The following is a 57671-nucleotide window of genomic DNA, read 5'->3' on the forward strand; positions in this document are numbered from 1 at the left end:
TACATTCCGAACCCGGAAGCTAAGCCTTACAGCGCCGATGGTACTGCAGGGGGGACCCTGTGGGAGAGTAGGACGCCGCCGAACAAAATTTGAAGGAAACCCCGCACCTTATGGTGCGGGGTTTTCTGTGTTCCAGGGGTATTCACCCCCTTTCGAACTCAGAGACGGCCCGCGGTCTTGAGTGCCAGGTACGCGTCCGCCAGTGCCGGCGCCAGATCCTCCGGTGTTGCGTCCACGACAGTGACGCCCCGGCGGCGCAACTGCTCTGCCGTACGGTCGCGTTCCATCTGAGCCTGGGCCGCGGCCGCTGCCTCGTACACCGCAGTCGTGCTGCCCCGGGCCACTGCCATGCGGGCGATACGCGGATCCGCCACTGATGCCAGCAGCACCGTATGACGCCGAGTGAGGCGGGACAGCACCGGAAGGAGCCCCTCTTCGACAGGGGCCGAGTCAAGGGTGCTGAGCAAGACGATCAGAGAGTGGCGTGGGGCCATACGGAGAGTGGTGGCAGTGAGGCCTCGTGCGTCCGACTCGATGAGTTCCGGTTCCATGGTCGCCATCGCGTCGACCAGTGACGGGAGGACCTCGTGGGCGGCACGGCCCTGAACCAGGGCACGGACCCGGCGATCGTAGGCGAGCAGGTCCACTCGGTCGCCGGCCCTGGAGGCCAGGGCGGCCAGCAAAAGCGCCGCGTCCATGGACGCATCCAGGCGTGGCGCGTCACCGACCCGTCCTGCGGAGGTTCGGCCCGTGTCCAGGACCAGCAGGATGTGGCGATCGCGTTCGGGCCGCCAGGTTCGTACCGCGACCGAGGTCTGGCGTGCCGTCGCCCTCCAGTCGATGGAACGGGTGTCGTCCCCCGGAACGTACTCGCGCAGGCTGTCGAACTCCGTGCCCTCACCGCGTGTCAGCACACTGGTGCGGCCGTCCAGTTCACGGAGACGAGCCAGCTTGGACGGGAGGTGCTTGCGGCTGGTGAAAGGAGGCAGGACTCGCAACGTCCACGGCACCTTGTGGGTCCCCTGGCGGGAGAAGAGGCCGAGCGGTCCGTACGAGCGGATCGTGACACGGTCCGCGTGGCGGTCACCTCGACGGGTGGGGCGCAGTCGTGTCGTGACGCGGCGACGCTCACCCGGAGGGACCGTCAAGCGGTGGCGGGACGCGGCCACTTCGGTGCCTGGCAGCCAGCTGCTGGGCGGCCAGGCGTCCCGGAGACGGGCGCGCAGGGGACGGCCGGAGGGATTGGTGACGGTGAGCGTGACGTCGACTGATTCGCCCAGGCGCACCGACGTGTCGCCGGAACGGTTCAGGCCCAGGCGGCGTACGGGTGCGGCCAGTGCGAAGTCACAGGCGCAGGCCAGGGCGAGCGGTCCATTGACGGCGAGGATGCCCGTCCAACTGGGTTCCCAAATGCCGACCGGGAGGGTTCCGAGTGCCGCCAGCAGGGCGGCGCGTCCGGTGAGTGCCATCAGCGGGGTACGGGGACGTGGGCGAGGATCGCGTTGATGACCGAGTCGGCGGTCACACCCTCCATCTCAGCCTCCGGCCGGAGCTGCACCCGGTGACGGAGTGTCGGGAGCGCCAGCGCCTTCACATCGTCGGGGATGACGTAGTCGCGGCCCGTCAACCAGGCCCAGGCACGGGATGCGGCAAGGAGAGCCGTCGCGCCGCGGGGCGAGACGCCAAGGGAGAGGGACGGAGATTCGCGGGTAGCCCGGCAGATGTCCACGACATAGGCGGTGATGTCGGGGGAGACCTTGGTCTTGGTGACGGCAGCGCGGGCGTTCTCCAGGTCGGCCGCGGTCGCCACAGGGCGTACGCCGGCGGCGCGCAAGTCGCGCGGATTGAAGCCTTCGGCATGACGGGTGAGGACGTCGATCTCGTCCTGACGGGACGGGAAAGGCACTGTCAGTTTGAGTAGGAAACGATCCAGTTGGGCTTCAGGAAGGGGATAGGTGCCCTCGTACTCGACCGGGTTCTGTGTCGCAGCCACCAGGAACGGCTCGGGAAGGGGACGCGGGGTGCCGTCGACCGTGACCTGGCGTTCCTCCATGGCCTCCAGGAGGGACGACTGGGTCTTGGGCGGGGTGCGGTTGATCTCGTCCGCGAGGAGGAGGTTGGTGAAGACCGGTCCGGGCTGGAAGGAGAACTCGGCGGTCCGGGCGTCGTAGACGAGGGAGCCCGTGACATCGCTGGGCATCAGGTCGGGCGTGAACTGGACGCGTTTGGTGTCGAGTTCGAGCGTCGACGCCAGCGCGCGGACAAGCAACGTTTTGGCGACCCCGGGGACTCCTTCAAGGAGAACGTGTCCGCGACAGAGGAGAGCGACGACGAGCCCGGTCACGGCAGGATCCTGGCCGACCACGGCTTTGGCGATCTCGGCGCGCAGTGCCTCCAAGGAGGCGCGGGCGGCGCCCGGGTCCTCGGCGTTGTCAGTGGTCGGGTCCATCATGGACGGCGTACCTCTCTTTCGAGGGTGTCGAGTTGGTCGGCGAGGGCGATCAGGGCCGCGTCGTCGGCGGGCGGCGGGCCGAAAAGGAGGGAGTGCAGGGACTGGCCGTCACTGTGAAGGTGGGCGGACAGCGCGGGGAGCAGTGCCTCGGGGGCGTGTGCCTGGGCGACCGGGACGCCGGTGAGGGGTGCGAGACGAGTGCGGGTGGTGGAGCGCAAGGCGGCGGCCGCGCGGTCGCGGGCTCCGGCCTTGCGGTAGAGGCGGGCGCGGCCTTCGACGGTTTCGGAGGCGCGGATCGTGACGGGGAGTCTTTCGGGTACGAGGGGGCCGAGTCGGCGTCCTCGCCACAGGGCGGCCAGGGCCGCCGCGATGAAGAGCTGCAGCGTGCCCCAGAGCCAGCCTGAGGGGAGCAGGTCGAAGAAGCTCTGGTTGCCCGACTCGGTGGCCGGGACGTCGGAGAGCGAGGGGAGGTACCAGACCAGGTGGGAGTGGGAACCGAGCAGTTGGAGGGCGAGCGAGGCATTGCCCTGCTGGTCGAGACGGTCGTTGTACAGAATGTCGGGAGCGCCGAGCACGACTGTGTCGCCACCCCCGGAGGCGGCCGGGAGCCGTACCAGGGTGGCCCGGCCGTCGCTGAGGTAGCACGTGTCGGCGTGGGCCCGTTTGGTGAGGTACCGGACGCCGCCCGTGTCGGCGGCGCCCGCTCGCCGGGCGGCGGGCAGGTCGCAGCCGGGGTCCAGCAGCGAATCGAAACTGACTGCGGGGTCCGCCGAGACTCCGGGGGCCAGGGTGCCGACGGAGGTCTTTGGGGCGATCAGGATCGTCCGGCCGCCGGAATTCCGTGTCGCTTCGTGCATCAAGGCCTGCTGGTGGGACGTCAGCAGGTCGGGTGCGGCGATCAGGAGCGTGGTGTCGGGCCCGACGGCGGTGCGCGCATGGTCGAGGGTGGTGACCACGCGCGTGGACACGCCCCGGTCGGCGAGAAGTGTGGCGACGGCGCGGCTGCCGTAGGTGTCGGCGGAGCGGGGGTCGAGCCGGCCGTGCTGGGTGCCGGAGCGGAGCACGGCGATCGCGACGGCGCCGATCACGAGGAACGCGACCGCGATCAGCACACCGCGTTCCCGGGTCCACACCTGGCGTGCGGTGGGCGAGGTCGAGGTGGACGTGAGCGTGGCCCCGGCGGTCATCCGGCGGCTCCCTGGCGGGCGTTGTGGGCGGTGCTCTGGGCGCTGACGGCGAGCTGGGGTCTGGTGCGTTCCAAATCGTCGTCGAGGGCGGTGAGCCGGCGGTACGTACCTTCGTCGGCGGCCCGGCCGCCGTACGCGACGTCGTCGAAGTCCCGGGCGGCGGCGCGCAGCCGGTCCGCGTGGTCCGGGAGCGTGCGGCCCGCCTCGGAGGCCGCCTCGTCGGCGGTGCGGCCGGGGCGTACGTCGAGGAGGGCGCGTTCCTCCAGGGAGCGGACCACGGCACGCATGCGCTCCTGGACGGCCTGGTTCCAGTGGCCCTGGGCGGCGTACGCCTCGGCGGCAGCCCGGTGTTCGGCCGCGCTGTGGGGGCGGTCGTCGAAGAGCGAGACGGACGATGCGGGTGTGCGGCGCGGGGTACCCAGCCGCCACCACAGGGCCCCCGCGATCGCCAGTACCGCGAGCACGATGACGAGGAGGCCGAGCCAGCCGCCGGGCGTCGCCGTCGACGCCGCGTCCATGAGCCGGGCGACCCAGTCCCAGAAGGCGTTCAGGGCGCGCTCCAGCAAGCTGGGGTCGTGCTCGTGGTACATGCCCTTGGACAGCTCACGCCGGGCCGCCTCCCTCGCGGGGTCGCGCGGGATTGTCACCGGTGGCGCGTCGCCCGAGTGCCACAGCACCGGTACCACGTGCGGTACTCCCCCCGTCCGGTTCACCGCATCAGCTCCCCGGAGTGGGGGTGTGAGGGCCCTGGCCCTGGATGCCGGCGGCACGGGCCAGGTCGAGGTCGAGGGCCTCGCGGCGGATGCGCAGGTCGATGTAGAGCAGCACGGTCACTCCCGCGGTGATCGGGAAGGTGAGCATGCGGCCGATCACCGAGCCGACCCCGCTGATGATGAGGAACGTCCAGCCGAGGCTGCCGACGCCACCGTTGACGAGGCCGCTGATGCCGTCGTCGCTGAGCGCACCGGCGAGGAAGGTGAAGGGGATCACGATGATGGACGCCACGATGAACGCGATGAACTGAGCGAGCAACTGGATGCCGAAGACCCGCCACCACGAGCCGCGCACCAGCTTCACAGAGCGGCTCAGCGACTTGCGGATGCTCTGCTTCTCCAGCATCAGCGCGGGCGAGGCGAGCGAGAAGCGGATCATGATCCACAGGGCGACGACACTGGCCCCGAGGCCGCCGAGGACGATCAACGAATCACCCGCCGCGGTCGAGCCCGCCACGGCGACCAATATGCCCGGCAGCGTTCCCACGGCGACGATCGCCAGGGCCATGAGCGGCAGCAGAAGCGTCAGACCGAACAGCTTGGCGAGTTGTGGGCGGGCGTCGCGCCAGGCCTCCGCGGTGGCCACCGGCCTGCCGAGTACCGCCCGGCTGGTGACGGTCGTGAGCAGGGCCGTCGCGACGATGGTGCCGAGCAGGGCGACCAGGAAGACAGCACCGGAACTCAGCATGCTGCTGCCCAGGGCGTGGCTCAGCTCGGACACGGAGGCGTTGGGGTCGTTGAGGGTGTCCGTGGTGGCGTTGTTGTCCAGGACGAAACCCTGGAGCAGGATGACGACGATCTCCGTGACGACCGCGACGGTCAGGGAGATGCCGAGGACCGTGCGCCAGTACGTACGCATGGTGGAGACAGCGCCGTCGAGAATCTCGCCGACGCCGAGCGGGCGCAGCGGGATCACACCGGGCTTGGCAGCCGGTGGTGGACCCCAGTTACCGCCCCAGCCTCCGTAGCCGCCTCCCGGACCGCCGTAGCCGCCGGGACCGGGGGGAGGAGGGCCGCCCCAGCCAGGGCCGGGCGGTGGCGGGGCCTGGCCGGGGCCCTGAGGGTGAGGAGCGCTCCACTGCCCCGGCGGGGGCTGCTCCTGGGACCACTGCGTAGGCGGCTGCGGCTGATCGGTACCGCTCTGGTCCGAGGGCTGCTCCGGGGGCTGCGTTCCGGAGGCATCCGGCTGCCGGCCGTCGGAGGGGGCAGATCCGGGCGAGGCCCAGCCCGGAGTGTCTTTCATTGTCGCTCCTTCACGGTGCCCGTCCGCGGTTGCGGCGGCGAGTTGGCAGCCATCGTGCCACGCGGTGCCGGTGAGGGGACCCGGGGTGGTGCAGGGAGTACGCCTGCAATGGACTGCCGGGTTCGGGGGCAGACTGCCCGCATGGCTGATCAGTACGCGCAATCCGGCGAGGACGACCGGTCGCCGGGGATATCCGCGATCCGCTGGGACGAACTGTCCGAAGGCCCCGTGCTGGTACTCCTCGACCAGAGGAAGCTGCCGGCCGAGGAGGTCGAGTACGTGTGCCGGGACGCGCCCGCGCTGGTGGACGCGATCCGCACCCTCGCCGTGCGCGGGGCGCCGTTGCTCGGGATCGCGGGGGCGTACGGTGTCGCGCTCGCCGCCACACGCGGCTTCGACGTGGACGCGGCAGCCGCCGCGCTGGAGGGTGCTCGACCCACCGCGGTGAACCTCGGCGTCGGCGTGCGCAGGGCCCTGGTCGCCTACCGGGCCGTGATCGCCGACGGCGGCGATCAGCGGCAGGCCGCCGAGGCGGCGCTCGCCGCTGCGCGGGCGCTGCACCGGGAGGACGCCGAGGCCAGCGCGCGGATGGCGCGGCACGGCCTCGCGCTGCTGGACGAACTGATGCCGGGTGGCTCTCACCGGGTGCTCACGCACTGCAACACCGGGGCGCTGGTGTCGGGCGGGGAGGGCACGGCGTTCGCGGTGGCGCTGGAGGCTCACCGGGCGGGGCGGTTGCGCAGGCTGTGGGTGGACGAGACGCGTCCGCTGCTGCAGGGTGCTCGCTTGACGGCGTACGAGGCGGCCCGCAACGGGATGGCGTACACCTTGCTCACGGACAACGCCGCGGGTTCGCTTTTCGCGGCCGGGGAGGTGGACGCGGTGCTGATCGGGGCGGACCGGATCGCGGCCGATGGTTCGGTGGCGAACAAGGTGGGGAGCTATCCCCTCGCTGTGCTGGCCAGGTACCACCGTGTGCCGTTCATCGTTGTGGCACCGGTGACGACGGTGGATGCGACCACGCCGGACGGAGCGTCGATCGAGGTCGAGCAGCGGGCCGGACGCGAGGTGACCGAGGTCGCCGCGCCTCGGGGGCCGGCGACGGGAGCAGGAGCGGGAGGCGGGATACCGGTGGCACCCCTGGGGACCCAGGCGTACAACCCGGCGTTCGACGTGACGCCGCCCGAGCTGGTGACGGCGATCGTCACCGAAGAAGGAGTCGTGTCGCCCGTGACCGCCGGGGCCCTCGCTGCGCTGTGTGACAGGTCACGCCAGGTAACGATTTAGTTAATGGGATGATGTCGTTTATGAAGGGACGAGTCCTTGTCGTCGACGACGACACCGCACTGGCCGAGATGCTCGGCATTGTGCTGCGTGGTGAAGGTTTTGAGCCGTCTTTCGTAGCCGACGGCGACAAGGCGCTGGCCGCCTTTCGCGAGACCAAGCCTGACCTGGTGCTGCTCGACCTGATGCTGCCCGGGCGGGACGGCATCGAGGTGTGCCGCCTGATCAGGGCGGAGTCGGGCGTGCCCATCGTGATGCTGACGGCCAAGAGCGACACCGTGGACGTGGTGGTCGGTCTGGAGTCGGGTGCGGACGACTACATCGTGAAGCCGTTCAAGCCGAAGGAACTGGTCGCCCGTATCAGGGCGCGGCTGCGGAGGTCGGAGGAGCCGGCGCCTGAGCAACTCGCCATCGGCGACCTCCTCATCGACGTGGCCGGTCACTCGGTGAAGCGGGACGGGCAGTCGATCGCGCTGACGCCGCTGGAGTTCGACCTGCTGGTGGCGCTGGCACGCAAGCCGTGGCAGGTGTTCACCCGCGAGGTACTGCTCGAGCAGGTCTGGGGCTATCGCCACGCGGCGGACACCCGCCTCGTCAACGTGCACGTCCAGCGGCTGCGCTCCAAGGTCGAGAAGGACCCGGAGCGGCCGGAGATCGTGGTGACTGTCCGCGGCGTCGGTTACAAGGCTGGACCGAGCTGACATGACCCGGGACAGTGCCGCTCCGGAGTCCGGTCGGCCGGGGGCCCGTCCGGGGCGGCCTGTCGGACGGTGCGGACGGTTCGTCGAGGGCGGGCTGCTCCAGGGCGGAGTCCAGGGCAGCCCGGTCCTTCGGCTCGTCATGCGCTGGGTGCGCCGTCCGCTGCTGCCCGTGATGCGGCTGTGGCGGCGCAACATCCAGCTGAAGATCGTCGTCACGACCTTGCTGATGTCGCTCGGTGTTGTGTTGCTGCTCGGCTTCGTCGTCATCGGACAGGTGCGCAACGGTTTGCTGGACGCCAAGGTGAGGGCGTCGCAGAGCCAGGCCGTCGGAGGCTTCGCGGTCGCCGGGCAGAGGGCCGACAGCGCGGCGAGCTCCAGCGGAGGGGACGACAGCTCGGGCACGGGCAACAACCCCGTGCAGAACGTCAGCGGATGGATGAGCGACCTCGTCGAGGCGCTCTCCAGTGGTGGCCAGGGCGCCTTCGACGTGGTCACGCTCAGTACCACCGCCGTCGACAACGACAACCGCGGTCTCGGGCCGCGCGCATCGGGCGGTGTGGACCCGAGCCAGAGCGTGCCGCTGGCGCTGCGTAAGCGCGTCGAATCGGGCATGGGCGTGGCCCAGAGCTACACCCGTATCGTCTACACCAACGGCAGCCGTGGGCCGCAGTCGGCGCTCATCATCGGCAAGCAGGTCAACGACCCGAACGGGGACCCCTACCAGCTGTACTACCTCTTCCCGCTGGCCCAGGAGGAGAAGTCGCTCAGCCTGGTCAAGGGGACGTTGGCGACCGCCGGGCTCTTCGTGGTCGTGCTCCTCGGGGCCATCGCCTGGCTCGTGGTGCGCCAGGTCGTCACGCCCGTACGGATGGCCGCGGGCATCGCCGAACGGCTGTCAGCCGGGCGGCTGCAGGAGCGTATGAAGGTAACCGGCGAGGACGACATCGCGCGCCTGGGCGAGGCCTTCAACAAGATGGCGCAGAACCTGCAGCTGAAGATCCAGCAGCTGGAAGACCTGTCGCGGATGCAGCGGCGCTTCGTGTCGGACGTGTCGCACGAACTGCGCACACCGCTGACGACGGTGCGGATGGCGGCCGACGTCATCCATGAGGCGCGTGTGGACTTCGATCCGGTGACCGCGCGGTCCGCCGAGTTGCTTGCCGACCAGCTTGACCGGTTCGAGTCGCTGCTCGCGGATCTCCTGGAGATCAGCCGCTTCGACGCGGGCGCGGCGGCGCTGGAGGCCGAGCCGATCGATCTGCGCGAGGTCGTGCGGCGGGTCGTCAGCGGGGCCGAGCCGCTCGCCGAGCGCAAGGGCACGCAGATACGGGTCGTCGGTGACCTGCAGCCGGTCGTGGCCGAGGCCGACGCCCGGCGTCTCGAGCGGGTACTGCGCAACCTCGTCGTCAACGCGGTCGAGCACGGTGAGGGCAAGGACGTCATCGTCAAGCTCGCCGCGGCGGGCGGCGCGGTCGCGGTGGCGGTGCGCGACTACGGTGTGGGGCTCAAGCCCGGCGAGGCGACCCGGGTGTTCAGCCGCTTCTGGCGGGCGGACCCGGCTCGTGCGCGGACCACCGGCGGTACGGGGCTCGGGCTGTCCATCGCCCTGGAGGACGCACGGTTGCACGGGGGCTGGCTGCAGGCGTGGGGCGAGCCGGGCGGCGGGTCGCAGTTCCGGCTGACGCTGCCACGGACCGCTGACGAGCCGCTGCGGGGCTCGCCCATACCCCTGGAGCCCGCGGACTCGCGGCGCAACCGCGGACACAGCGACACCGGTCTACCACAGGGGGGCGCCGAAAAGGCCGCCATGGTGCCCGCGCAGCTTGCGCATGACAACGTGCCGTCGCCGCGTGGCCCGATCGCGCCGCGGATGGCCGCGGTGACGCCCACGGCCGACCCGACAGCGCTGCCCGGCAACGGCGCGCGCGTGGTGCCGCGGCCCAGCGGAGGCGAACGGCGTCGTAACGACAACACACAGGAGCCGTCGCTGGGAGGCGAGGGGTCCGGCGAGCGTGACCAAGGGGAGGCATTTCGTGGGCGCTGAGGGGGGCGGCCGACGGCGTGTGCTGCGCGTGGCGGCGTACACCGGCTGCGGTGCCGTACTGCTGGCCGGGTGTGCCTCGATGCCGGACAGCGGCGACGTGCGCGGCGTCGAGTCCACGCCGCGGCAGAACGCGCAGGTCCGTGTCTTCGCGATGCCGCCACACGACAACGCCCAGCCACGGGAGATCGTGCAGGGCTTCCTGGAAGCGCTGACCAGCGACGACCCCCAGTACGAGACGGCGCGCAAGTATCTGACCGACCGTGCCTCGCGCCGCTGGGACCCGGATAGGTCCACCACCGTGCTCACCGACGGGCCGAACCCCGTCTCCGAGCAGCACTCCGGCAATCGGGAGGCGGGCGGCGACTACGCGTTCACGTTGACCGGTAGCAGGCTCGCCGTCGTGGACGCGCAGCACGCGTATGCGCCGGCCGCGGGGACGTACAGCGAGACGGTGCACCTCACTCTCGTGAAGAAGACCGGCCAGTGGCGGATCGACTCGCCGCCGAAGGGCGTGGTCATGGGCAAGTCCGACTTCCAGCGCAACTATGTGTCGGTCAATAAGTACTACTACGCCTCGAACGCGCCCGCCGCGACGGGTGGGCGGCTGAGCACTGTCGCCGACCCGGTGTACGTGCGCAGCAAGGTGGATCCCGTGACGTCGATGGTCCGCGTGCTGCTGAAGGGACCCACGCGCTGGCTGCGCCCCGTGGCGACGTCCGACTTCCCGTCGGGCACCGCCCTGCGGAAGGACGTCACCACGCTGTCGCCCGACGACCAGAACAAGCTGACGGTGCCGCTCGACGTAAGTGCCGACCGGGTTGGGCGGGCGCAGTGCACCAGGATGGCGACGCAACTGCTGTTCACGCTCCAGGACCTGACGCCCACCGGCGTGAACCGGGTCGAGCTGCAGGGGGCCGGCGGCAGCAAGCTGTGCGAGCTGAACGAGGAGCGGGCCGAGATCATCGCCGCGCACGGCACGGACAAGCACTCCGAGTACGAGTACTTCATCGATGGCAAGTCCCGGCTCGTGCGTCTTCCCGGCACCGGCTCGAAGGAGCCTGAGCCGGTGCCGGGCGCACTGGGCGAGGGGGTCAAGCGCCTACGTGCGGCGGCTGTCGCGCGTGACGAGGAAACGGCGGCCGGGGTCTCGTTCGACGGGCGGCACTTGTACGTGGGGTCGCTGGCGTCGGGTGCCTCGCTCGGGAACGCGGTGACCAGCGACGGCTCGTCGCCGGGCGACAGGCTGACGACGCCGAGCTGGGACGGCGGGGGCGATCTGTGGGTCGCCGACCGTGATGTGAAGCAGCCCAAGCTGCTGATGTTGCAGAACGGTGCCGGTAAGCCGATCGAGGTGCGTACGCCGAGCCTCGACGGGCGCATCGACGCGGTGCGGGTGGCCGCCGACGGCGTGCGAATAGCGCTGATCGTGAAGAAGAACGGCAAGACGTCTCTTCAGATCGGGCGCGTGGAGCGGGAAAGCGATATCGGCGGGCGGCCCGTCGTGTCGATCCTCGAACTGCACTCCGTGACTCCGCGGTGGGAGAAGGTCACGGCCATGTCGTGGGCCGGGGCCAGCCGACTCGTCGTGGTCGGGCAGGAGTCCGGCGGAGTGCTGCAGATCCGCTACGTACAGGTCGACGGCTCCACGCCCCCGGGCAACCCGCCGGCCTCGCTCACAGGCATGAAGCAGATCGCGGCGTCCGAGGACGAGCGGCTGCCGCTGGTGGCGTACTCGGAGGACGGGATCGTGCGGCTTTCGGCTGGGTCACAGTGGCAGAAGGTGACCAAGAAGGGAACGGCTCCGGTTTATCCGGGGTGAGTCCCGCAGATGTGCGGCCGGGAGACCTGCTGCCCGGGCCGACGCCCGCGACCTGTGTCGTGAGCCCGCGGCTGGACGGTCGGTGGGCGCCCTTCGGTTGTCCACAGGCTGTTTTCCACAGGGCTGGCAGGCCGCGGCGGACGTTGGCACAGTGGTGGGCATGCGGGGGTGGTGGCAGGACCTTACCGACCTGGTGCTGCCGGCCGAGTGCGGAGGCTGCGGGAGGCCGCGCACGGTGCTATGCGCGGAGTGCCGCGCAGCCCTTCACGGCAGGGTGCCGCGACGGGTGCGGCCGACGCCGGAGCCGGCGGGGCTGCCGGTGGTGCACGCGGCGGCGCCGTACGAGGGTGCCGTGCGCGCTCTGATCCTGGCGCACAAGGAACGAGGCGCCCTCCCCTTGGCCGGGCCGCTGGGGACGGCACTGGCCGGGGCGGTGCGGGCGGGGCTGGAGGTGGCAGTGACCCGGTGGTCGACGGAAGGTAGCGGTGCCGAGCCGTTCGATGGGCGCGCCGCAGCCCGGCGGGCGGGCAGCTGTTCGGCGGTGACCTGGCCCCACGGCGACCGGGCGCCCGTGCTGCTCGTCCCCGTGCCCTCCGCGCGCCGGTCCGTGCGGGCGCGGGGGCATGATCCCGCGCGGCGGATCGCGCTCGCGGCCGCCGGCGAGCTGCGCCGGACCGGTACGACGGCGAGGGTGGTGGCCGTGCTGAGGCAACGGCGGACCGTGGCCGACCAGTCGGAGCTCAGCTCCCGGCAGCGGCTGGCCAATCTCGCGGGTGCCCTGGAAGTGGCCGGAGGGGCTGCCGGGCTGCTGACTGGCGGGCGGATCGTCCTCGTCGACGACCTGATGACGACGGGAGCCTCACTCACGGAGGCGGCACGTGCGGTGCGGGAGGCACTCGACCTCATTGATACGGAAGAAGCGGAGGTGTATCCGAGCGCGGCAGGGGAAGCAAGGGGGAAATGGAACGCGATGGGAACGACGGCCCCGGCGCGCAGGCACCGGACGCCGTACGGAATGGCCATTGGCGACGGCGTCGGAGACGGGATCCATGCGGCGGTGATCGCTACCTCGCAGGATTCTTTCGAAAACAACCGGAACTGACTACGAACTCAGATCGTTGCAGGTAGTGAGCAGGTCGTTTCACCTGAACGGAGGTATGCGGCAGTAGAGGGTGACGACATCCGGCCGGGCGAGATATGTTCGGTTGTGAGGGAAAGCCGCAGGCCATCCCCCGCACATACGAATGCCTGCTGCGGTTTTCTTCAATTACCCGCAGCAATGAGGTCGAGAGATCTCGCCTATGGGGAGGGAGGTGGAAGTCACCGAGAGTCCGAGGTTCCGGAGTTCACCGGAGCCTGGTGCACAAGGGAGATGCTCCGCCAGGGATGCGGAGCGATCCGGGAACGGAGTTCTGCGTGGACATCGTCGTCAAGGGCCGCAAGACCGAGGTGCCCGAGCGGTTCCGGAAGCACGTGGCCGAGAAGCTGAAGCTGGACAAGATCCAGAAGCTCGATGGCAAGGTGATCAGCCTCGACGTCGAGGTGTCCAAGGAGCCCAACCCCCGACAGGCCGACCGTTCCGACCGTGTGGAGATCACCCTCCGCACCCGTGGGCCGGTGATCCGGGCGGAGGCGGCTGCCAGCGATCCGTATGTGGCACTCGACCTGGCGGCGGAGAAGCTAGAGGCCCGGCTGCGCAAGCAGCACGACAAGCGCCACACCCGCCGGGGGGTCCGCAGGCTCACGGCAGCGGAGGTGCCCGACCACGTCCCGGGCGCCGCGACGCTCGACGTCAACGGCAGCGTCGTCTCCGAGGAGGAGGCGGAAGGCGTGCCGACCAGGAAGATCGGATCGCTCGAGGTGCAGGGCGAAGGCCCCCTCGTCGTCCGGGAGAAGACCCACGTCGCTTCGCCGATGTCGCTCGACCAGGCGCTCTACGAAATGGAGCTGGTCGGGCACGATTTCTATCTGTTCGTCGACTCCGAGACCAAGCAACCCAGCGTCGTCTACCGACGGCGCGCGTACGACTACGGCGTCATCCACCTCAGCACCGACCAGATGGTGACTCAGGCGCAGTCGGCTGACGTAGGCGGAACGCTCGGCGGCTGACCCCGCCGGGCGATGGCTGAACCGGTGCCCCTGGTGCGCCCGTGCGCCCCCAGGGGCACCGGTGCGACCACTTCGCGCCGTGCGCTGTCACCTGGCTGTCGCCCAGGCATGGAATCATGGCCGCAATGGCCCAACCGGTGGCCCGTTGCCGTGGGTTGGCGATGGCACAGGACCACAGGCCACAGCCTTCAGGGGGAGTAACGATGGCGGACAGCTTCGGACCGATGCATGACAGGGATGCCCACAGCGGCGTCGGCAGCATGGGCCCGGACGCAGGCACTCCGGGCAAGGAACCCATCCGGGTCCTCGTCGTGGACGACCACGCCCTCTTCCGCCGCGGCCTTGAGATCGTGCTCGCGGCCGAGGAGGACATCCAGGTCGTCGGCGAGGCCGGGGACGGCGCGGAGGCGGTCGACAAAGCGGCCGACCTGCTGCCCGACATCGTGCTGATGGATGTGAGGATGCCCAGGCGGGGCGGGATCGAGGCGTGCACCTCCATCAAGGAGGTGGCGCCCAGCGCGAAGATCATCATGTTGACGATCAGTGATGAAGAGGCCGATCTCTACGACGCGATCAAGGCGGGCGCGACGGGTTACCTCCTCAAGGAGATCTCCACCGACGAGGTGGCCACGGCCATTCGCGCGGTCGCCGACGGGCAGTCACAGATCAGCCCGTCCATGGCGTCGAAACTTCTCACCGAGTTCAAGTCGATGATCCAGCGGACCGACGAGCGCCGGCTGGTCCCGGCGCCGCGGCTCACCGACCGGGAGCTGGAGGTCCTCAAACTCGTTGCCACCGGAATGAACAACCGGGACATCGCCAAGGAGTTGTTCATCTCCGAGAACACCGTGAAGAACCATGTGCGCAACATCCTGGAGAAGCTCCAGCTGCACTCCAGGATGGAGGCCGTGGTCTACGCGATGCGGGAGAAGATCCTCGAAATCCGTTAGCGGCGCAGGTCCCCGGCGCTGCGACACAAGTCGCCGACCCCAGGGGCTGAGACCGGCGACGCGGAAGTGACCGGGGTCAGTCCAGGGCGCGGGCCAGCTCCCGCACGAGGGGCTCGTGCAGGGCCGGGGCGTCCACCCGTTCGACGCGTACGTTCGTGCAGTCGACCCAGGTCGCCGCCTCCAGCAGGGCTTGGGCCACCGCCGGGATCGCCTTGGGATCGTCCAGCGTGACCTGCTTGGCGACCAGCGTGCGGCCTTCGCGCGCGGGGTCCACACGGCCGACCAGCCGACCTCCGGCGAGGACCGGCATCGCGAAGTAGCCGTACACCCGCTTCGGCTTGGGGACGTATGCCTCCAGGCGGTGGGTGAATCCGAAGAGCCGCTCCGTGCGCGCCCGCTCCCAGATCAGGGAGTCGAAAGGGGACAGGAGCGTCGTCCGGTGGCGGCCGCGCGGCGGGGTCTGAAGGGCCGCCGGGTCCGCCCAGGCAGGCTTGCCCCAGCCCTCGACCGTCACCGGGACCAGGCCAGAGTCCGCGATCACCGCGTCGACCTGTTCGCCCTTGAGACGGTGGTAGTCCGCGATGTCCGCGCGCGTGCCGACCCCGAGCGACTGACCGGCGAGCCCCACGAGACGGCGCAGGCACTCGGCGTCGTCCAGCTGGTCGTGGAGGAGTGCCTCGGGAACGGCGCGCTCGGCGAGGTCGTACACGCGCTTCCAGCCACGGCGCTCCACGCAGACCACTTCGCCGTACATCAGCGCACGCTCCACCGCGACCTTGGTGCCGGACCAGTCCCACCACTCGCTGGTCTTCTTCGCACCCCCCAGGTCTGTGGCCGTGAGGGGGCCTTCTGCGCGCAACTGCTTGATGACCTGGTCGTAGACCCCGTCCGGGAGCGTGTGGTTCCAGTGCGGCCGGGCGCGGTAGGCCCGGCGACGGAAGGCGAAGTGGGGCCACTCCTCGATGGGGAGGATGCATGCGGCGTGCGACCAGTACTCGAACGCGTGGGGCCGGGCCGCGGTCATGCCGTCCGACGGCGAAGTCCAGTACGCCGTGTCGACCGTCCTACGGCCTATGGCGCCGAGGCGGGCGTACGGGATGAGTTCGTGGGAGCGGGCAAGGACCGAGATGGTGTCGAGCTGGACCGCTCCGAGGTGGCGGAGCACTCCGCGGACACCGGACTTGCGGTCGGGTGCGCCGAGGAAACCCTGCGCGCGCAGGGCGATGCGGCGAGCTTCGTCGGCGGTCAGTTCGGTGGTGGGACGCGGGAGACTCGGCATGGGCACACCGTAGAGGGCGGCACTGACAACGGGCCGGGCGCGGGCGCCGACCGGTCCCGCGCTAAGCGCGCGCCGGCAGATACGGTGCCGACGACGGCAGGCCCAGGTCCGACGGTAGGAGCGAGCCCACCCAGCAGTCCCGCAGCACACCCTTGTTGTTGACGGCGGAGCGCAGGGTGCCCTCGACGGTGAAGCCCGCGCGCTCGGCGACCGCCCGGGACCCCGCGTTGCCGACCTCCGCACGCCATTCCACACGGTCGATCGACATCTGGGTGAAGGCCCAGCGCGACGCGGCGAGTGTCGCCTCCGTGATGTAGCCGTTGCCCCGGTGTTCCTTCGCCGTCCAAAAGCCCACCTCCGCGACGCCGGGTGAGCGCATCGTCAGACCGAGCATGCCCACCAGCTCCCCGGAGGGGAGGAAGGCACCGAAGGTGAACATCGAGGCGTCCGCCCAACCGTCGGGCACCATCTGACCGGTGAACCCCTCCGCGTGCTCACGCAAGTACGGTGACGGGATGGTGGTCCAGCGCTGGATGTCGGGGTCCTGTACGGCCGCGTACACCGCGTCGGTGTCCTGCGGGCCAACGGGCCGCAGGAGAAGGCGTGCGGTGGTCAGGGTGACGGGGTCCATCGCCCGATTCTGCTCGGTCGGCCGTCGCATCGCCATGGCTTTTCGCGACGTGCCGCCAATATCCCTCACGCGCCCCGCCACGCCGACGGCGACATCGCTCACCTCTGGGTGAGAGCCCCGTTACTTTTCGTGGCAAGGGCGCGGCACCTTCGGCGACGCCCGTCCGTTGTCCTAGTGGCTGTCACCGGCAGACCTCCCGGCGTGGTGGGGTCCTCGCTTACGATGGCCGTTGCTCGATCCCTCATATGCAACCGACCGTCCCAGGCCCGACCGGCAAGGAGACAAACCCCCGTGTCCGTCCTCTCGAAGATCATGCGTGCAGGCGAAGGCAAGATCCTGCGCAAGCTGCACCGCATCGCGGACCAGGTCAACTCCATCGAAGAGGACTTCATCAGCCTCTCCGACGCCGAGCTGCGGGCCCTCACCGACGAGTACAAGCAGCGGTACGCCGACGGCGAGAGCCTCGACGACCTGCTGCCCGAGGCCTTCGCCACCGTGCGCGAGGCCGCAAAGCGTGTCCTCGGCCAGCGGCACTACGACGTGCAGCTGATGGGCGGGGCCGCGCTTCATCTCGGTTATGTCGCCGAGATGAAGACCGGTGAGGGCAAGACGCTCGTCGGCACCCTGCCCGCGTATCTGAACGCCTTGTCCGGTGACGGCGTCCACATCGTCACGGTCAACGACTACCTGGCCGAGCGCGACTCCGAGATGATGGGCCGCGTCCACAAGTTCCTGGGCCTGTCCGTCGGCTGCATCCTCGCCAACATGACCCCGGCTCAGCGCCGTGAGCAGTACGCCTGCGACATCACCTACGGCACGAACAACGAGTTCGGCTTCGACTACCTGCGCGACAACATGGCGTGGTCGCAGGACGAACTGGTCCAGCGTGGCCACAACTTCGCCGTCGTCGACGAGGTCGACTCCATCCTCGTCGACGAGGCCCGTACGCCGCTGATCATCTCCGGCCCGGCCGACCAGGCCACCAAGTGGTACGGCGACTTCTCCAAGCTGGTCACGCGGCTGAAGAAGGGCGAGGCGGGCAACACCCTCAAGGGCATCGAGGAGACCGGCGACTACGAGGTCGACGAGAAGAAGCGCACGGTCGCCATCCACGAGTCCGGGGTCGCCAAGGTCGAGGACTGGCTGGGCATCGACAACCTGTACGAGTCGGTGAACACCCCGCTGGTGGGTTACCTGAACAACGCCATCAAGGCCAAGGAACTCTTCAAGAAGGACAAGGACTACGTCGTCATCGACGGCGAGGTCATGATCGTTGACGAGCACACCGGCCGTATCCTCGCCGGCCGCCGCTACAACGAGGGCATGCACCAGGCGATCGAGGCGAAGGAAGGGGTGGACATCAAGGACGAGAACCAGACGCTCGCGACGATCACCCTGCAGAACTTCTTCCGCCTCTACAACAAACTTTCCGGCATGACCGGTACGGCGATGACCGAGGCCGCCGAGTTCCACCAGATCTACAAGCTCGGTGTGGTCCCGATCCCGACCAACAAGCCGATGGTCCGCAAGGACCAGTCGGACCTGATCTACCGCACCGAGGTCGCGAAGTTCGAGGCGGTCGTCGACGACATCGCCGAGAAGCACGAGAAGGGCCAGCCGATCCTCGTCGGCACCACGTCGGTCGAGAAGTCCGAGTACCTGTCCCAGCAGCTGAGCAAGCGCGGCATCCAGCACGAGGTGCTGAACGCCAAGCAGCACGACCGCGAGGCCGTGATCGTCGCCCAGGCCGGCCGCAAGGGCGCCGTCACGGTGGCCACGAACATGGCCGGCCGTGGTACGGACATCAAGCTCGGCGGCAACCCCGAGGACCTCGCCGAGGCCGAGCTGCGACAGCGTGGACTCGACCCCGAGGAGCACATCGAGGAGTGGGCCGCGGCGCTGCCCGCCGCTCTGACGAAGGCGGAGCAGGCGGTCAAGGCCGAGAAGGAGGAGGTCGAGGAGCTGGGCGGCCTCTACGTCCTGGGCACCGAGCGGCACGAGTCGCGCCGTATCGACAACCAGCTGCGCGGTCGCTCCGGCCGTCAGGGCGACCCCGGCGAGTCCCGCTTCTACCTGTCGCTGGGCGACGACCTGATGCGCCTGTTCAAGGCTCAGATGGTCGAGCGCGTGATGTCGATGGCGAACGTCCCGGACGACGTGCCGATCGAGAACAAGATGGTCACGCGCGCGATCGCGTCCGCCCAGTCGCAGGTCGAGACGCAGAACTTCGAGACCCGGAAGAACGTCCTCAAGTACGACGAGGTCCTCAACCGGCAGCGCGAGGTCATCTACGGTGAGCGGCGCCGTGTCCTGGAGGGCGAGGATCTGCAGGAGCAGATCGAGCACTTCATGAACGACACGATCGACGCGTACGTGGCCGCCGAGAGCGCCGAGGGCTTCGCCGAAGAGTGGGACCTGGACCGGCTGTGGGGTGCCTTCAAGCAGCTCTACCCGGTGAAGGTCACCATCGAGGAGCTGGAGGAAGCCGCCGGTGATCGGGCCGGGCTGACTGCCGAGTTCATCACCGAGTCCATCAAGGACGACATCCTCGAGCAGTACCGGCAGCGTGAGGAGCAGCTCGGCTCCGAGATCATGCGCGAGCTGGAGCGCCGGGTCGTGCTGTCGGTCCTGGACCGCAAGTGGCGCGAGCACCTCTATGAGATGGACTACCTCCAGGAGGGCATCGGCCTGCGCGCGATGGCGCAGAAGGACCCGCTGGTCGAGTATCAGCGCGAGGGCTTCGACATGTTCACCGCGATGATGGAGGGCATCAAGGAGGAGTCCGTCGGCTATCTGTTCAACCTGGAGGTCCAGGTCGAGCAGCAGGTCGAGGAGGTCCCTGTCGAGGACGCGACGCCGAGCCTGGAGAAGGAGGAGGCGGTGGCCGCGCAGGCGGCCCGCCCGGAGATCCGTGCCAAGGGGCTCGACGCCCCGCAGCGGCGCGACCGACTGCACTTCTCCGCGCCGACCGTGGACGGCGAGGGCGGCATCGTCGAGGGCGACCTCACCAGCGACGAACCGGTGCGCTCGGAGGCGGACGGCCTCACGCGCGCGGAGCGCCGCAAGCAGGCGAAGGGCGGGCGGCGCCGCAAGAAGTGACGAAGCGTCCGGCGGCGGAGCGGTCGGCCTTCGCCGGGGCGGCGGGCGTATCCGCCGCATGGCGTTGACACGGTTGTGTGTGGGGCCGGGCACCTCTGGGTGCCCGGCCCCACGTGTCGTTCGCGTCTCGTGCCGTCTACGTCAGTCGTCGTCCGTGTGCGGCATGCGCGGGCCGCCCAGTTCCACCGCCGCGCAGCGCCAGCGATGGTCCGGTCCGCACTCCAGGCGGAACGCCATCGCGCGCAACTGGTCGCCGGCGCCGATGCGGGCGAAGGCCTCGATGGCGCCGGGGCGCGGGACGAAGTAGCCGATGTCCCGGACGACCGGACGGGTGCCGCGAGTGCGCAGCGGGCCGCGCAGGGCGAGCCAGGCCAACTCGTCGTAGGCCCGGCCGACCGTGTGGCGGAGCATGCTGTGGACCGGCCGCTGCCCGCTCAGCACGGACAGGAGACGGTCGGCGAAGACATCGGTGGGGCGGACGTGCGGGGCGGGTCTGGGCGGCGCGCTGACGGCCGCCGCAGCGGCTGGGCGCGTCCCGCTCGCGACGGCCCGGGCGTGCGGCGCGTCGGGAGCGGTCGGCGCAGCCGGTCCGCCCGTGACGGCCGGCGTGCGTGACGAGGGCGCGCTCTCGGTCGCACGGGAGGGGTTGTTTCCCGTCCCTGTGGGAGCCGCGCCCTGGCCGGGCAGCACCCGGGACGTGCTCCGGCCCGGTGTCGTCCGGCGGGGCGTGCTGCCCGGGCGGCGGGTGTCGTGGCGGACCGGTGGGCGGGTGCCAGGGCGCTCGTTCCTCGTCATCGCTCTGTTCCTCGTCATCACCTTGTGCATGGGGATCCCCGTTCGCGATGCCGGTTGATACCGGCCGGTAACTTCTTGGTGGGGACCTTGTACGGGGTGGGGGACCTTGCCCGCAAGGAAGCCAGGCGCGTGCCGGAGCGGCCGGAGGGTTCACTCGTAAGGGTGGAGGGCGGGGCTGAAACCCTTGCGACGGCTGGGGCGGACCGGGTGATTGGCGGGCACCCCGATTGACGCCGTGGGTAGGTGTTACGGGGACCCGAAAGGGGACACCCGCACGTATCCTGGGGTGACTCGCAGGAGGCGGGGAACGATCTCCGCGGGGACTGTCACGGGCGGTCCGGCCGCCCCTACCCACTACGAAAGCGGCTCGTCATGCGCGTCTACGTCCCCCTGACCCTCTCCGGTCTCGCCGAGGCGTACAAGACAGGCGAGCTGGGGGCGGGGCCCGTCGCCGCCTACGCCGTCACACCCGCGCTGCGCGAGTGGTACCTCTCCGACGACATCGAGGAACTGGAGTACGCGGCGCTGAACCGGGCCGCGCTGGCCTCCCTGCGGCTGCTGGCGGGGGATCCGGGTGCGCCGCGGCGGCGGGTCGTCGTCGCGGTCGACGTACCGGACGGGGCGGCGGCGTCCGACCCCGACCGCGGCCTCGACCCGGCGGCGCTCGGTGAGGTGCGGGTGGCCGGGGCCGTGCCGCTGGCGAAGGCGGCCGCGGTGCACGTCGACGCGGCCGACGCGGAGTCGGACGTGACCGCGGCGGCCCAGGCGCTGCAGGCCGCGGACCGCGGGGACGACGACGCGCAGTTCGTCGTGGACGGCGCCGAGGACCACGAGCTGCTGTGGTTCGCGACGCAGGAGATTCCGAACCTGCTGGGTCTCGGGGACTGACCGGGCGTTCACCGGCGTCCGGTGCCCGCGCGGGGTGGATGTCGGTGGGCCCGGGTACTTTTTGCGCCATGGGGACGTACGGAAGCGCGCACATCGTCTGGGACTGGAACGGGACGCTGTTCCACGACAATGACGCGATCATCGGGGCGACGAACGCCGCATTCGCCGAGCTGGGCCTGGAGCCGATCACTCTGGAGCGGTACCGGGCGCTGTACTGCGTACCGGTGCCGAGGTTCTACGAGCGGCTGATGGGACGAATGCCGACGGACGCCGAGTGGACGATCATGGACGAGACCTTCCACCGGTACTACGCCCGGCACCGGCTCGGCTGCGGGCTCACCGAGGGCGCGGCGGAGCTCCTCGCGGGATGGCGGTCGGCGGGCCGCAGCCAGTCGCTCCTCAGCATGTACGGGCATGACGATCTCGTCCCGCTGGTCAGGGGATTCGGGATCGAGACGCACTTCCTGCGGGTGGAGGGCAGGACCGGCCCCTCCGGCGGCAGCAAGGCCGAACACATGGTGCGGCACATACAGGCACTGCGCGGCGTCGAACCGACGCGCACGGTGGTGATCGGGGACGCCGCGGACGACGCGGTCGCCGCCCGGCACGTCGGGGCGCGCGCGGTGCTCTACACCGGCGGTTCCCACAGCCGCGCCAGCCTCGAGAAGGTCGGCGTACCGGTGGTCGACACATTGGAGGAGGCGGTCGACGAGGCCGAGCGGCTGGCGGAGTGAACTGGTGCGGCGTCCTGGCCCTGTCCGGAGTTGCCCGCCTGCGCCGCGGCGTTCGGACAGGCCCCATGGGCACCGCACCGTGACCGGCGCCGGCTCAGGTCACCGGCGCCTTCGCTCGCAGGACCGTCAGGAACTCGCGCATCCAGCGGGGGTGGTCCGGCCAGGCGCGGGACGAGACGAGGGCGCCGTCGACCACCGCCTCGGCGTCCTGGAATGCCGCACCGGCCGCCTGCATGTCCAGCTCAAGGGCCGGATAGGCGGTGACGTGCCGTCCGCGCAGAGCGTCGACCGCGGCGGTGAGCAAGGGGCCGTGGCAGATCTGGGCGACCGGCTTGTCCGTGTCGAAGAACGACTTGAGGATCTTGCGGAGTTCGGGATCGTTGCGCAGGTACTCCGGTGCGCGCCCGCCAGGAATCACAAGGGCGACGTACTCTCCGGGGTCGACTTCGGAGAAGGCGAGGTCGGCGGGCCAGGTGTAGCCGGGTTTCTCGGTGTAGGTGTCGAAGCCGGGTTCGAAATCGTGGACGACAAAGTGGAGTTTCTTGCGGGTGGGGGCCGCGATGTCCACGTCGTAACCCTCCTCACGCAGTCGCTGGTAGGGGTACAGGACCTCCAGTGATTCCGCGGCGTCGCCGGTGACGATCAGGATCTTCTGCGTCATGTTCGCCGAGCTCCCCTCGGTCGTGCGGACACTCCGGTGGGATTCTTCCCCCGGTGACGCGTCTTTGCGGCGGGGTTTCCCCACGGGGACCGCCGCTTGTACACGGCATTGCCCCCTTCGCCCCTGTGCAGAACGTCAAATTTCGACCCCCTGTTTTGTACACATACGGCTCATGACGTTTCCCCCGTCGAGAGCGATAGCCTTGTGGCGTGATCAGCGCGATACGTCGCGGGGACGCTGCCGTCCCTGCCCTGCGCCCGGTGAGCACGGACGACATCCGTGACCGGGCGGCGGTCGCTGATCTTCACAGACGGGGCCGGTCGGGAAGGGTGCCGCAGGCGCCCGACAGGGCGACCGGGGCGCCGGGGACGCGGGAGGCGCACCATGCGCCGAGAGCAATGTCACAGCCGCCGAGGATGCCGGAAATGGCCGATAACCCCTCACCCATCTCTCCATGCGGCATAACGTCGGATCAGACCGGACACCCCGCGTCTCGGCGTTACGTCGGAGAAGATCCCGTATTTCCTTCTACGTCACGCAACGGCGCGCGACAGGAGCCAGAGGACAATGCAGACCAAGCTGGACGAAGCCAAGGCCGAGCTGCTCGAAAGGGCTGCCCGGGTAGCTGAGAACAGCCCGGTCGGGGGGCACCTACCGACTGGGACGACGGGCGAGGGCACCCCCGACCGGGACACCGTGCTCGCGTTCCTCCAGCGCTACTACCTGCACACCTCCCCGGAAGACCTGGCCGGTCGCGACCCGGTGGACGTGTTCGGCGCCGCGTTCTCGCACTACAGACTGGCCGAGACGCGCCCGCAGGGCACGGCCAACGTGCGGGTCCACACTCCGACGGTCGAGGAGAACGGCTGGACCTGCAGTCACTCCGTCGTCGAGGTCGTCACCGACGACATGCCGTTCCTGGTCGACTCCGTGACGAACGAGCTGTCCCGGCAGGGACGCGGTATCCACGTCGTCGTCCATCCTCTGTTCGTCGTCCGCCGTGACGTGACCGGCAAGCTCCTCGAGGTGCTGCCCGACGCGTCGGGCAGCGACCTGCCGCACGACGCGCACGTCGAGTCGTGGATCCACGTCGAGATCGACCGCGAGACCGACCGGGCCGACCTGAAGCAGATCACCGCCGATCTGCTGCGTGTCCTGTCCGACGTCCGCGAGGCCGTCGAGGACTGGGAGAAGATGCGGGAGGCGGCGCTGAGCGTCGCCGAGGGGCTCCCCGAGGAGTCCGTCCCCGGCGACCTGCCCAAGGCGGAGGTCGAGGAGGCCCGCGAGCTGCTGCGCTGGCTGGCCGCCGACCACTTCACCTTCCTCGGCTACCGCGAGTACCACCTGCGTGACGACGACTCGCTGGCCGCCTTGCCCGGCACCGGACTGGGCATACTGCGCTCCGACCCGCAACACGCCGGTGAGGACAGCCACCCGGTGAGCCCCTCCTTCGAGCGGCTGCCGGCCGACGCCCGCGCCAAGGCCCGTGAGCACAAGCTGCTGATCCTCACCAAGGCCAACAGCCGCGCGACCGTGCACCGGCCCTCGTACCTCGACTACGTCGGCGTGAAGAAGTTCGACGAGCAGGGCAACGTCATCGGCGAGCGCCGTTTCCTCGGCCTGTTCTCGTCCGCGGCCTACACCGAGTCCGTGCGCCGTGTGCCGGTCGTCCGGCGCAAGGTCGCCGAGGTCCTCAAGGGCGCCGGGTTCTCGCCCAACAGCCACGACGGCCGCGACCTGCTCCAGATCCTGGAGACCTACCCCCGCGACGAGCTGTTCCAGACGCCGGCCGACGAGCTGCGCTCCATCTCCACCTCCGTCCTCTACCTGCAGGAACGCCGCCGTCTGCGGCTCTACCTGCGTCAGGACGAGTACGGGCGCTACTACTCGGCCCTCGTCTACCTGCCGCGCGACCGCTACACCACCGGCGTCCGGCTGCGGATCATCGACATCCTGAAGGAGGAGCTCGGCGGCATCAGCGTCGACTTCACGGCCTGGAACACCGAGTCGATCCTCTCCCGGCTGCACTTCGTGGTCCGCGTCCCGCAGGGCACCGAGCTGCCGCAGCTTTCCGACACCGACAGGGAGCGCATCGAGGCGCGACTCGTCGAGGCCGCCCGTTCCTGGGCCGATTCCTTCTCCGAGGCGCTGAACGCCGAACTCGGCGAGGAGCGCGCCGCCGAGCTGCTGCGCCGCTACGCGGCCGCCTTCCCGGAGGGTTACAAGGCCGACCACACGCCGCGTGCCGCGGTCGCCGACCTCGTTCACCTGGACCAGCTCACCGGCGAGGAGGGCAAGAACTTCGCCCTCAGCCTGTACGAGCCCGTGGGCGTCGGCCCCGACGAGCGCCGCTTCAAGATCTACCGCAAGGGCGAGGCCGTCTCGCTCTCCGCCGTCCTGCCCGTGCTCAACCGGCTCGGTGTCGAGGTCGTCGACGAGCGCCCGTACGAGCTGCGCTGCTCGGACCGCACGACCGCGTGGATCTACGACTTCGGTCTGCGCCTGCCCAAGTCCCTGACCGGCAACGGCGACCTCGGCGACGACGCCCGTGAGCGGTTCCAGGACGCCTTCGCCGCCACCTGGACCGGTCAGGCCGAGAACGACGGCTTCAACTCCCTCGTGCTGAGCGCCGGGCTCACCTGGCGGCAGGCGATGGTGCTGCGGGCGTACGCCAAGTACCTGCGCCAGGCCAATTCGACCTTCAGCCAGGACTACATGGAGGACACCCTCCGTAACAACGTCCACACCACCCGGCTGCTGGTCTCGCTCTTCGAGGCGCGGATGTCGCCGGAGCGGCAGCGGGCCGGTCTCGAACTGACCGACGCCCTGCTGGAAGAGCTGGACGCCGCCCTCGACCAGGTCGCCTCGCTCGACGAGGACCGGATCCTGCGCTCGTTCCTCACCGTCATCAAGGCGACCCTGCGCACCAACTTCTTCCAGGAGTCGCGGGACGGCAGGTGGCACGACTACGTCTCCATGAAGTTCGACCCGCAGGCCATCCCGGATCTTCCGGCGCCGCGTCCGGCGTACGAGATCTGGGTGTACTCGCCGCGTGTCGAGGGCGTGCACCTGCGCTTCGGCAAGGTCGCGCGCGGCGGTCTGCGCTGGTCCGACCGGCGTGAGGACTTCCGTACCGAGATCCTCGGCCTGGTCAAGGCGCAGATGGTGAAGAACACCGTCATCGTGCCGGTGGGCGCAAAGGGCGGGTTCGTCGCCAAGCAGCTGCCGGACCCGGCCGTGGACCGCGACGCATGGCTCGCGGAGGGCGTGCGCAGCTACAAGACGTTCATCTCGGCGCTGCTCGACATCACCGACAACATGGTGGCCGGCGAGGTCGTGCCGCCGGCGGGCGTGGTCCGGCACGACTCGGACGACACCTACCTCGTCGTCGCCGCGGACAAGGGCACGGCGACGTTCTCGGACATCGCCAACGAGGTCGCCGGGGAGTACAACTTCTGGCTGGGCGACGCCTTCGCCTCGGGCGGCTCGGCCGGCTACGACCACAAGGGGATGGGCATCACCGCCCGCGGTGCCTGGGAGTCCGTCAAGCGGCACTTCCGGGAGCTGGGCGTGAACACCCAGGCCGAGGACTTCACCGTGGTCGGCATCGGTGACATGTCCGGTGACGTGTTCGGCAACGGCATGCTGCTGTCCGAGCACATCCGCCTGGTCGCGGCCTTCGACCACCGGCACATCTTCATCGACCCGAACCCGGACGCGGCGACCTCGTACGCCGAGCGCCGCCGCCTGTTCGAGCTGCCGCGCTCCTCGTGGGCCGACTACAACACCGAGCTGCTGTCGGCGGGCGGCGGTGTGTTCCCCCGTACCGCCAAGTCGGTCCCGGTCAACGCGCACATCCGCGAGGCTCTCGGCCTCGAGCGTGGCGTCACCAAGATGACCCCGGCCGACCTGATGAAGGCGATCCTCAAGGCGCCCGTCGACCTGCTGTGGAACGGCGGTATCGGCACGTACGTCAAGTCGTCGGCGGAGTCGAACGCGGACGTCGGCGACAAGGCCAACGACGCCATCCGCGTCGACGGCCGGGATCTGCGGGTCAAGGTCGTCGGCGAGGGCGGCAACCTGGGCCTGACCCAGCTCGGCCGGATCGAGTGCGCCCAGCACGGCGGCAAGATCAACACCGACGCGATCGACAACAGCGCCGGTGTGGACACCTCCGACCACGAGGTGAACATCAAGATCCTGCTCAACGCGGTCGTGGCGAACGGCGATCTGACCGTCAAGCAGCGCAACAAGCTGCTCGCCCAGATGACCGACGAGGTCGGCACCCTGGTGCTGCGCAACAACTACGCGCAGAACACGGCGATCGCCAACGCCCTGTTCCAGTCCAAGGACATGATGAACGCGCAACAGCGCTTCATCCGTCACCTGGTGCGCGAGGGCCACCTCGACCGGGCGCTGGAGTTCCTGCCCACCGACCGGCAGATCCGCGAGCGGCTGAGCACCGGACAGGGCCTGACCGGTCCTGAGACGGCCGTCCTGCTGGCATACACGAAGATCACGGTCTCCAGGGAGCTGCTGGAGACGTCGCTGCCCGACGACCCGTACCTGCGCACCCTGCTGCACGAGTACTTCCCGACGGCGCTGCGCAAGAAGTTCCTCGACCAGATCGACCAGCACGCGCTGCGCCGGGAGATCGTGACGACCCTGCTGGTCAACGACACGGTCAACACGGGCGGTACCAGCTTCCTGCACCGTATGCGCGAGGAGACGGGCGCGTCGCTGGAGGAGATCGTCAGGGCGCAGACGGCGTCCCGCGCGATCTTCCACTCCAGCGAGGTGTGGGACGCGGTCGAGGCACTCGACAACGAGGTCGACGCCGACGTCCAGACCCGTATCCGTCTGCACTCGCGCCGTCTGGTGGAGCGCGGCACGCGCTGGCTGCTCAACAACCGGCCGCAGCCGCTGGAGCTGTCCGCGACGATCGAGTTCTTCAAGGACCGCGTCGAGCAGGTCTGGGGCGAGCTGCCCAAGCTGCTGCGCGGCGTGGACCTGGAGTGGTGGCAGCAGGTCTACGACGAGATGACGGGCGCCGGCGTCCCGGACGAACTCGCCACGCGGGTGGCCGGGTTCTCCTCCGCCTTCCCCGCGCTCGACATCGTGTCGGTGGCCGACCGCATGGGCAAGGACCCGATGGCCGTCGCCGAGCTCTACTACGACCTCGCCGACCGGCTGCGGATCACCCAGCTCCTGGACCGCATCATCGAACTGCCGCGGATCGACCGCTGGCAGTCCATGGCCCGCGCGGCCATCCGCGAGGACCTCTTCGCGGCCCACGCGGGTCTGACGGCCGAGATCCTGTCCGTGGGCAACGGTGCCTCCACCCCGGAGCAGCGCTTCAAGGCCTGGGAGGAGAAGAACGCGGCGATCCTGACCCGGGCGCGCGCCACCCTGGACGAGATCTCGAGTTCGGACTCCTTCGACCTCGCGAACCTGTCGGTCGCGATGCGTACGATGCGGACGCTGCTGCGGACGCACGGCTAGACCCGCTACGACGGCGGGGCGCCCGATCACTGTGGGGCGCCCCGCCGTCGTATCCGCGCTTTGCCTCCAGCCCGCTCGCCCCAGCGGGCTTTCTTGTCAACATCTCGCGGAATTCTGGCACTGAATTTACCTTTTCCTGTTAAACGGGACATTCGGTCAATCGATTCGGCGTGATCGTCAGACGAGTGTGGAGGACCCGTACGCGTGAGTGTGAACCTCTCCGAGAGGCGGCCCAGGGTTGCTCGCCCGGCCGTCGAGACCGTCGTCCCCGTTCCCGCCCCGGCATTCGGACGGGTCCGGCGGATCGCGGTCGAGGTGGTCAAGTTCGGGGTCGTCGGCGGCAGCGGTGTCGCGGTGAACTTCCTCGTCTTCAACTCCCTGTTGCGTGTCCTGGACTGGGCGCCGATGACGGCGACTGTGCTCGCCAGCGTCATCGCGATGGGCAGCAACTACCTCGGCTTCCGCTTCTTCGCCTACCGGGACCGGGCCTCGCGCACCCGGCAGCAGATCGCCCTGTTCTTCTTGTTCAGCGGTGTGGGCGTGGTGATGGAGAGCGTGCTGTTCTACCTCTGCTACCAGAGCCTGGGCATGAACGGGCCGGTCGGCTCCAACGTGGCCAAGGCGCTGTCGATCGTGCTGGCGTCGGTGTTCCGCTTCCTGGTGTACCGGACGTGGGTGTTCCACCACCGGGCGAAACAGGGCGCCGGCGCACGATGAGCATCTCGACGGAAGGGGGTGGCGGGATACCACGGGCCGGAGGCGCCGGAAGCCGGCCCGAAGGACCCGGAGCGTCGCTCGTGGGCGCCGGGACGCCGCGCGGGATATCCGGCCTCACGCTGTGGGCGGCGGTGGTGCTGCTCCTCGTGCTGATGCTGCTCGTCATCCTCCGGCTGCCGTGGATCGGTGACCTGGGGATGCACGCGGCGACCGTGGAACGGCTGCGGCATCGGCTGCTCGATCCCGGCAATCCGCTGGTCGACGAGAACACCTCGAGCCCGTACTACTCGCCGTGGACCGTCTTCCTCGGCGTCGTCGCCCGTGTCACCGGGCTGTCCGTCTGGGTCGTGCTCCGCATCGGTGCGCTGATCAGCCTGACGCTGCTGGTGACGGGCGTGTGGCGGTACGTGCGGACGCTGAGCGCCCACCGCCTCGCGCCCCCGCTGGCCCTGCTGTGCGTGGTGTTCCTGTGGGGCACGCAGGTCTTCGACTGGAGCGGCTTCATCGCGCTCGACTCGCTGGCGCTGACGGTGGCCTATCCGAGCGTGTTCGCGCTGGGGCTGTCCTTCCACTTCTGGGCGCTGCTGGCGCGTGCGCTGAAGCGCGGGCCCGTCGCCGGGTGGTCCGGATGGGCTGTCTTCCTGGGGCTCGGCGCATTGTGGGCGGTGGTCCTGCTCAGCCATCAGTTCACCGGAGTGGTGGCGACGCTGGGCGCGCTGGCGACCCTGGTCGGAACGCGGGCCGGGTGGCGAGTCTGGCCGCGGCTCGGGGCCGGGCTCGTACTCGGGGTGGTCGTGCTCGCGCTGTGGCCGTACTACGACTTCTTCGCGCTGTTGCGCGCGGGAGGCCTCGAGGCGATCCACCGTTCGCTGTACCGGGATCTGCTCGCACGGTTCTGGCTTGTGCTGGCCGGTGTGGTGGCGCTCGGCGTACGGGGGTGGCGCGACCGTCGGGATCCCCTGGTGGTGTTCTTCCTGCTCGGGGCGCTGGTGTTCGCGGTCGGCGGGCTGACCGGGCACTACTCGTGGGGGCGGGCGCTGCCGGCGGCGCTGATCCCGGCGCAGGTCGCGGTGGCCGTGGAGGTGGCCGGGGCGGGGCGCGGGCTACTGCGGAACGCGGGGGCCGTGCTGCTGACCGGGGCGCTGGCCGTGGGGGTATGGGCGCAGGCCGGGACCGTCGGGTATGTGGTGGGGCGAAGCGCGTTGCCCGGGGCGATCACGGCGAAGTACCGGGAGCCGTGGGCGGGCTACCACTGGATCACGCCGTGGGTGCGCTACGGGGACGTGGTGATGGCCAGGACAATGACCGCGCGGCAGATTCCGGCGTACGGGGCGTACACCGTGGCGCCCGGGTACCCGGACTTCTTCCTGCCCGACGCGGCGAAGCGGGAGACGGCGGTGCGGACGTACTTCGCGGCAGGTGCGTCGCGGGATGCGCGTGTTGGCGTACTGCGGGCGTACGGGGTGCGGTGGGTGGTGCAGTGGCCGTCGGACGGCGGGTTGCCGGCCGGGGACCGGGCGTTGCGGCGGGTGGCTTCGGGGCCGACGGGGCAGGTGTTGTACGAGGTGATGCGCTGAGGGGGTGCCCCGTGGCCCTCCGCGGGGGCTCCGCCCCCTTGACCTCGGTTCGGGCTGTCGGTGGGGGCGGAGCGCGGGTCCCGGGTCAGCGCAGGGCGCTGCGGACCAGGCGGGCCGCCTGGCGTATCCGCGGGCCCGCCACCTTGCGGACCATCGGGTGCACCCGGGCGGTGACGCCCACCGGGCGCCAGCGGATCTGGAGACGGCCCGGTATCCGGCCCTCCGGTTCCACCGTCACCCGGTGGGGCAGTGTGCCCACCTGGGTCGCCGTGCGGGTCGGGAAGGTCAGGGGGGCCAGCAGGACACCCGAATTGGTCAGGCCCTGGTGGTTCAGCTCCAGCACCGGGTGACGGATGCCGTCGAAGCCGTGCACGGGCAGCCGTGCCGCCGCCAGGTCCATCCTGACCCGGCCCTCGAAGACCCCGGGACGGACCGGGTCGAGGCGGAAGGCCGTCACCAGGCGGCGCCGACCGGGCTTGACCACGACGCTCGCCCGTTGCGGACCCACGGGCAGGCGCAGGCCCGGGTCGTAGGTGCGGACGGAGAGGTCGACGCAGGCCCCCGGGCCCGGTGCAACGGACGTGATCTCGTGACGGAACCGCGCGCTCGGGAAGGGGCGTTGCTCCAACTCCAGGTCGGTGACGTCCAGTTCGCGGCGAGCCCAGGCCGAGGACGGAATCCGTGTGCCCCAGTACGTCACGCCCGACGGGTCCGTCACCGTCTCGCGGGGAGCCACCTCCTGCCCCAGCCCCCGCGCTGCCGCCCGGGCCTCCGCCAGCCGTCGTTCGCGTACGAGCTGGATCACCACTCGTTCCATGCGCGACAGCCGCGCGAACGCGTCCGGGGCCAGCGTCTCCAGGTACGGCGTGACCAGGTCGGCGAAACCGGCCAGCCATTCCTCGTCGCGGTAGGGCAGATCACCCGCGTACATGCGGAAGTCGTGCTGGAGGAACTTGAAGTCCTTGTCCGGCCGGAGCCCTTCGTGGCCGCTGTCGGTCAGGAACTCGTCTATAAGTTTCTGCACGTGGATGCGGTCACGGACGTTCGTGAGCTTGTGCCGCTGGTTGGAGATCGACGCCGACTCCGCGGCCACGAACGGCGCTATGTACCACCGGTACACCGGTTCCGGAACGACCGTGAAGGAACGTGCCAGACAGTACGCCTGCGCTGAGAAAAGCTGGTCCTCGTAGTGGATCCCCTCGGGGAAGCGCAGCGCGTGCCGGTCCAGGAACTCCCGCCGGTACATCTTGCTCGTCGACAGGTGCTCGAAGAGCAGGCCCGGCTCCGACTCGATGCTCTCGACCGTGCGCCGCTCGGCGACCAGGTGCGGCATCCAGATGGAGCGGCGGCCCGTGTCGACCCGGATCCGCTCCACCGCCCCCATGGCGAAGTCGATGTCACGTTCACGGTGTGCGGCCAGCAACAACTCGACGGCGTTCGGTGGAAGTTCGTCGTCGCTGTCCAGGAACATCAGATAGGGCGCCCGCGCGATCTCCAGCGCCCGGTTGCGTGGGGCGCTGCAGCCGCCGCTGTTCTCCGGCAGGCGCAGGCTGCGCACGCGCGGGTCCGAAGCGGCCAGTCTCCGGGCCACCGACGGGGTGTCGTCCGTCGAGTGGTCGTCGCTGATGATCACCTCGATGTTCGTGTGCGTCTGCCGCAGCAGCGAGGCCACGGCGCGCGGCAGGCGCTCCGCGTCGTTGTACACGATGACAGTGATCGTCACATCGGGGCTCGTGGTCGTGGTCATCGGAAACTCCTTGCGTGGAAACCCCCGTCCTGAAGGGGGGAGGAAACGCATCCCCGGAACGGAGCCGCGCAGCAGCGAAATGGCTCCACCATTTCAGCGACAAGCCCGGTTCACAAGGCAGTTGATGCATCGTGATCATGGCGCGACACGGTCAGCGTGCCGTCGCCTCCTCGGGCGTCGGGGCCGGGCTGCGTTCGTCCACGGGGACGACCGGGGGGAGCGACTCCTCGCTCTCGCCCAGGAACACGCGGCGCACCACCCGCTCCGCCGCCCGCCCGTCGTCGAACTCGCAGAAGCGGCGCCGGAACGCGGCGAGCGCCTTCCTCGCGGCCTCGTCGCGCCATGCGTCCGTCTCGAAGACGGCCGCCAGCTCCTCCTGGGTGCGCGCGACCTGGCCCGGCGCCTCGGCCATCAGGTCGAAGTAGACACCGCGGGTCTTCGCGTACGTGTCCCAGTCGTCGGCGTAGATCACGATCGGGCGGTTCAGGTTGGCGTAGTCGAACATGATGGACGAGTAGTCCGTGACCAGGGCGTCCGCCGCCAGGGAGAGCTCCTCCACCGGGTCGTACGACGACACGTCGATCACCCGGCCCGAGCGGCGCAGGCCGCTCAGCGGAGAGGTCGCGCCACCGTAGAAGTAGTGGCCGCGGACCAGCAGGACCGTGTCCTCGCCGAGCCGGTCGGCCAGCGACGCCAGGTCCAGGCGCGGGGTCCAGCCCGCCTCGTAGTCGCGGTGCGTGGGCGCGTACAGGATGGCCCGGCGGCCCGGGGCTATGCCCAGACGGTCGCGGATCGCACGGATCTGCTCGGCGGTCGCCGAGTAGAAGATGTCGTTGCGTGGATAGCCGTGGTCCAGCGGCGTGTAGCGCGAGGGGTACGCCCGCTCCCACATTCGGGTGGAGTGGCTGTTCGCCGAGATGCTGTAGTCCCACTTGTCTATGCGGGCCAACAGGGCGTCGAAGTCGAGGCCTCTGGAGGCGGTCGGGAACTCCAACTGGTCCAGGCCCATGCGCTTGAGCGGGGTTCCATGGTGGGTCTGGAGGTGGATCGCGTCCGGGCGCTTGACCACCGCGTTGGGGAAGTTGACGTTGTTGACCAGGTACTTGGCCCGGGCCATCACGTCCCAGTAGCGACGGGTGCCGGGCACGATGTGGTCCGTGCCGGGCGGCAGCAGCGCCGCCTCCTGCTGGGAGACCACCCACACCGGGTGGATGTGCGGGGCGAGTTCGGCGAGCTTCGCGGCGATCGCGGCCGGATTGCAGGCCACACCACGGCCCCAGTACGCGGAGAACACCGCCAGCCGGGGGTCGACGGGCTCGTTCAGGGCGCGCCGGTAGCGGTGTTCGCGCAGTTTCGCGTTCACCTTGCGTCTGCCCGTCACGACCGCCGACCTCACCTCGCGTCGCTTCTGGTTCGCGGCCTGGAAGGCGCGGTACTTGGTGTACGCGTTCTCCTCCAGGAGCGAGCGGCGGATGCCCTCGAAGCCGACCGGGCGCCGATGGTTCTCAGGCTGCCAGCGCACGGCGGCCCGGGACGCGCGGGCGAAGAACTCCCGCGCCGCTTCCTCCGGCATCCCGCTGCGGGCGAAGGTGCGGAGCAGTTCGCGGACCATGACGTCGTACAGGACCGCTCGCGGTCCCTTGGGCGCGCCCCGTTCCGCAAGGAGTTGGTGCAGCCGCTCGTACCACTCGATGAGCGCGTACCGCCGCGCGACGGGCACCGGCGGCAGGCTCTGCTCCCGCAACTCCCGTATCTCGTAGGCCACGTGATCCAGACAGGCGATCGCGTCGGCGCACAGGAGCACGGCGAGAGCGGTGTACGTCTCGTCGTCGGAGAAGTCCTCGCCCTCGGGGCCCGTGAACTCCCGGGAGGCGTCGAGGGAGGCCTGGTGGGCGCGCCAGAAGTCCGCGCGTACCACGCGGTTGCCCAGCACCGGGGTGAGCCGCAGAAGCTGGGGGAAGTCGGCGAGCGGGACGGCGCGGCGGCCTGCGCGGGCCAGGGTCCGGCCCTCCGCGCTGGGTGCGCCGGTCGCCTGCCAGGTGGAGCGGGCGTGGTTGACGACCAGCACGTCCACCGAGTCCCCGAGTTCCGCGGTGCGGTCGGCCACCGTGCGCAGGGTGCCCGCCGGTAGTCCGTCCTTGGCCTGCACGAAGTGCAGCCAGCGGCCGGTGGCCCGGGATGCGCCCGCTGCCCGCGCCGCGCCGTCGCTGGTGCCCTCCGGTAGCGGCAGCACCACCATCCGGGGATCCTGGGCCGCGCGCCGCTCCGCCTGCCGCCGGGCCCAGTCGCCGACGGTCGCGACGACGACCTCGGCCTCGGTGAACGGGTCGGCGGCGAGGGTGTCGAGCAGTTCGCCCAGGTGGCCTTGGGGATCGGGTCCGTGGACGACGACGCTCAGCCCTGGTTGCACTTGGCCTCCTTGTTCTTCTGACGCCCACGGCGGCACTGCTGCTGGTGGTGGCCAGCTACGCGGTGGACGACAACGCGGGGGAAAGCGGCAGGGTGACAACTACACGGTGGGTGACAACACGGTGAAAAACAACGCGTTCGAGTGATTCCGTGCTTCAGGAGAGAAGAGGTACTTTCCCGGCTTCGGGTTGCTCCTGCACTGGTTTCGACGGTTTCGACGGTTTCGACGGCTTGGGGGTGCTCGCGCCCTTCGGCTTGTCGCCCCCGCCGGTGAACGCCTCGTACTCCGCGAGGACGTCTTCCGTCGGACCGTCCATGCGCAGCACGCCGCGCTCCAGCCACAGCACCCGGTCGCAGGTGTCGCGGATCGACTTGTTGTTGTGGCTGACCAGGAAGACCGTGCCCGCGTGCCGGCGCAGTTCGCGGATGCGGTCCTCGGAGCGCTTCTGGAAGGAACGGTCGCCGGTGGCGAGGGCCTCGTCGATGAGGAGCACGTCGTGGTCCTTGGCGGCAGCGATGGAGAAGCGCAGGCGGGCGGCCATGCCGGAGGAGTACGTCCGCATGGGGAGCGTGATGAAGTCACCCTTCTCGTTGATGCCGGAGAAGTCGACGATGTCCTGGTAGCGCTCCTTGACCTGTTCCCGGGACATGCCCATGGCGAGGCCGCCGAGGTGGACGTTGCGCTCGCCCGTCAGGTCGTTCATCAGGGCCGCGTTCACGCCGAGGAGGGAAGGCTGGCCGCCCGTGTAGATCCTGCCGTTCTCGACGGGCAGCAGCCCCGCGATGGCCTTGAGCAGCGTCGACTTGCCGGAACCGTTCGTGCCGATCAGACCGATGGCCTCGCCCTTGTACGCGGTGAAGGAGACGTTCCTGACGGCGTGCACCCGGCGCATCCCCGCCGCCTTCTCCGCCTGTTTGCGGCGCAGGATGCGGTTGAGCGCGGCGGTGGCGGAGCCGCGGCCGGCGCCGGTGCCGTTGACCCGGTAGACGATGTCGACGCCCTCGCAGATGACGGTGGGGACGTGCTCGTCGTTCGGTGCGTCGTTCATGGGGTCAGCCACGGCCGTACCTCTCCTCAGCCTTCCAGAAGTAGATGAAGCCGCCGATGCCGGCGAGCAGGGCCCAGCCCGTCGCGTACGCCCACACATGGTGGGGAAGCTGACGGGCGTGGAAGCTGTCGATCAGCGCGAAGCGCATCAGATCGATGTAGACGGCGGCCGGGTTGGCGCCCAGGAGGACCGTCACGGTGTGCGGCAGCCGGTTGTCCCCGAGCGTCCGGTCGATGCTCCACATGACGCCCGACACGTACATCCAGGTGCGCAGGAGGAACGGCATCAGCTGTGCGATGTCCGGTGTCTTGGCGCCGATCCGGGCCACGATCATCGAGACGCCGGCGTTGAACACGAACTGCAGGATCAGTACCGGAACCGCGAGTACCCAGGAGATGCTGATCGGGACCCCGAAGCCGAGCAGAATCACGACCAGGGCGGCCATCGAGAACAGCAACTGCTGGAGCTGCTGCAACGCGAAGGAGATGGGCAGCGCGGCGCGCGGGAAGTGCAGGGCTCGGACGAGTCCCAGGTTGCCGGAGATCGCGCGGGTGCCCGCCATGATCGAACTCTGGGTGAACGTCCACACGAAGACGCCCGTGACCAGGAACGGGACGAAGTCCGAAATGCCCCGTTTGGTGCCCAGTAGCACGCCGAAGATGAAGTAGTAGACCGCCGCGTTCAGCAGCGGCGTCATGACCTGCCAGACCTGGCCGAGCTTCGCCTGGCTGTACTGAGCGGTGAGCTTGGCGGTGGCGAAGGCCGTGATGAAGTGGCGGCGCGCCCAGAGCTGGCCGACGTATTCGGGCAGGGAGGGTCGTGCGCCGCTGACCGAGAGGCCGTACCGGGCGGCGAGCTGCGCCGGGGTGTCGGTCGCCGCGCCGGCCGCGGGGGGCGGTGTGTCGAGTACCTGGCTCACATCCGCTGCTTTCGCTGAGGGGGTCGGGTGCGCAGACCGGTCCGCAGTCTTCCGTCGCGATGCCCCCCGCCGGTACCGCCTCCCGGCGTTTCTCACGTTTCTTGCCGTTGTCTTGCCCTGCTCTAGCGGTCTTTTACTGCTCTTGGGGGTTTGAGGGACTGCTCTTTACGTCGGAACGGGACCGTATCGTCGTGACGTGAGCGTAAGCCGCTCCGACGTCGCAACGCAACCGTTCCGTCGTCCCGGCCTATGCTGGTCCGCATGACGACGAATGCCGACGCCCCCCAGGTGAAACGGCGCCGCACGCCCGCCGGTGCGGCCGTGCTCCGCGAAGAGGTGACGGAGGCCATTCGCGAGGCCGTCTTCGCGGAACTCGCGGCCGTCGGCTACGCCCGGATGTCCATCGAGGGCATCGCGCGCCGGGCGGGCGTGGGCAAGACGGCGGTGTACCGCCGGTGGCGCTCCAAGCTGCACCTGGTCCTCGACCTGGTCTCGGCGGTGGCGGTCCAGGGGCTGCCGGCTCCCGACACCGGCTCCCTGGAGGGGGATCTGCGCCTCCTGTACGAGGTGACGTCCCGCGCGCTGCGCCACCCGGTGGCCGGCCAGATCATCCCGGACCTCCAGGCAGAGGCGGCCCGCAACCCCGATATCGCCGAGGCCATGCAGAAGGCGCTGCGGGAGGGTCAGCAGAGCGTGGCGAGCGGCATCGTGGCGGCGGCCGTGGCGCGCGGCGAGATCCGCGAGGGCGCCGACCGGGACCTGGCCCTCGACCTGATCTCGGGCCCGCTGTACTGGCGGGCGGTGGTGGTGCGGGGTTCGGAGCTTCCCGAGGGGTACCTGGAGGGGCTCGCGCGGGCGTCGGCAGGGGCGCTCAGGGCGCTGTGAGGGGCGCGCGGCCTTCGGCTCGGTGACGTTGCGCTACGCGGTCTTGGTGGTCTTCGATGTCTTCGCGGCGACGGGCTTCGAGTCGGCGGCCACGGGTGGGGTGGATGGAACCTGTGACACTTTCGCCGAAACTGTCACACTCGTCTGGCTACCACCCGGCCCCCCTGCGTGGACCTGCTCAGCCCTTGAGCCGTTCCACGAACGCGGTCCAGGAAGCGGCGGAGAAGACGAGCCGGTGCGCGTGCGGGGTCTTGCTGTCGCGGACGGGAACGAAGCCGGGGCAGCCGTCGGCGACTTCGATGCAGTCGTTCGCTCCCCCTTCGCTGTAAGTCGACTTGCGCCACAGGGCGTTGCTCAGGTCGGGGGTGTGCGTCATGGTCGCTGCTCCTCCAGTTCACGTCTGATGAACGCGAGCGAGTCCGCAGGGGACAACGCCAGGTCTCGGAGCCGATCGTAGGACAGTCGAAGTCGGAGCACATCGTCCGGATCTTCGACCAGGGCGCTGCAGCCGTTGCCTTCCTTGTAGGCAACGGCGCTTCCGTCCTTCTGCCAGAGCAAGGTGAGTGACCCCGTCATGTGATGGTGAGCTCCTACGGAGAACGGCAGCACGTGGATCACGGCGTTGGGCTGCATGGCGACGGCTTCCAGGCGATGCAACTGGTCGCTCCATGTCTTCGCCCGGGTGGCCGGGCGGCGGAAGGCGAACTCATCGATCACGATGCGAAGTAGATCGCCGAGGTCGCGGCACGCATCAACGCGCCGTTGCCCGCGGCTCTCCCGTTCACTTGGAAGTGCAGTGCCGCGGCGAGGTCCCAGGGGTCCCCGCAGGTGAGGACGGCCTCCGTCTGCAGTCCGATGTCCTTGGGGTCGGCCGCCGCCCAGCGCCGGAACCGGTCGAACATGTCTGGAAGTTCGAGGCCGCACTCCAGCAGCGACTCTCCGACGAGTACGGCCATCTGCGTGTCGTCGGTAGCCTCGCCCGGGTCCCAGCCGCCGCCTCCGCACATCTCACCACCCTGGCCCGGCCGAGGGAAGCGCGCCGTGAACGTGCCCTCGGGTCCGAACTCGAAGGGCGCGCCCAGCGCGTCGCCGACGGCGGAGCCGAGGACAGTGGCGATGGCGCGACGGGTGCGCATGGCGGTCACTTCAGGCGAAGCAGGCGTCGAAGCCTGCGGCCCACCACGGACGTCACACCTCGTACGCCCGGCGCCAGCCGCAGCGCCAGTGCCCCGGAGTGCGTCGCGTACGGCTGTACCAGCAGGACGCCGTGCCGCAGGCTCGGCACCGCGTGGCGGCGCAGCAGGCCGGGTCCGGAGAGGGCGTGGGCCCCGGTGCCGCGGCTGGTGCCGTCGTCGAAGCGCAGCGTCAGCCGCAGGTCCCAGGTGCCGGCGCCGAGCGCCTGGAGGTCCACGGGCATCTCGGCGGTCCAGCCGTCACCGGCCGTGTCCCGGTCGAACGCGGCGGTGCGGGCCAGGCCCACCCGCGTGCTGTCCTCCCTGAGGACGAACTCCACGTCCACCCTGGCCGGACGCGCGTTCTCCACCCGCCCGTACAGCTCGTGCAGGCGCAACCGCAGCCGGGTCGTGCCCAGCCGCGGTCGCAGTTCGGCGTCCACGGCGACCGGCAGGTGCCGCATGGGGCGGTGCAGCAGATGCTCCAGCCGGACCTGTGGCAGGTCCGCGGACCAGAGTGGAACGCCGTCCGCCGTGCTCGCGTACGGCGGAGTCAGCCGCGCCGGACGGGCCGCCAGCTCCCGGAGCCGGCGCAGGTCCCGCGGCTGCTCGGCGGCGAGGACCACCTCTGCGATCACCCGGCCCGAGGCGGACGCCTGCGCGAAGTCGGCTGCGTCGAAGTCCGCCAGGTACGCGCGCGTGAGTTTCCACCACGCGTCGCGGTACTCCGCCTCGCGCAGCGGGAGCTCACGCGCGTACATGCGCAGCCCGCGGTCCAGGAAGGAGGTGCGCGCGGCCCGCGCCAGCCGCTTCTCGCCGGCGCCCAGCAGCGTCTCGTACGCCTGTTGGCTCGCCGTTGTGCGCGCCTTCCAGTTGTCGATGTCGGCGCGGTCGAGCGAGATGGACAGGCGCCCGGCCGAGCGGCGCACGTGCCAGAGGTAGACCGTGTCGGGGACCAGGGCGATGCTCGGTCCGGTGGCCAGGACGCGCGCGCTGAACACGAAGTCCTCGTAGGGGAAACGGCCTTCGGGGAAACGGATGCCGTGCTCGCGCAGGAAGTCCGTCCGGTACAGCTTGTTGACGCACAGCGTGTCGTGCACCAGACGGGGGCGCTGGGAGGGGTGGGAAACCACCGCGGGCCGCTCGTAGAGGCCGGGCTGCCAGGGCACCTCGCGGCCCGAGGGCAGTTCGCGGCGCACACACAGGCCCGCCGCGAGCTCGGTTTCGTGTGTCACGGCGGCCGTGAGGAGCGCGTCCACCGCGCCGGGCGGCAGCACGTCGTCGCTGTCCAGGAACATCAGGTACGGCGCGGTCGCCGCGTCGATCCCGTCGTTGCGCGGGGTGCCGCAGCCGCCGCTGTTGGCGGTTCTGCGCACCACCTTCACCCGCGGGTCCTCGGCCGCGAGGGCGTCCAGCAGATCGGCGCTGCCGTCCGTCGAACAGTCGTCGACCGCGATCACCTCGCGGACCACGCTGCCCTGGGCCAGAGCCGAACGCACCGCGTCCGTCACATGAGTGGCGTCGTCGTATCCGATGGTGACGACACTGACTTGGGCATCGTGAGAGTGCATCGAGTCCACGAGCCGAAAGCCTAGGGATCTTTGGTAATTCTTTCGTAAGAACACTTGGTCATTTGTGCCGGAAGATGGCGGGAATCCAGCCGGTTCGCCGCGTCGGCCCATCCGGTTCGGGCCCTTCCGGTGCGGAACGCCCGGAGCGCCACAGACGGACGAAGGACATGACCGCCGCGGACGCCAACAGCCCATTGCGTACGAACATGAGCAGGCAGCCCGTCCAGGTGCTGTTGATGACAGATCCGTAGAGCGCGGGGTACTCCACGGTGCTCACCGCGGTCGCCGCGAGGACGAGCAGGGCCACCGCGCGCTGTGTGGTGTGCCGTGAGGTAAGGCACACGGCGGCCAGCCCGATCAGCCACACCATGTACTGCGGGCTGATCACGCGGCTCGTCACCGTGAACAGCAGGACGGCCGCGAGAGCCGCGTCGTACGGCGTCGCCGGTGTCCAGTGGCGGGCCCGCAGCCGCCAGAGCGCCAGGAGCCCGAAGGCGGCCACGGTCAGTGCGAGTGAGCAGGCGGCGACGGCCTGCACATGCGGACCCACGAACTCCACGGCTCCGTACCGGTAGCGCGTGTGCCCCGGCCAGCCGGCCCGGTGCGCGAACATGAGCACCGTGCCGCCCAGCGACTCGATCTGCACGCCCCGGCCGCCCTGCTGGCGCAGGAAGTCGAAGGGGTTGCGGAACATGACGGTGAGCAGGGCGAGCAGCGCTGCCGCGGTGACGAAGGCCGCCGTCCACGCCTCGCGGGTGGTGCGGCCGCGCGGGGTGCCGATGAGTGCCAGCGCCGGCCACACCTTCACCAGGGCGCCCAGCGCCGCGAACGCACCGCACGCGCGTGTGGAGCGTGACAACGCCAGCAGGGAGACGACGGCGAAGGCGGTGACCTGTACGTCGTAGCGGGCGAGCGGAATGTGCAGCAGCAGCGGCAGGCCGGCCGTCCACAGTGCCGCTCCGGACAGCGAGCGGCCCGGGCGAGTGCCCGCGCGGGCGAGGGCGAGTGTGATCACGGCGTCCGTGAGCAGCGTGAGGATGACGAAGGCCTGGAAGTACGTCAGCTGCGGCAGCAGTCCGGGCGCGAGCAGCACCATGCCCGCGCCCGGCGGGTACTGCCAGAGGTGGTCGCCCGAGGGGAACGCGCCGTGTGCGAGGTCGCCGTACCAGTGGAAGTACAGCCTCGACACCTCGTGTGCGACCCCGCCCCGGCCGAGTACGGCGTACTGGTCGTGGGTGAGCAACCACAGCATCAGGGCACGGGTGGCGAGCCAGCCGACGGCGAGGAGAAGCAACCGGTGGGGCGAGCGGAGCCTCTTCGAAAGTGACGGAAACGACGGCGAACGATGCGCGGCCGAGGCCGCGAGGGGCTGCGTGGCACTCTTCAAGGCACTCATCAATCCCGGATCGTAAGCCGGATGGACGCCGCATGTGTGCCGATACACCGTCAAGGCCAGCCAAAGTCAGTTAATAGTACAAAAGCTGCGCATGTTGAATGCGGGTATGAATCGGTCATCGGTGAGGCGTGCGGAACGTGTGGCCGTCCTTGTGCCCGTGGTCGTCATGTTCGCGCTCGGGCTGTGGGGACTGGACCGCGGCGGCATGTGGCGCGACGAGGCGGTCACGTTCCAGGTCGCGCGCCGCTCGATGCCCCAGATCTGGCATCTGCTGGGCAGCGTGGACGCGGTGCACGGCGCGTACTACCTGCTGATGCACCTGGTCCTGGCCGTCCGGCCCGGCGAGGTGCTGCTGCGGCTGCCCTCGGTCTGCGGGGCGGCCGCCGCGGCGGGCCTGGTCGCCGCGCTGGGCACCCGGCTGTGCCGGCCGCGGGTGGGGCTGTGGGCGGGGCTGCTGTACGCGGTCACGCCGATGGTCGGGCACTACGCGCAGGAGGGCCGCTCCTACGCGCTGGTCGCGGCCGGGGCCGTCGGAGCGACGCTGCTGCTCGTGCGAGCGGTGCGGGGCGGGAGCTGGTGGCCGTACGCCGTGGTTCTCGCCGGCACGTGCGTGCTGCACGAGTTCGCGGTGCTGGTCCTTCTGGCGCACGCCTGCACGCTGGCGCTCGCGCGGGTGCCGGGGAAAGTGTGGCGGGGGTGGCTGTGCGCGGCCGGGGCCGCCGTCGTGCTGTTGCTGCCGCTGGTGCTGGTCTCGCAGGAGCAGGCGGCTCAGGTGGCGTGGCTGACGGCACCCGACGCCCGGAGCGTGGAGGCGCTGCTGAAGGGGTTCGCGGGGCCTGACTGGGTGGTTCTGGGGCCGTACCTGATGCTGATGGCGTTGGCCGTGGCCTTTCCGGGTCCGCGGCGGGAGGTGTCCCTGGTGAGGGTGGCGTTGCCGTTGATGGTGGTTCCGCCGGCGGTGTTGATGGGAGTGTCGCAGTTCCGGCCGTTGTACGACGACCGGTATGTGCTGTACGCCCTGGCGGGGGCCCCGTTGCTGGCCGCGGCGGGGGTCGAACGGGTGGCCGGGGTCGTCGGCCGGCTGCGGGCCGACGACCGTCGTGCCCCCCGGGCGCGGGCCCCGTACTCCGTCCCCCGCCGCGTGGGTGCGGCCCTGGCCGGTGTGTTCGCCGTCTGTGGTGTGCTCGTCGTGCAGTTCCCCCAGCTCCGAGCCGATCGCAGCGCCGCCAACCGGCCCGACGACCTCGCCGCCGTGTCCGCCGTCGTGGGACGGAAAGTGCGGCCCGGCGACCCCGTGCTGTTCCTTCCCTCGCTGGAACGGCGGTCGGCGCTGGCCTATCCGGCGGACTTCCGGGGAATCCGGGACGTGGCGCTCAAGGTGCCCGCCGCCGCCGGCGGAACCCTGTACGGCCGGGAGGTCGGGCCCGGGGAACTGCGGCGACGGCTGGCCGGGCTGGCGTATGTGTGGGTGGTCAGCGAACCCTTCGCGCTGCGGCCCTCCTGGACCCCCTGGAACCGCACCGAGCGCGCCAAACTCGCGGCCGTGACCGAGGGGTTCATCACCCGTGAGGAGTATGCGAGCCGCGGCATCACCCTTCGACTCTACGTACGCCATGACGAGCCCCGGCTCGCCTCCTCACCCACGCGATCCGCGGCGACATCCCGGTCGAGCTCCCGACCCCGCACACCCTGACGGCGCACGGGGTCGAACGCGGGTCCGCGCTTCGCTCAACGCATACCGGTCAGCACATCGCGCGAGCCCGTCGCCGGTGCCGGGATCAGTTCCGGGGCCTCCCGCTCGCCCAGCATCAGCGTGCGCACCACCCGCTGTGCCGCCCGCCCGTCGTCGAACTCGCAGAACCGCGCCCGGAACACGGTCCGCAGCCGCGCCGACTCCTGGTCCCGCCAGCACCCGGAGGCGAACAGCCACGCCAGTTCCCGGTACGAGCGCGAGACATGACCCGGCGCGCCCTCGGTGATGTCGAAGTAGGCGCCTCGGCTCGCCGTGAACGCGCCCCAGTCGTCGGCGTGCACGACGATCGGCCGGTCCAGGTTGGCGTAGTCGAACATGAGTGCCGAGTAGTCCGTGACCAGGGCGTCCGAGGCGAGCATCACCTCCTCCACCTGTGGCTCGTCGGTGGCGTCGACCACGATCCCGCGCCGGTGCAGCTCGGCCAGGCCCATCCCGCGGGCCGGGCCGTCCGCGAGCGACGGATGCAGCCGTACGACCAGGGTGTGGCCCTCGCCCAGGTCCTCCGCGAACCGGGCCAGGTCGAAACGGTCGACGTGACCGCCCCGCACGTGGTCGCGGCGGGTCGGCGCGTACAGCACGACCGTGTGGTCCTCGGGGATCCGGTGCCGGGAGCGGAACCCGGACCCGTCGCCGGGCTTCGCGTTCACCAGGACGTCGTTGCGGGGGCTGCCCGTGCGGGCCGAGACGAAGTGACAGGGGTAGGCACGGTCCCAGACCAGCTCGGAATGGCGGTTGGCGACCAGGCTGTGGTCCCAGCGGTCGGCGCGGCGCAGCATCTGCGGCACGTCGAACCCGTACCGGGCGCCCGGCTTGCCCAGCAGGTCGGCACCCATGTACTTCAGCGGGGTGCCCTGGTGGGTGTGGATATGGACGGTCCCGGGCCGTTTGGCCAGCGCCCAGGGCCAGTTGACGTTGTTGACGAAGTACGTGGCCCGCGCGGTGAGCCGGCGGTAGCCGAGGGAGTCCGGGATGACGTACTCGATGTCCGGCGGCAGGTGCTCCACCTGGTCCTCGTGCACCACCCACACACCGCGGATGTGCGGGGCGAGGTCGCGTGCCGCGCGGTGGATGGCGGCCGGATCACCGAGGACGCCGCGGTGCGAGAACGCCGAGTAGACCGCCAGGTTCGGGTCCAGAGCCCGGCGTTCGTGGACCCAGGACCAGCTCCGCTTGATCCGCCCGGCCGCCACGCCGCGGGCCTGCTGGGCGCGCCGGCCCAGCGCGTCGCCGACGGCGATGGCCCGCTGCCGGGTCCGGTAGCGGGCGTAACTCCCCTCCAAGATCCGCAGTTGCTCGGGGACCGGCTCCTGGGTGCGGTGCCTGCGGAACAGTTCGGCCGTGCGCCGGAAGAACTCGTCCTTGTCCCGGGCGGGCAGCCGGTCGGGCTTGGCGAGGATGTCCAGACAGTGCTCGCCCATCTTGCGGTGCAGGTACGGGCGCCAGCGGGCCAGTTCCGGGTGGGCGTCGACGTAGGCGAAGACCCGCTCGTACTGGTCATGGACGTCGAAGTGCTTGCGGCTGGTGGTGGACAGGATGTTGCCCTGGCGGCGCTGCCGGTAGTTCACGCAGATCCGGTCGAGCGTCGCGATCCGCCGGGCGCTCAACAGGGTGGGGAACGTCCAGGGCGTGTCCTCGTAGTAGCCCGGCGGGAAGCGGAAGCCGTGCGCGGTGACGAAGTCGCGGCGGTAGACCTTGTTCCACACCACCATCAGCAGTTCGAGGATCTCCGGGTACTCGGCCGCCGTGAAGGTGCGCTCGCCCGCCTCGGCGAGCACCCGGGCCAGCGCGTTGCGCCGGGTGCCGCCCCACCAGTAGGTGCGGGCGTAGTCGAATACGAGGACGTCGGGGCCGTCGGCGCCGCCGGGGCCGTCCGGGGTGCCGGTCTCGTCGAGCCGGTCGGCGATCGCGCGCAACGCGCCCGGGGTGAGCGTGTCGTCGCTGTCGAGGAAGAAGAGAAAGTCGCCGGTGGCGTACGGCATTCCGGCGTTGCGGGCCCGGCCGAGGCCGACGTTCTCGGGCAGGTGCACCACCTTCACCCGCGCGTCACGCTCCGCGTACGCGTCGAGGATCGCGCCGCAGCCGTCGGGCGAGCAGTCGTCGACCGCGATCACCTCGAAGTCGGCGTACGACTGTCCGAGCACCGAGTCGAGGCACTCGGCCAGGTAGCCCTGCACCTTGAAGACGGGGACGATGATGCTGAAGCGGGGCACTGCGGTCAGCTCCTCACGAAGGTGTGGGCCGGGGCCGGGACGCGCTCGGCGAGCGGGGTCACGGGCGGGATCGACTCGGGCGGCTCGTCCAGCAGCACCCGGCGCACGACGCGTTCCGCGGCGCGTCCGTCGTCGAACAGGCAGAAACGCTCCCGGAAGGCGGCGCGCAGGGCGGCGGCGGAGCGGTCCGCGTAGGAGCCGTCGCGGAACACGGCCGCCAACTCCTCGGGCGTGCGCGCCAACCGGCCGGGCGGGGCCTGCGTCAGGTCGAAGTAGACCCCCCGGGTCTCCCGGTAGACCTCCCAGTCGTCGGCGTACACGACGATCGGCCGGTCCAGGTTGGCGTAGTCGAACATGACCGACGAGTAGTCGGTGATGAGCGCGTCGGAGGCCAGGCAGACGTCCTCGGTGGAGCGGTGTCGTGTGACGTCGATGATCCGGTCGGTGCCGACCGCCGTGCCGCGGTCGTAGAAGTAGTGGGCGCGCAGCAGGACGACGTAGTCGTCGCCGATCGCCTCGCAGAACGCCTCCAGGTCCAGGCGCGTGTCGAAGCCGGTGCTGTAGTCGCGGTGCGTGGGCGCGTACAGAAGGGCCTTCCTGCCGTCGGGGACGCCCAGTTCACGGCGGATACGGGCGACGTCCTCGGCGGTCGCCGTGTAGAAGACGTCATTGCGCGGATACCCGTATTCGAGGGTCTCGTACGAGCCCGGGAAGGCCCGCTCCCACATGTGGGTGGAGTGCTGGTTGGAAGAGAGGTTGTAGTCCCAGCGGTCCATCCGCGCCAGCAACTTGGTGAAACTTCCGGAGGCGGCCGCGACCACCGGGTACGTCGACTGGTCGACGCCCATCTTCTTCAGCGGGGTTCCGTGCTGGGTCTGCAGATGCACGCTGCCCGGCCGTTTGACCACGCCGTCCGCGAAGTTGGCGTTGTTGACGAGGTACTTGGCGCGGGCGAGGACTTCCCAGTACGCACGGCTGCCGATCACCGCGTGCTCGACGTCCTTCGGCACGCTGTTCACCGCGTCCCGTTCGACCAGGAACACGGCGCGGATGTGCGGGGCCAGTTCGCGGGCCTTGGCGTGGATCGCGGCCGGGTTGCAGGTGTAGCCGCGGCCCCAGTACGCGCAGTACACGGCGAGGTTCTCGTCGAGCGGGCGGCGCAACTGCAACGCGTAGCGGATGCGGGTGCGCAGCAGGCGTGGCACCGGATCCCGTTTCACCGCCCTGACCACGCCCTGGTTGAGCGCCCGCAGCATGTGGAACGCGGTGTAGGCGCCGGACGCGAGCAGCCGGTGCTGTACCCCGACGCTGCCCGCCGGCGGCCGGAACCCGGCCGGGCGGTGGCGTCGGTAGAGGCGGCCCGCCCGTCGGAAGAAGGCCCGGCGCAGACGCGCGGGCAGCCGCTTCGGATGGGCGGCGGTCTTCAGGACGACGGAGAAGAGCTGCTCGAACAACGGCATCGACCGGTGGGCGGGCAGATCGACTTCGCGAGCCCGGGTGAGTACCAGATCCACCTGGTCGAGGAGGTCGAGTTGGTGCCGGCCGGGGCTGTGAAGGGGGTCGCCCTGCCGACGCAGCAGATGCCGTACGCAGACCGAGCGCAGCACTGCCACGCGCTCGGCGGCGAGCGTGACCAGACCACCCCAGCCGACGTCGGTGAAGTGGCTCGCGGAGAAGGAGAGCCGGTGCTCGGTGACGAACGCGCGGCGGTACGCGGCGCTCCACACGGGGACCGACACACCGGTCAGCTCCGGGGCCTGGTCGGGTGCGAAGGCCCCCTTGGGTGCTCTGCCCAGCGGGGGAGTGGACGTCTCGACGTCCCACCAGTGGACCCGCTCGTGGTCGAAGTAGAGGACATCCACGTCGCCCGTCGTCCTCAGCCGGGCGTCGATCTCCGCCAGCGCGCCGGGCGCGAGGACGTCGTCGCTTTCGAGGAACAGCAGATACGTCCCCCTCGCCGCCCCCGCCCCGATGGTGCGGGCCACGCCCGGTCCACCGGAGGGCGGCGAGGAGAGCGGGACGACCCGGCTGTGCCGCTCGGCGTAGGTGGCGGCGACCGAGCCCGCCGGGGAGTCGGGCGCGTCGCACACCGGGATCAGCTCGAAGTCGCCGAAGGACTGGGCGAGAACCGAGTCCAGTGCCTGGGACAGACGGCCGGCGACGCCGAAGGCGGGGACGATGATGCTGAAGCGCGGCATTCTGGTCTTTCTCTTCTCGCCCCGGTCCGAGTTCCGGGGCCTGGACGGGATGGCTGTCGGGGACGTCAGGGCTCCGGTCGTCCGGTGGGGCGCCGGCTGGGGGCGGGCCTGCGCGCCATGGCGGAACTCCGGGGCTCGGACGGGTCAGAGGCTCTTGCTGAGCGGCGCGGGGCGGCTGGGCACCGGAATGGTCGCGAGCGGGGCGTCCGGCCGGCTCGCCAGGTCCGACGGGGCCGGGTGGCGGTCGGCCAGCGGCACGATCTCCGGCAGTTGGGCGCTCGCCCCGTGCACGACTCGGCGCACGATCCGCTCGGCGGCGCGCCCGTCGTCGTACGGGCAGAAGCGCTCGCGGAACCGGGACCGCAGTTGTGTGGAGCGCGAGCCGCACCAGTGCCCTGTGGTGAAGACGTCGATCAGTTCTGCCTCGTCCCGCGCGATCGCGCCCGGTGGGAAGCCGCGCAGATCGAAGCAGGTGCCGCGGGTTGCCTCGTAAGCCTCCCAGTCGTCGGTGTACACGACGATCGGCCGGTCGAGATTGGCGTAGTCGAACATCAGGGCGGAGTAGTCGGTGATCAGTACGTCCGAGGCCAGGCAGAGCTCCTCGACACTCGGATGGGCGCTGACGTCGATCAGCCGGTCACCGGTGGCCCGGATCAGCGGCTCCTCGTACGAGGGGTGCGCACGGGCCAGCAGTACGAAGCGTGGGCCGAGCCGACGCAGCACGCGTTCCAGGTCGAGGGCGTGGCGTTGGCCGCGGCAGTACTCGCGGTACGTCGGCGCGTACAGGATCGCGACGCTGTCCTCCGGGATACCGAGCGACTGGCGTAGCCGGGCCACGTCCGCCGAGGTCGCCTGGGCGAAGGCGTCGTTGCGGGGGAGTCCGTACTCCAGCGTCGTGTACCCGGACGGGAACACCCGCTCCCAGACGAGGGTGGAGTGGCGGTTCCCCGACACGACGTAGTCCCAGGTGTCGGCCGAGCGCAGCATCCGGTCGAAGTCGATGCCGTGGGCGGCGGCCGGACGGTCCCTGAGGTCCAGGCCCATGCGCTTGAGCGGGGTGCCCTGCCGGGTCTGGACCAGGATCTGGCCGGGGCGCTTGACCATCCGGGGGTCGAAGTCGGCGTTGTGGACGAGGTACTTGGAACGCGCCAGTGCAGACCAGTACGCCGCCGAGCCGGGCCGCAGCGGGCGGGTGGCGGCCGGGAGGGTGCGGTGGTGCTCGGGGCGTGCGATCCACGCGGTGCGGATCTGCGGAGCCAGCTTGCGGAACGCGGCCTCCAGGGCACCCGGGTTGCAGCCGTACGCGCCCCCCGCGTCACGCGTGAACACGGCCCGGTCCGCGCGCAGCGGCAGAGACAACTGGACGCGGTAGTGCACCCGGAGCGCGGCGGCGGCCAGAGCGTGTCTCGCCTTCGCGCCCCGGCGCTTCGCACCGCGCGCGAGACGGGACGCCAGGGACAGCAGTCGGTAGGCGCGATGGCTGCCGAAGCGGACCAGCAGATGGCGTGGGTGCAGTGGGGCGGCGCCGGGGACACGATGGCGGAGGTAGTGGGCGCGGGCCCGGCGCAGGAACTCGGCGTGGCTGCCTCGGGGCAGCCGGCCGCGCCGGACGAAGACCGTGGCCAGGTGGTCGACCATGCGCTGGAACAACACCGGTCGCCAGTGGGTGAGTGCGGGGTGCGCGTCGAGGTGTGCGAAGACCCGGTCGTACTGGTCGAAGACGTCGAAGTGCTTGCGGCTGGTCGAGCCGAGGATGCTGCCCTGGCGGCGCTGGCGGTAGTGGACGCAGACCCGGTCGTGAGTGGCGATCGTGCCCGCCGTGAGCAGCACCGGGAACGTCCAGGGTGTGTCCTCGTAGTAACCGGGTGGGAAGCTGAAGCCGCCGCGCTCGACGAAGTCACGGCGGTACGCCTTGTTCCACACCACCATCAGCAGCGACAGCAGCCCGGGGCGGTCGTCGAGACGGAAGGGCGCGGGGCCGTCCTCTGCGAGCAGGCCTGCGAGCCGGTTGCGGACCGTCTTCCCCGTCCAGTAGGTGCGGGCGTAGTCGAAGACCAAGACGTCCGGGTCGGAGGTGGCCTCCAGCCGGTCGGCGATGCCCTGGAGCGCGTCCGGGGTCAGGGTGTCGTCGCCGTCCAGGAAGAGCAGGTAGTCCCCCCTCGCCTGCTCCAGGCCCGCGTTGCGGGCCCGCCCGAGCCCCACGTTCTCCGGCAGGTGCAGCGGGCGGACGCGGGGGTCACGGGCGGCCAGCTCGTCGATGATCGCTCCGCAGGCGTCGGGCGAACGGTCGTCGACCGCGATCACTTCGAGGTCCGCGTACGACTGTTCCAGCACGGATGTGAGGCATTCCTCGAGGTACGCCTGAACCTTGTACGCGGGAACGACGACACTGAACCTGGGCAAGGGGCATCCATGGGATCGGCACGGGCATACTGCCCGGAAACGGCCGATGGAGTGGTTTGGTTACGCCGCACGCGGCATGTGGGGGAACGCCGCCGGAAACCCCAGGTGAACGGCGAGGGGTGGACCGACCTGCGGTCCACCCCTGAACTGCCGTACGAACAACTCTACTTGACGGCACCGGCCATGACGCCCGACACGAACTGCCGCTGGAAGGCGAAGAAGACGGCCAGCGGGATCACCATCGAGATGAACGCGCCCGGCGCCAGCACGTCGATGTTGTTGCCGAACTGACGTACCTGGGTCTGCAGCGCCACCGTGATCGGTTGCGTGCCCGACTTGGTGAACACCAGGGCGACAAGCATGTCGTTCCACACCCACAGGAACTGGAAGATGCCGAGGCTCGCGATCGCGGGACCGCCGAGCGGCATCACGACCCGGGTGAACAGCCGCAGTTCGCCCGCGCCGTCGAGGCGGGCCGCCTCCAGCAGTTCCCTGGGGATCTCCGCGAAGAAGTTGCGCAGCAGGAACACCGCGAAAGGAAGCCCGAAGCCCGTGTGGAACAGGACCACTCCGAAGACCGTGCCGAACAGCCCGATCTTCCCGAACAGCTCGGCGATCGGGATCAGCGCCACCTGTACGGGCACCACCAGCAGGCCGACCACCGCCAGGAACCACCAGTCACGGCCCGGGAACTCCATCCACGCGAAGGCGTAGCCCGCGAGGGAGCCGACCACCACCACCAGCAGGGTCGCGGGGACGGTGATCAGGATCGTGTTCATCAGGGAGTTGGTGATGTCGCTGTTCTCCAGCAGCTTCTGGTAGCTCTCGAAGGTCAGTTGAGAGGGCTTGCTGAAGACCGTCCACCAGCCGGAGGCGCTCATGTCGGACGGTTTGCGCAGCGAGGCCAGCAGCAGGCCGATCGTCGGCACCAGCCAGAACAGGCCGACCAGAATGAGGAAGACGCGCAGCACCCCGCCGCTGACGCCTTCTGCGAGCCGCGCGCCGAGGGACCGCTTCGCCTTGACGACGGTGACCGGCGCCGCCTTCGGAACCCTTCCGGCATGCGCCGTCATCGCCGCACCTCCCGCCGCAACCTACGGATGTTGAACAGCATCACCGGGATGACGAGCAGCAGCAGGAACACCGCGATCGCGCTCGCGATGCCCGGCTGGTCCTCCGCGAAGCCCTTGCGGTACAGCTCCAGGGCCAGCACGTTCGCGTCGTGCTGGGACGAGCCCGGCGGGATGATGAAGACCAGGTCGAAGATCTTCAGCACATTGATCATCAGCGTGACGACGACGACCGCGAGCACGGGCGCCAGCAGGGGCACCGTGACCCGGCGGAACACCTGCCACTCGTTCGCGCCGTCGACCCGCGCCGCCTCCAGCAGCTCCCGCGGCATACCCGCGAGCCCCGCCCCGATCAGCACCATCGCGAAACCGGCCCACATCCATACGTACGAACCGATGACGGCGGGGGTCACGAGGGCGGGGCCGAGCCACTCGACGCCGTTGTACGGCTCCTTGAAGTTGCTTGCCGGGAGCCGCAGTCGCGCCCCGTCCGCGGCGGCCGGCAGCGTGAACGTGCCGTCGGCGGCGGCCTTGGTGGACGCGACCACCGTGCCGCCCTTCACCGCCTCGATCCGCATGCCCCCGTAGCCCAGCTCGGAGGAGTCCACCGCGCCCAGCTTCCCGACGCCCTTGCCGCGGGTGAAGTCCTGCCAGGTCGTGCCGGTGATCTTCCCGGGTTCCGGCTTCGCTTGTACGGCCCCTTTCGCGTTCTTGGGCATCTTGTCGGGGGCGACGCCCACGAGCGGGAGCGTGACCGACTGGCCGGTGTGCACGGTCGTGCGGGTGATGAAGCCGCCCTGATCGGTTTCCAGGGGCGACCGGCGGCCCGGGTGCGCCTTCGGGAACGCCGACGACTCGGCGAACGTGTCGTGGACGCCCACCCACACCGCGTTGAGGACGCCCTTGTCCGGGTCCGCGTCGTACACCAGCCGGAAGATGATCCCCGCGGCGAGCATCGAGATCGCCATCGGCATGAAGACGACCAGCTTGAACGCCGTTCCCCAGCGCACCCGTTCGGTGAGCACCGCGAAGATCAGGCCGAGTGCGGTCGAGACGGCGGGCGCGAACACCACCCAGATGACGTTGTTCTTCAGGGCGGTGCGGATGTTGCCGTCCGTGAACAGGGCCTTGTAGTTGTCGAATCCGGTGAAGGAGTCGCCGGACCGGTCGAGGAAGCTGCGGATCAGCGAGTACCCGATCGGGTAGACCACGAGCGCGCCGAGCAGCACCAGGGCGGGCAGCAGGAAGAGGGCTGCCACGGTCTTGCGGGTGCCGGTCACGCTCTTGCGCGTACGGGCCTCGGGCGCCTTTGCGGAGCCCGAGGCCGTGACCGACGTCATCGTCGGCTCACTCCGTCTGCGGTCATTCCCGGCTCAGTTCCCGTACGCCTTCGCCGCGTCCGCCTCCAGCTTCGCCTGGGTGCCCGCGATGTCCTTCGGGTTCCTCAGGAAGTCCTGGAGGTCCTTCCACTCGCCCTTGCCGGGTGTGCCGCCGAAGGCCTGCGGGGCCTGGTCGGACATGTCGAAGCGGAAGCTGTCACCGGCCGCGATCAGGGACTGGGCCATCGTCCGCTGGACCGCGTTCGGATACGCGGACATCGCGACCGACTTGTTGGGCGAGAGGAAGCCGCCGAGCTTGGCCTGGATGGTCGCCGCGTCCGGCGAGGCCAGGAAGGTGGCCAGCGCCTGTGCCGCCTTGGAGTCCTTGAGGACGACGGCCGCATCGCCGCCGGTGACCACCGGGGGCTGACCGCCCACGGCCGGGAAGGGGAACACCTTCGCGTCCGTGCCGACCTTCGCCTTGGTCTCGCCGATGTTGACCTGTGCGAAGTCGCCCTCGTAGACCATGCCGGCCTTCGGCTGGTCGCCACCGGTGAAGGTCTGGGTGACCGAGGCCGGGAACTCGGTCTGGAGAGCTCCCTTGGCGCCACCCGCGAGGTAGTCCTTCTTGCCCCAGACCTGCGCGAGCGTGGTGAGCGCCGCCTTCACGGACGGGTCCGTCCACTTGATCTTGTGCTGGGCGAGTTGGTCGTACTTCTCCGGGCCGGCCTGGGAGAGGTAGACGTTCTCGAACCAGTCGGTGAGGGTCCAGCCGTCGGCGCCGCCGACCGAGAAGGGGGTGACACCGGAGTCGTAGACGGCCTGGGCGGTCGTCATCAGCTCCTGCCAGGTCTTCGGCTCCTTGGCACCCGCGCCCTCGAAGACCTTCGCGTTGTACCAGACCAGGGACTTGTTGGCGGCCTTGTAGTAGATGCCGTACCGCTTGCCGTTGACCGAGCCGATGTCCTGCCAGCCCTGCGAGTAGTTCTTGGCCAGTTCCGCCTGCGCCTCGGAGCCGAGGGGCTTGGCCCATCCCCGCTCGACGGCCTGCTTGATGGCACCGGGCTGCGGGAGCAGCGCGACGTCCGGTGGCTGCCCGCCGGCGATCTTCGAACCGAGGAAGTTGATGATCGGGTCCTGGGCGGGCACATAGGTGACCTTGGCACCGGTGCGCTTCTCGAACTCGGCGAGCACCTTCTTGAAGTTTGCCTGCTCGCCACCGGTCCAGACGGCGGCGATCTCCAGGCTCTGGCCCTTCAGTCGGGGGAGCGTGACCGCGCCGCTGCTCTCCTTGCCACCACCACTGCTGATGCTGCTTGGCTTGTTGCTGACGTCCTTGTCGTTGTCGCTGCTGCAGCCGGCGAGCGCGAGCGCCCCGGCGATCACGGTTGCCGCCGCGGCCTGTGCGGCCCGGCGGGTTCTGTGCGGGGGGTGCTTCGGAGACCTGCGTGTACGAAGAGTGCTGTGCATCACTGCCCCGTTCTTCGTTCCTCGTCGAACGTCGAGCGCTGTTCCGTGCGCACTGGTTCTACGCGCGGTCGTTCGGGGCGGCAAGAGCGCCTGCACTGTAAACCGGGCGATCGTGACCGCGTCGTGACGTGTGATCGGCGGTGAGGCTTTCCCACTCGGCACAGGTCGGACAAACGGCACCTGCCTCAGAGCAGCGAAGGCACCTCGGTCGCCGACACCGACCGCGCCGCCCGCTCCAGCGCGCTCGCCAGCAGGGCCAGGTCCGTCGGCCCGTTGCCCAGTTCGCGCACCGGACGCCGGTCCGGCGGGTCGCCCATGCGGTGCCACTCCAGGGGGACGACCGTCGGGCGCAGCGTCGCCGTCCGTGGGATGCGCCCCGTGATCCGACCGCCCTGGAAGGGCGTCACCCTGCCGTCCGGCCGTGTCAACTGCCCGCGTCCGGGAGCCGGTTCGTCCGCCCCCGAGGTCGCCTCCTCCAGGGTGATCCGCAGTGGGGCCACGCGGGCGGGCTCCCACTCCGCCGTCCGTCCGCCCGGCCCCGTGGCGGCGACGAGGTGCACCCCGAGCCGGTCCCCGTCCCGGGCCACCGCCTCCAGTGCCCGTACGACCGATCCGGCCGCCGGCCGGCCCGGTGAACCCAGCGCCGGAGACAGCAGCGCGTCCAGGTCGTCGACCAGTACGACCAGCCGTGCCAGCGGCGGCCGCGCCTCCGTCCGCCGCCGCGTCGCCGCCGGCCGCAGCCGCAGCGTCGCGCTCGGCGGGCTGTCGAGGTCGCCCGAGGCCGTGCTTCCGGCCCGCTGCGGCGTGATGCGGCCCGGAGTCTCCCGCTGCGCGTGCCACTCGGTGAACCCGAGCCGCCCCAGCAACTCGGCCCGCCGCTTCAGCTCGGCGCTGAGCGACTGTGCGAACTCCCGCATGCGCACTGGGTCGTTGGCGGCCAGGTGCGTGGTGACATGCGGCAGGTCCGTACAGACCCGCAGGCCGTCCCCGCCGGCGTTGCCGTTCGCCCCGCAGTCGAGGCCGTCGACGAGCAAGATCGTCAGCCGGTCCGGGCGCTCGGCCGCCGCGAGCGACGCGGCGATCGAACGCAGTAGTTCCGTACGCCCGCTGCCGGGCGGGCCCTGTATCAGCAGATGCGGCCCCTCGGCGGCCAGGTCGACCCCCACCGGACCGCGTGGCCCGGCGCCGAGCACCGCCCCCGCGCGCCCGCCGGGCGCCTGCGCGTCGTCCGCCGCGTCCGCCCAACGCGCCATCAGGGACGCCGGGGTGGCCCGTGCCAGACCCAACTCGTCCAGCAGCCGGGCCGCCTGGGGCAACGGCGCCGATACGCGCGCGTGCCGGTCCCCGCTGCCGTCGGTCCGCAGGGGGGCGAGCGCCCGGGCGAACCGCTGCGCCCATGCCGGGGACACCGCGTCTATGGCGGCGAGCACCCCGTGCCCCACGGGACCGGGGTGTCCGTGCTCGGCGGCCGCGCCTGCCCCGGTCGCGACCCGCAGCAGCCGCAGTGCCGTAGCCACGTCGCCGCTCAGCAGTGCGACGGCGCCGCACTCCCGGAACGCGGGCGAGGCCGCGCACGCCGCCTCGTACGTCTCCGTCACCGGAGACGCGGGCGAGGCGGACGGCGTCTCGGCCAGGCAGAGGACATGGATCCCGGCCCGCGCCCCCTCGCGTGCCAGCCGCACCACGGCCTCGCGCACATCGGCACCGCCGGGGTCCCCGTCCACGACCACCACGGTGTACGGGCCCGGGAAGGCACCGGACGCGCGGCCGTCGGGATCCGCCGTGGAGCGGTCCGGGGCGGCCGAGTCGTCCGCGCCCCGAGGGCCGTCCAGGCCCGTGCGATGGTCCTCCAGGCGGCGCAGCAGTTCGTCCGTGCGGGCCGCCGCCTGGTCGCGGTCGTACGCCAGCAGGAGCCGGCAGTCCTGGCCGTGGGTCGGGCGCAGGTGAGGCAGCCAGCCGAGCCAGGACCACTCGGCGGTGCGCTCCTCTCGCGTGCGCGAGCGATCCGTGCTGATCAGGACCAGCTCCAGCATGTCGGGGGAGTGCAGCGCGGCGAGCTGTGCCACCACCGCGCGTGCCAGCCCCGTCAACTGCGTGCGGGGCCCGGCGAGGCCGAGCGCACCCGCCTCGCGCAGCCCCGCGGTCACGGGGACGGCGGGCAGCAGCCCCGAACCGTCCGGCGCCGTCCGGTCGGCTGTGCCCAGCCGCACCGTGAGCGCCTCCGGGTGGCCGGGGCCGCGCTCCCAGAGCCTGGGGCCCGGGCCGAGGACGGCCAGCAGCAGTGCCGCCGGGTCCGGCCACTTCTCCGGCCCGCGGGCGGCGCCGGGCGTGGCCCGCGGCACGTCCCCGTTCTCGTCGTATCCGCCCCGTGCTCCGCTGGGTTCGCCGCGGCCCCCGGCCAGCCGCCGGGCCCACGCGGTGAGGCCGCCACGCCTGCGCACCCCCGGCGGCACGTCCGTCCCGCGCGGCGGGGTGCCCTTGCGCGTGCCCGCGCCGGTCACGTCCTCGGATGCCGTGCCCCGGCTCTCGTCCCGTACGCCAGGTGCAGGGACGGGTGGCTCCACGAGCCCGTGCTCCTGCGCCCCCGGGGTGATTCCGCCGGAGGCTCCCCAGGCGGTGACGCCGAAGCCGTGCTGTGTGGCCGCCGAGGGGCCGCCGGCCGCGTGGGCGTGGTCGCCGTCCAGGGAGGGAACACTGGCCCCGTGTACGCCTCCCACGGGACTGTCGTCGGGGGAGGGGTGCCCTGTCCGTCCGGTACCGGTGTGGCCGTCCGCCCTGGGTGCCCCGGCCGTGGCGGAGCCCGGCCCGTCCCCGCGTGCGTGGGCCACGGCCGCGGTCGTCTCCGGCCGTGCGGAAGCGTCGGAGTCGCTCGGCGCCTCCTCACCGAGGACCCGCACATGCCCCTCGCCGTCCGGCGCCGTCCGTACCGACCGCATGCCGCCGGGCGGGGCCAGCCGCAGGGCCGACTCGCCGAGGCGCAGCAGGACCCCAGGGGTGAAGCGCACCGGGCGGTCGGTCACGCGTATGCCATCGAGCTGTGTGCCGTTCGTGGAGCCCAGGTCGGCGACCGAGACGCGGCCGTCGGCAGTGACCGTGACCGCGCAGTGCAGCCGGGAGACGTCCGGGTCGTCGAGCGGGACGTCCGCGTCGGCGGAGCGGCCGATGCGGATCACGCCGCCGTGCAGCAGGTGGACGCCACCCGCGTCCGGGCCCGCGACCACGTGGAGCTGGGCCGCGTCCTCGTCCGGCTCGGGGCCGGGCTCGGCCGGGGCGCCCAGGGTCAGTACCGCACCGTCCAGCAGCGGCGGCTCACCCAGCGTGCAGCGCTGTGCGTCCAGCCGTTCCGTGCCCGCGAACAGCACCACCGGGCCTCCCCCCGGTTCGCGGCCTCGCTCGAGCGGGGAGCCCCCACCGCCGCCGACCGCCGAGGCAAGCCCCGACGCCACCGCGGCCAGCGCGGTCCCGGCGGGCGCGGTGACCAGCACGTCGCAGCTCGCCGCGTGCGCCCGGGACACCGGGGGCGGGCCCAGCGGGTCTACGACGGTCAGCCGGATCTGCATCGCCGTCAGCGGTCCCTTCTGCGCGGGCGCGCGCACGGGGACGGGGGCCGCGCCCGCGGTCCCCCACCGCGGACTCCCCCCACCGCACACGAGCA

Annotated in this window: 39 protein-coding genes, 1 rRNA gene and 1 pseudogene; 16 read left to right on the top strand and 25 right to left on the bottom strand. The window is 70.5% G+C overall.

Features of this window, described 5'->3' with window-relative positions; translation table 11 throughout:
- A 5S ribosomal RNA gene (rrf, locus tag ACWDEX_RS25215) occupies window positions 1–84 on the top strand; the annotation flags it as partial.
- A gap of 74 nt (window positions 85–158) precedes the next feature.
- Here the strand turns inward: rrf and ACWDEX_RS25220 are convergent.
- From ACWDEX_RS25220 to ACWDEX_RS25240, 5 genes are read right to left on the bottom strand one after another with little or no spacing between them, the layout of a single operon-like run.
- On the bottom strand, window positions 159–1469 hold the full coding sequence (locus ACWDEX_RS25220) for a DUF58 domain-containing protein (RefSeq protein WP_450466216.1): 1311 nt from the start codon (window positions 1467–1469) through the stop codon (window positions 159–161).
- The gene (locus ACWDEX_RS25225; RefSeq protein WP_450466217.1) at window positions 1469–2452 is read right to left on the bottom strand and encodes an AAA family ATPase; all 984 of its coding nucleotides are present in this window, start codon (window positions 2450–2452) and stop codon (window positions 1469–1471) included. Before ACWDEX_RS25225 ends, ACWDEX_RS25220 begins: the two co-directional genes overlap by 1 nt.
- Entirely contained in the window at window positions 2449–3639 is a 1191-nt protein-coding gene (locus tag ACWDEX_RS25230) for a DUF4350 domain-containing protein (RefSeq protein WP_450466218.1), read from the bottom strand. Before ACWDEX_RS25230 ends, ACWDEX_RS25225 begins: the two co-directional genes overlap by 4 nt.
- Window positions 3636–4352 (bottom strand): DUF4129 domain-containing protein, encoded by a 717-nt coding sequence (locus ACWDEX_RS25235; protein ID WP_450466219.1) that lies wholly within the window; start codon window positions 4350–4352, stop codon window positions 3636–3638. The genes ACWDEX_RS25230 and ACWDEX_RS25235 overlap by 4 nt, the downstream gene beginning before the upstream one ends.
- Before the next feature lie 4 nt (window positions 4353–4356).
- Window positions 4357–5655, bottom strand: a complete 1299-nt coding sequence (locus tag ACWDEX_RS25240; protein WP_450466220.1) for a glycerophosphoryl diester phosphodiesterase membrane domain-containing protein — start codon at window positions 5653–5655, stop codon at window positions 4357–4359.
- Between the two features lie 141 nt (window positions 5656–5796).
- Between ACWDEX_RS25240 and mtnA the strand changes: the two genes are divergently transcribed.
- The 7 genes from mtnA (at window position 5797) to ACWDEX_RS25275 (ending at window position 14562) form a co-directional block, all read left to right on the top strand.
- Window positions 5797–6942, top strand: a complete 1146-nt coding sequence (mtnA, locus tag ACWDEX_RS25245) for an S-methyl-5-thioribose-1-phosphate isomerase (protein ID WP_450466222.1) — start codon at window positions 5797–5799, stop codon at window positions 6940–6942.
- Between the two features lie 8 nt (window positions 6943–6950).
- Window positions 6951–7640 carry a two-component system response regulator MtrA gene (gene mtrA, locus ACWDEX_RS25250; RefSeq protein ID WP_450466224.1) on the top strand — a complete coding sequence of 230 codons (690 nt, stop codon included), beginning with the start codon at window positions 6951–6953 and terminating at the stop codon, window positions 7638–7640.
- Window position 7641: 1 nt separating this feature from the next.
- Window positions 7642–9684, top strand: coding sequence for an MtrAB system histidine kinase MtrB (gene mtrB, locus ACWDEX_RS25255; protein WP_450466225.1), 2043 nt, complete (start codon window positions 7642–7644; stop codon window positions 9682–9684).
- The gene (locus ACWDEX_RS25260; RefSeq protein WP_450466226.1) at window positions 9674–11503 is read left to right on the top strand and encodes an LpqB family beta-propeller domain-containing protein; all 1830 of its coding nucleotides are present in this window, start codon (window positions 9674–9676) and stop codon (window positions 11501–11503) included. Before mtrB ends, ACWDEX_RS25260 begins: the two co-directional genes overlap by 11 nt.
- 160 nt (window positions 11504–11663) lie before the next feature.
- A complete protein-coding gene (locus ACWDEX_RS25265) occupies window positions 11664–12605 on the top strand; it encodes a ComF family protein (RefSeq protein WP_450466227.1) in 942 nt (313 codons plus the stop codon).
- Window positions 12606–12919: 314 nt separating this feature from the next.
- Entirely contained in the window at window positions 12920–13612 is a 693-nt protein-coding gene (hpf, locus tag ACWDEX_RS25270; protein ID WP_450466229.1) for a ribosome hibernation-promoting factor, HPF/YfiA family, read from the top strand.
- 203 nt (window positions 13613–13815) lie between these two features.
- Window positions 13816–14562 (top strand): response regulator, encoded by a 747-nt coding sequence (locus ACWDEX_RS25275; protein ID WP_450466231.1) that lies wholly within the window; start codon window positions 13816–13818, stop codon window positions 14560–14562.
- 76 nt (window positions 14563–14638) lie between these two features.
- On the opposite strand, the gene ACWDEX_RS25280 is transcribed toward ACWDEX_RS25275, so the two are convergent.
- Window positions 14639–15841, bottom strand: a complete 1203-nt coding sequence (locus tag ACWDEX_RS25280) for a winged helix-turn-helix domain-containing protein (protein WP_450466232.1) — start codon at window positions 15839–15841, stop codon at window positions 14639–14641.
- 61 nt (window positions 15842–15902) lie between these two features.
- The gene (locus tag ACWDEX_RS25285) at window positions 15903–16472 is read right to left on the bottom strand and encodes a GNAT family N-acetyltransferase (protein ID WP_450466233.1); all 570 of its coding nucleotides are present in this window, start codon (window positions 16470–16472) and stop codon (window positions 15903–15905) included.
- A gap of 291 nt (window positions 16473–16763) precedes the next feature.
- Between ACWDEX_RS25285 and secA the strand changes: the two genes are divergently transcribed.
- Window positions 16764–19571: a preprotein translocase subunit SecA gene (secA, locus tag ACWDEX_RS25290; RefSeq protein WP_450466234.1), complete on the top strand. Its 2808-nt coding sequence runs from the start codon at window positions 16764–16766 to the stop codon at window positions 19569–19571.
- A 141-nt stretch (window positions 19572–19712) separates the two neighbouring features.
- Here the strand turns inward: secA and ACWDEX_RS25295 are convergent, their stop codons facing one another.
- Window positions 19713–20396 carry an Rv3235 family protein gene (locus ACWDEX_RS25295; RefSeq protein WP_450466237.1) on the bottom strand — a complete coding sequence of 228 codons (684 nt, stop codon included), beginning with the start codon at window positions 20394–20396 and terminating at the stop codon, window positions 19713–19715.
- Between the two features lie 342 nt (window positions 20397–20738).
- Here ACWDEX_RS25295 and ACWDEX_RS25300 point away from each other — a divergent pair, with 342 nt between their 5' ends.
- Together ACWDEX_RS25300 and ACWDEX_RS25305 are read left to right on the top strand one after the other, a co-directional pair.
- Window positions 20739–21254: a DUF6912 family protein gene (locus tag ACWDEX_RS25300; protein ID WP_450466239.1), complete on the top strand. Its 516-nt coding sequence runs from the start codon at window positions 20739–20741 to the stop codon at window positions 21252–21254.
- Between the two features lie 68 nt (window positions 21255–21322).
- Entirely contained in the window at window positions 21323–21988 is a 666-nt protein-coding gene (locus ACWDEX_RS25305) for an HAD family hydrolase (protein ID WP_450466240.1), read from the top strand.
- 94 nt (window positions 21989–22082) lie between these two features.
- Here the strand turns inward: ACWDEX_RS25305 and ACWDEX_RS25310 are convergent, their stop codons facing one another.
- On the bottom strand, window positions 22083–22649 hold the full coding sequence (locus ACWDEX_RS25310; protein WP_450466242.1) for a DJ-1/PfpI family protein: 567 nt from the start codon (window positions 22647–22649) through the stop codon (window positions 22083–22085).
- A gap of 567 nt (window positions 22650–23216) precedes the next feature.
- On the opposite strand from ACWDEX_RS25310, the gene ACWDEX_RS25315 reads away from it, so the two are divergent.
- The 3 genes from ACWDEX_RS25315 (at window position 23217) to ACWDEX_RS25325 (ending at window position 30445) form a co-directional block, all read left to right on the top strand.
- A complete protein-coding gene (locus ACWDEX_RS25315) occupies window positions 23217–28151 on the top strand; it encodes an NAD-glutamate dehydrogenase (RefSeq protein WP_450466243.1) in 4935 nt (1644 codons plus the stop codon).
- A 204-nt stretch (window positions 28152–28355) separates the two neighbouring features.
- The gene (locus ACWDEX_RS25320) at window positions 28356–28868 is read left to right on the top strand and encodes a GtrA family protein (protein ID WP_450466245.1); all 513 of its coding nucleotides are present in this window, start codon (window positions 28356–28358) and stop codon (window positions 28866–28868) included.
- A gap of 152 nt (window positions 28869–29020) precedes the next feature.
- Entirely contained in the window at window positions 29021–30445 is a 1425-nt protein-coding gene (locus ACWDEX_RS25325; RefSeq protein ID WP_450466313.1) for a hypothetical protein, read from the top strand.
- A gap of 85 nt (window positions 30446–30530) precedes the next feature.
- On the opposite strand, the gene ACWDEX_RS25330 is transcribed toward ACWDEX_RS25325, so the two are convergent.
- From ACWDEX_RS25330 to ACWDEX_RS25345, 4 genes are all read right to left on the bottom strand, one after another.
- On the bottom strand, window positions 30531–32192 hold the full coding sequence (locus ACWDEX_RS25330; protein ID WP_450466246.1) for a glycosyltransferase family 2 protein: 1662 nt from the start codon (window positions 32190–32192) through the stop codon (window positions 30531–30533).
- A 151-nt stretch (window positions 32193–32343) separates the two neighbouring features.
- A complete protein-coding gene (locus ACWDEX_RS25335; RefSeq protein ID WP_450466248.1) occupies window positions 32344–34602 on the bottom strand; it encodes a CDP-glycerol glycerophosphotransferase family protein in 2259 nt (752 codons plus the stop codon).
- Window positions 34603–34756: 154 nt separating this feature from the next.
- On the bottom strand, window positions 34757–35650 hold the full coding sequence (locus ACWDEX_RS25340) for an ABC transporter ATP-binding protein (protein WP_450466314.1): 894 nt from the start codon (window positions 35648–35650) through the stop codon (window positions 34757–34759).
- Between the two features lie 4 nt (window positions 35651–35654).
- Window positions 35655–36569: an ABC transporter permease gene (locus ACWDEX_RS25345; RefSeq protein ID WP_450466249.1), complete on the bottom strand. Its 915-nt coding sequence runs from the start codon at window positions 36567–36569 to the stop codon at window positions 35655–35657.
- Window positions 36570–36818: 249 nt separating this feature from the next.
- On the opposite strand from ACWDEX_RS25345, the gene ACWDEX_RS25350 reads away from it, so the two are divergent.
- Window positions 36819–37454 carry a TetR/AcrR family transcriptional regulator gene (locus ACWDEX_RS25350; RefSeq protein ID WP_450466251.1) on the top strand — a complete coding sequence of 212 codons (636 nt, stop codon included), beginning with the start codon at window positions 36819–36821 and terminating at the stop codon, window positions 37452–37454.
- Between the two features lie 178 nt (window positions 37455–37632).
- Here ACWDEX_RS25350 and ACWDEX_RS25355 read toward each other — a convergent pair whose 3' ends face one another.
- The 5 genes and pseudogenes from ACWDEX_RS25355 to ACWDEX_RS25375 form a co-directional block, all read right to left on the bottom strand.
- Window positions 37633–37830, bottom strand: a complete 198-nt coding sequence (locus ACWDEX_RS25355) for a DUF397 domain-containing protein (protein ID WP_450466253.1) — start codon at window positions 37828–37830, stop codon at window positions 37633–37635.
- Entirely contained in the window at window positions 37827–38282 is a 456-nt protein-coding gene (locus ACWDEX_RS25360) for a Scr1 family TA system antitoxin-like transcriptional regulator (RefSeq protein ID WP_450466316.1), read from the bottom strand. Before ACWDEX_RS25360 ends, ACWDEX_RS25355 begins: the two co-directional genes overlap by 4 nt.
- A pseudogene (locus tag ACWDEX_RS25365) lies at window positions 38174–38590 on the bottom strand (ADP-ribosylglycohydrolase family protein); the annotation flags it as partial. The gene ACWDEX_RS25360 and the pseudogene ACWDEX_RS25365, both read right to left, overlap by 109 nt.
- 5 nt (window positions 38591–38595) lie before the next feature.
- A complete protein-coding gene (locus ACWDEX_RS25370) occupies window positions 38596–40197 on the bottom strand; it encodes a glycosyltransferase (protein ID WP_450466318.1) in 1602 nt (533 codons plus the stop codon).
- Between the two features lie 58 nt (window positions 40198–40255).
- Window positions 40256–41449, bottom strand: coding sequence for a glycosyltransferase 87 family protein (locus ACWDEX_RS25375; RefSeq protein ID WP_450466320.1), 1194 nt, complete (start codon window positions 41447–41449; stop codon window positions 40256–40258).
- A 283-nt stretch (window positions 41450–41732) separates the two neighbouring features.
- Here ACWDEX_RS25375 and ACWDEX_RS25380 point away from each other — a divergent pair, with 283 nt between their 5' ends.
- Window positions 41733–43286 carry a glycosyltransferase family 39 protein gene (locus ACWDEX_RS25380; RefSeq protein ID WP_450466254.1) on the top strand — a complete coding sequence of 518 codons (1554 nt, stop codon included), beginning with the start codon at window positions 41733–41735 and terminating at the stop codon, window positions 43284–43286.
- A gap of 35 nt (window positions 43287–43321) precedes the next feature.
- Here the strand turns inward: ACWDEX_RS25380 and ACWDEX_RS25385 are convergent, their stop codons facing one another.
- From ACWDEX_RS25385 to ACWDEX_RS25415, 7 genes are all read right to left on the bottom strand, one after another.
- Window positions 43322–45556: a bifunctional glycosyltransferase/CDP-glycerol:glycerophosphate glycerophosphotransferase gene (locus ACWDEX_RS25385; protein WP_450466256.1), complete on the bottom strand. Its 2235-nt coding sequence runs from the start codon at window positions 45554–45556 to the stop codon at window positions 43322–43324.
- 5 nt (window positions 45557–45561) lie between these two features.
- Window positions 45562–47754, bottom strand: a complete 2193-nt coding sequence (locus ACWDEX_RS25390; protein WP_450466257.1) for a bifunctional glycosyltransferase/CDP-glycerol:glycerophosphate glycerophosphotransferase — start codon at window positions 47752–47754, stop codon at window positions 45562–45564.
- A gap of 144 nt (window positions 47755–47898) precedes the next feature.
- Window positions 47899–50157, bottom strand: a complete 2259-nt coding sequence (locus ACWDEX_RS25395) for a bifunctional glycosyltransferase/CDP-glycerol:glycerophosphate glycerophosphotransferase (RefSeq protein WP_450466258.1) — start codon at window positions 50155–50157, stop codon at window positions 47899–47901.
- Window positions 50158–50321: 164 nt separating this feature from the next.
- Window positions 50322–51230 (bottom strand): carbohydrate ABC transporter permease, encoded by a 909-nt coding sequence (locus ACWDEX_RS25400; RefSeq protein WP_450466260.1) that lies wholly within the window; start codon window positions 51228–51230, stop codon window positions 50322–50324.
- A complete protein-coding gene (locus ACWDEX_RS25405; protein WP_450466262.1) occupies window positions 51227–52567 on the bottom strand; it encodes a carbohydrate ABC transporter permease in 1341 nt (446 codons plus the stop codon). Before ACWDEX_RS25405 ends, ACWDEX_RS25400 begins: the two co-directional genes overlap by 4 nt.
- 33 nt (window positions 52568–52600) lie before the next feature.
- Window positions 52601–54016, bottom strand: a complete 1416-nt coding sequence (locus ACWDEX_RS25410) for an ABC transporter substrate-binding protein (protein WP_450466264.1) — start codon at window positions 54014–54016, stop codon at window positions 52601–52603.
- Window positions 54017–54201: 185 nt separating this feature from the next.
- Window positions 54202–57576: an FtsK/SpoIIIE domain-containing protein gene (locus tag ACWDEX_RS25415; RefSeq protein ID WP_450466322.1), complete on the bottom strand. Its 3375-nt coding sequence runs from the start codon at window positions 57574–57576 to the stop codon at window positions 54202–54204.
- Window positions 57577–57671 lie beyond the last annotated feature (95 nt).

Source organism: Streptomyces sp. NPDC001020 (assembly GCF_053599115.1).

Coding starts and splice junctions, on each gene's coding strand:
- ACWDEX_RS25220 (WP_450466216.1), bottom strand. CDS start 1,469: ATGGCACTCACCGGACGCGCCGCCCTGCTGGCGGCACTCGGAACCCTC.
- ACWDEX_RS25225 (WP_450466217.1), bottom strand. CDS start 2,452: ATGATGGACCCGACCACTGACAACGCCGAGGACCCGGGCGCCGCCCGC.
- ACWDEX_RS25230 (WP_450466218.1), bottom strand. CDS start 3,639: ATGACCGCCGGGGCCACGCTCACGTCCACCTCGACCTCGCCCACCGCA.
- ACWDEX_RS25240 (WP_450466220.1), bottom strand. CDS start 5,655: ATGAAAGACACTCCGGGCTGGGCCTCGCCCGGATCTGCCCCCTCCGAC.
- mtnA (WP_450466222.1), top strand. CDS start 5,797: ATGGCTGATCAGTACGCGCAATCCGGCGAGGACGACCGGTCGCCGGGG.
- mtrA (WP_450466224.1), top strand. CDS start 6,951: ATGATGTCGTTTATGAAGGGACGAGTCCTTGTCGTCGACGACGACACC.
- mtrB (WP_450466225.1), top strand. CDS start 7,642: ATGACCCGGGACAGTGCCGCTCCGGAGTCCGGTCGGCCGGGGGCCCGT.
- ACWDEX_RS25265 (WP_450466227.1), top strand. CDS start 11,664: ATGCGGGGGTGGTGGCAGGACCTTACCGACCTGGTGCTGCCGGCCGAG.
- ACWDEX_RS25275 (WP_450466231.1), top strand. CDS start 13,816: ATGGCGGACAGCTTCGGACCGATGCATGACAGGGATGCCCACAGCGGC.
- ACWDEX_RS25280 (WP_450466232.1), bottom strand. CDS start 15,841: ATGCCGAGTCTCCCGCGTCCCACCACCGAACTGACCGCCGACGAAGCT.
- ACWDEX_RS25285 (WP_450466233.1), bottom strand. CDS start 16,472: ATGGACCCCGTCACCCTGACCACCGCACGCCTTCTCCTGCGGCCCGTT.
- ACWDEX_RS25295 (WP_450466237.1), bottom strand. CDS start 20,396: ATGCACAAGGTGATGACGAGGAACAGAGCGATGACGAGGAACGAGCGC.
- ACWDEX_RS25300 (WP_450466239.1), top strand. CDS start 20,739: ATGCGCGTCTACGTCCCCCTGACCCTCTCCGGTCTCGCCGAGGCGTAC.
- ACWDEX_RS25305 (WP_450466240.1), top strand. CDS start 21,323: ATGGGGACGTACGGAAGCGCGCACATCGTCTGGGACTGGAACGGGACG.
- ACWDEX_RS25310 (WP_450466242.1), bottom strand. CDS start 22,649: ATGACGCAGAAGATCCTGATCGTCACCGGCGACGCCGCGGAATCACTG.
- ACWDEX_RS25315 (WP_450466243.1), top strand. CDS start 23,217: ATGCAGACCAAGCTGGACGAAGCCAAGGCCGAGCTGCTCGAAAGGGCT.
- ACWDEX_RS25325 (WP_450466313.1), top strand. CDS start 29,021: ATGCTGCTCGTCATCCTCCGGCTGCCGTGGATCGGTGACCTGGGGATG.
- ACWDEX_RS25330 (WP_450466246.1), bottom strand. CDS start 32,192: ATGACCACGACCACGAGCCCCGATGTGACGATCACTGTCATCGTGTAC.
- ACWDEX_RS25340 (WP_450466314.1), bottom strand. CDS start 35,650: ATGAACGACGCACCGAACGACGAGCACGTCCCCACCGTCATCTGCGAG.
- ACWDEX_RS25350 (WP_450466251.1), top strand. CDS start 36,819: ATGCTGGTCCGCATGACGACGAATGCCGACGCCCCCCAGGTGAAACGG.
- ACWDEX_RS25355 (WP_450466253.1), bottom strand. CDS start 37,830: ATGACGCACACCCCCGACCTGAGCAACGCCCTGTGGCGCAAGTCGACT.
- ACWDEX_RS25370 (WP_450466318.1), bottom strand. CDS start 40,197: ATGCACTCTCACGATGCCCAAGTCAGTGTCGTCACCATCGGATACGAC.
- ACWDEX_RS25375 (WP_450466320.1), bottom strand. CDS start 41,449: ATGCTGTGGTTGCTCACCCACGACCAGTACGCCGTACTCGGCCGGGGC.
- ACWDEX_RS25390 (WP_450466257.1), bottom strand. CDS start 47,754: ATGCCGCGCTTCAGCATCATCGTCCCCGCCTTCGGCGTCGCCGGCCGT.
- ACWDEX_RS25400 (WP_450466260.1), bottom strand. CDS start 51,230: ATGACGGCGCATGCCGGAAGGGTTCCGAAGGCGGCGCCGGTCACCGTC.
- ACWDEX_RS25405 (WP_450466262.1), bottom strand. CDS start 52,567: ATGACGTCGGTCACGGCCTCGGGCTCCGCAAAGGCGCCCGAGGCCCGT.
- ACWDEX_RS25410 (WP_450466264.1), bottom strand. CDS start 54,016: ATGCACAGCACTCTTCGTACACGCAGGTCTCCGAAGCACCCCCCGCAC.
- ACWDEX_RS25415 (WP_450466322.1), bottom strand. CDS start 57,576: ATGCAGATCCGGCTGACCGTCGTAGACCCGCTGGGCCCGCCCCCGGTG.